We start from the raw sequence: 57,671 nt of genomic DNA, 5'->3' as shown, positions 1-57,671 counted from the left end.
AGGGCTTTTTACTTTAGGCTTGTTTGAGTTTGTTATTAGATTTGCTCGATTTTTTACTGGCGATGTTAAGTAAACGGCGAAAGGTGGGGCATTCGAAATGATTGGCTGCTTTGCATTTTGCACTGTGTCTTAAGCCATCACGCATAGTAGTGAGAGCTTTGATTGTTTTGTCTAATTCATCGGCTTTGGCATTTAGCTTGGCTCGGTCTACTTGCGCTCCAGTTGATGTGAGCATCGGTTTTATTTCAAGCAGCGAAAATCCAGCTTGGCTGGCTAAGCTAATAAAGGCCAGCTGTTCCACTACCTTGCTATTAAACTGGCGTCGCAATCCTTTTCTTGAATTAGATTTAATCAAGCCTTGTTGTTCATAGTAGCGCAGTGTTGAAGCGCTAAGCCCCGAGGCCTTTACTACTTCTGCAATATCCATCTTTTTTACTCTTGACTTAAAGTCGACTTTAACTTGTAAACTAGTGGATAAGCTTGATTAGCACAATGCTTTTTGCAGATTAGACAGATTTTAGGGGGTAAACGTGCACGAACAATTTTGGCATCAAAAATGGGAAAAAGACGAAATCGGTTTTCATGAAGGAGAGGTGAACCGCTTTTTATATGAGTACTTTAACGTACTTAAACTAGCAGCAGGTGCGCGAGTGTTTGTCCCTTTGTGTGGGAAAACGCGAGACATTGCCTGGTTGTTAGACAAGGGGATGAAAGTAGTTGGCGTAGAGCTTAGTGAGCATGCCATAAAACAGCTTTTTGCAGAGTTAAACTTAGAGCCAAAAGTAGAGAGCTTAGCTGACGGCCTACATTACACGAGCGCAAATATAGATATTTTTGTCGCTAATATCTTTAGTCTAAACAGTGAGTTATTAGGTGAAGTGGACGCAATTTATGATCGTGGTGCTTTAGTGGCCTTACCCGAAGGCATTCGCACGCGCTACGCTCAAATGCTACCAATTATCACCAACAATGCACCGCAACTAGTGGTTACCTACAACTACGAACAAAGCCAATATTCCGGTCCTCCTTTTGCGTTACCAGAGCCTGAAATAGAGCGTTTATATGCATCCATTTATGCTTTAAAGAAGCTCGCTAGCAGACAAGAAACAGAAGGGTTTGCCAAGGGAATAGATGTTGAAAACGCGGTTTGGTTGCTAAGGAGTTAGATTGCTTTGGTGCTTCAGCTATTCTAACTGATTTGCAAGATGCAAAAGTGTCATTCTATTCAATGGGAGTGAGAGCTTAAATTCATATAAATCATATCGTTACAAATCTGGCTTGGCTCTTGCTGATAAGCAATTACTAGCCTCACAACGTAAACGATAGGATTGAATATGAAACCTTGGAAACCTCTCGCTTTCGCCATGCTTTGCTCGCCATTGAGCTCTTATGGTGCTGCGTTCTCAAGTTGCCCTACACAAGCTTTTTTGGTCCAGCAAAATGTGGCGCAACTGTTCGGTGTTAATTTGGCCACAGGCTTTTACCAAACCTTGGCCGATGATATGGGCACTACCGGAAAACTCAACGCTTTGGGTTTTAACCTCCACGACGATTACCTTTATGCTTGGAGTTACCAGCATGGCACCTTGGCAAGAATTGGTGATGACTACCAAATTGAGCCACTCAGCCTAGATTGGAATGGCATTGATAGTAACGTGAGTTTTTATGTGGGCGATGTGGCTGTTAGCCATAACGCACACTACCTCTATCGCAGCGGTTCATCGCGCGGTTTATACCGAGTGTCACTAGATGAAACTGATAGTGACTATCTACAAATGCAGCGAGTAATTGATGGTAGTGCCTTAAACTTGCGCATTTTTGATATGGCCTTCCATCCCGATAACAACATGCTTTACAGTGTTGATAACAACGGAAACTTATGGAGCATTGACGCTAGCAACGGAAATAGCCAAAACCTCGCAAATGTTGGTCAATCTGGCACCTTTGGCGCGGTTTATTTTGATGTTGATGGCAACCTATATATTAGCCGCAACAGCGATGGCTCAGTATTCAAAATTGATGTTTCAGAAAGTAACCCACAAGCTCAGTTTTACGCTCAAGGACCTGCATCGGGTAATAACGATGGCGCACGATGCGCTATCGCCCCGATTGTTGCCGAAGATGAAGCCAATATCGATTTTGGTGACGCACCAGATAGCTTTGGTACTTCTTTAGCCAATAATGGCGCGCGCCACCAGTTAGTAGAAGGTGGAATTCACTTAGGTACCTACGTAGACGGCGAAGCCGATGCTTATGTGTATCCGAAGAGTGATGACAGCTCTCGTTTATTAGACGATGAAGATGGCATCGCCTTTGTGACCGACGTACAAGTAGGCCTAGATTTTGTGGTGCAGGTAGACAGCTCAGCTAATGGCTACTTAAGTGCTTGGATCGATTTAAACGGCAACGGCGTATTTGATTCACAAGAGCAAGTACTAACCGACCAAGCTGTTGTAAGTGGGGTGCAATCACTACTAGTGAGTGTGCCAGAGGGCTACGAAAGTGGTGACCGCTGGGCACGTTTTCGGATTAGCTCGGCAGGCGGTAACGCTGCCACGGGTGGCGCGCCAGACGGTGAAGTTGAAGACATGCAAATCTACGTGGGCGACTCGGCCACTCAGGTTAGTTATTACCCAAGTGCTGATGGCTACGCCACGGTGGCCTTTGAAGACAACTGGCCTGCCGAAGGGGACTACGACCTTAACGACCTAGTGGTTAACCTGCAAACTAAAGTGTTAAGTTTTGCTGATGGCGACGTTGCAAGGATAGAGCTGCAAGGTGAAGTTAGAGCGGTTGGCGCAAGTTTTCATAATGGCTTTGCGATCCGTATTCCAGGGATTGATAAATCGTTGGTGGATGTTGCTGCCATTCGATATGAAATAAACGGGCAGTTATTGGATAGCCCGGTACTGGATGCAAGCACTAGCGATATTACCGCGATTATCGCCAGTAACGTGCGCGATTATATTAATAATCTAAACCAGTGTGACTTTTACAAAACGCAAAGCGATTGTCGTGGCGAAGGTCAACTTCACTTCAAAGTATTGTTACCAATGCTTGAAGGTGTCGCGGCCAGTAGTTTACCTAGCGCCCCGTTTGATCCGTTTATCTACGCAACCGAGCATGCGCGTAACCCCTATTTTGAAAACTCGCCAGGCCGTGGCTTAGAGATCCACGCTAAAAATCAAAGCCCAAGCTCGCAAGCTGACGATACCTTGTGGGGAAGCATGGATGATGTATCCAACCCAGCGGCTAATTCTTACTACCAAACTGGCAACGGCCTGCCTTGGGCAATCATTGTACCTTACAACTGGCAGTATCCATTTGAGCGAATCAAAGTAAGCGATGCCTACCCCAACTTTATTGAATACGCCCAAAGCGAAGGCCAACAAGCCAGTGACTGGTACTTGTTGGAAAATGCCCGCAGCGAACTTATTTATCAAGATCAGGAGTAAGACCATGAACAAGTTAATCAATGTAAACCGTATCTTAAGTAGTGGGCTATTGGTGTTAAGCAGCAGCTTGTTAGTGGCCTGTGGTGGAGGCGGCGGTGGAGGTGGCCAAACCGAAGTTGTTGAAACGGTAGAAACTGAACCAAGCCCAGAACCAACAACACCGGTGGAAACAGTGCCCGAGCCAAGCCCTGAGCCAACGCCTATTGCAACCAGCTTAGAGGAGGTTCAAGTAGCAGAAAGCTTTATCTTTAGTAACCAGCAAGATATAGAGTTGCTGGTATCTTATCCAATGCTGGGAGACGAACGAGCTTACTTAAACATTTGCACCCAATGGAAAGACATGGAGCAGCAAAGTCTAGAGTACAGTTCTTGTGTATGGCGAGGTCAAATTAGCCAATCTCAAATGGCACTAGATATAACTTTGCCTGCTCATGCCAGCACTTTGGTTGCCGAGGTTTGGCAGCTATCTTCTGGCAACGTGACTCGGGTTCATCAAGAGTTAAGTTTGGCAGAGTTAGGTGTTACCTCACCGAGCTTTTCGTTTTAAGAGGTCAATGTGATGCAGGCATATCATCATGGTGAGATTGTCCCTCAAGCGCATTCTGTTTGGTTGTTTATCGACAGCCAAACAGTGGGCGGTATAGAGAGCCACGTGTTAAATTTGGCCTTAGCGCTTCATCAACGAGGCCATGCTGTATGTGTTGTGTTTTGGAAGGCTTATATCAAGCCTCATCCTATGCTCAGTCAGTTAGAGCAAGCTCAAGTACCTTGGTTGATACTCGATGGCGCGATAGCTAGTTTGTTGCATGCGGTGAATAACTTCTCCCCAAGGCTAGTACATAGCCATGGTTACAAAGCGAGTTTAGTTGGGCGCGTGTTACGCTGTATTAAACCTATCAAGCTGGTTTCTAGCTATCATGCAGGTGAAATTAGTCAAGGGCGTTTAGCCTGCTACGACTGGTTAGATCGTTACACTGCGTGTTTGTCGCAGGCCAGAATTGCCATTAGTCGAGATATAGCCAAGCGTGTTGCAGCGTCTAGCAAGATAGTGAACAACTTCGTGCAAGTCCCTCCGTTTGTATCGACCTTAAAGTCTCGGCGATATAAGCGCCGTTTAACCATTGGCTTTGTTGGTCGGCTAACAGAAGTAAAGGGGCCTGATCGCTTTTACCAATTGGCTAAGGCCATGCCTGAGCTCAACTTTGTGGTGTTTGGTGAGGGGGCTTTATTGCCAAGTGATGATTACAAAAACTTAAGTAATCTAAGACTACGCGGAAAACAAAACAGCATGGATAGTTGCTGGCAAGAATTGGATTTACTGTGTATGCCTTCACGAAATGAGGGCTTGCCGCTGGCGGCTTTAGAGGCCATGAGCAGAGGGATCCCGGTTATCGCCAGTAACGTTGGGGCGTTGAGTGAGCTCATCAAGCACCAACAAAATGGTTTTATACTAGAAAGCTTTGAAGTGGAGCCGTGGTGTAAAGTTATTAAACGCTGGCAACAAAATGCTGATTTTCAGTATCAACTTGCTAAGCAGGCCAGGCAAACCATTATCGAGCGTTATTCCCCAGAAGCGATTATCCCGCAGTTTGAAAAGGTGTATAGCCAACTGGCTTAACGGGAGCTTGATTGTGCTTGTTTCCTGTTGCAATTTGCATTAATTCAAAATGCTTATCTGATGGATCTTAGGAAGGATAAGTATTTTCCGTTCTAAAAAACTAGCTGCATTCTCAGCTGAAAATGCAGCTCTAAAAGACCTGAAGTTAACGATTGTGGAATTACTTTTTCGTCTTCATTTTGCAATCATCTATAACCGCTTTGGTTATAGGGCCGCGAGACTGCTCGGTTTTCAATACCTTTGAACAGTCAAAATTATCGTTAAAAACATAAATGCCCATGGCTTGAACAGAGCTTGCTGCAAAGCTAAGAGCTAAAGCTAAACTTAAAACTTTCATAGTGATTCCTTTTACAAAAAAGTTTTTATTACTGTAATGAGTGCAATGGCTGTCGACTTATTAACAGAGTTACGGAAGACGATTTGGTATTAACGATGACTAGTTATATTGTTAACTGCGTCACAAATCAGCTTCTAGGTAAAGGTTAGGTCAGTGTTATAAAAATGTGAAGTTAAATAAAGGTCATTTTTTAATCAGATGTTGGTTATAAAGTGTTTTTTATTTTTTATTTTTGTAATCAATGTCTTATTGTATTTGGTTTTTATTCATTTGCTTTTAAATTGACTTTATTGAAACGAAATTTAATAAAGGCTTGCGTGACTGACTGCGCGAAGAAATCTTTAGCGGCTGGTTTTGTTCAATTTTTTTTGGCTTGCTTACATTTGGCATGAGCTCTGTTTTAGAAAACTTCTTTGTTGCGTGCTTAGGCCCTATGTCGTTTTATTTGTTAATTACTATCTTGGCTGTGATTTGCAATTGAAATGATATAACATCACATTTATTCGTGTCCCACTGTTGCTACTGTGTTTTATTTCAGCCGCTTCCAATTTAATAAATTGCTAATACTGGCGATGCTCATTATCCCTGTGGGGTTGAGTAGCCTTTCGCTCGTTCATGCGATGGAGGTGGAGCAGCATATTCATGAACAGCACCAGTGTGAAATTTATGATGCGATACTTAATGCAATCAGCTATCCAGCTAGTTCAGTCACTTTAGTCGCTCTTACTAAGTGCTCTCTTAGCTTTAGTACATTAGAAGAAACGGCCTGTTTTACTGCACTTCCAAGAACGCGTTCTCCGCCTCTGCGGTTCTAAATTTTCTACCGAGTATCTTTTTAAAATCTCTTTTTTATAGCGTTAAATGGAATACGTTAGGAACCCTTATGACTGAAATATCTTATAAACCTAAGAACAAACTCAAGCGCGGTGTTTGGCTTGTTGTGCTCGCACTAGCGGTTGTTGTTACCGCTGTAATGTTTAAAGACTCCAAAAAATCTGAATCTTTAATGCCAAGCAAAGCCAATACTTTATCTATTAGTGGTCCTTGGGAAATGACCAGTTTAGATCCCTCTAAACAGGGCTACATATTAACCCGTATGCAAGTGATTGAGACGCTGTTAAACGTGGATGAACGTGGCGCTATTACAGCAGGATTAGCAACGCAGTGGCAGGTAAGTGAAGATGGGCTGAACTGGCAATTTACTTTGCGAGATGGAGTGACCTTCCACGATGGTTCAAAGCTTGACGCTAATGTAGCTGTTCATTCTCTTAAGGTTGCTCAAAGTAAGCACGGTACTTTAAGCAAAGCGGAAGTCGTGAACATTTCTGCACTTAGCGGCAATGAAATTAGTATCGAGTTAGCTAAACCGTACGTGGCGTTTGCGGCTCTGCTAACCAACTATTCAAATGCCATTTTGGCAGAAAAATCCTACCAAGAAGATGGTGCGGTACTAGAGCTATATGGCAGTGGCCCATACCAAATAGAAAGCTTTTCGCCGCCTCACAAATTAACCGTGAGAAAATTTGATGAGTACTGGGGAGAAAAGGCTCAAATCAGCTTTGCAACTTACTTAACAGGTCACCGAGCCGAAAGCCGGATTTTGCAGGCTAAATCTGGCGAAGCTGACATAGTGTTTACCCTAGACCCAGCTATGCTTAGCCAACTTGAATCAAGCACTGAGTTAGCTGTTCACAGCAATCTAATCCCACGAACTATGTTCGTGAAGTTAAATGCTGGTCACCCCTTCCTGAGTGATGTTAAAGCTCGCCAAGCCTTGAGTATGGCTTTAGATAGAGCCGCTATTAGCAAAAATGTACTGGGTGCTGAAGGTTCTGAAACTGCACAACTTATGCCTAGTTCTATGTCGCAATGGTTTATTGAAGGAGTTGATAATAATCCTTACAACTTAGAACAGGCGCAGCAAATACTAAGCGATTTAGGTTGGCAAAAAGGTACGTCGGGATTGTTAGAGCGCGATGGTCAGTCATTTAAAATTACTATGATGACATACGCAGACCGTCCTGAACTGGCTACAGTAGCAACGGCCATTCAAGCGCAGTGGGCCAAACTTGGCGTAGATCTAAAAGTAGATGTAACTAACTCAAGCATGATCCCAGCAGGCCATACCGATGGTTCTTTAGAAATGGCGCTTATTGCCCGCAACTTTGGCTTTAGTGCCGACCCTTTACCCATTATTAGTAGTGATTTTGCCAACGGTGGTGGCGACTGGGGAACCATGAACTGGGTAAATCCTCAGGTAGATACTGCCATTGCTGAGTTGCTAAATTCCAGCCAGGCTGAGCAATCTTTTGCCTTAAGCCAAGAGGTGGCGCAAGAGATCTATCAGGATACGCCTGTGCTACCTATTTCTAGCTACAGCCAACATACGTCGGTTAATGCACGAGTGAAGAACTTTAAGTTCGACCCCTTTGAGCGTGATTACTTCATCAACCAGATGTATTTCGAACAGTAGGAACGTAAACGATGTTGTGGGATCTAGCTAAAAAGCGCTTATACCAACTTATTTTAGTTGCTTGGGGAGTGGGTACGCTGACCTTTGTATTGATGCGTAGCCTACCAGGAGACATGGCTTATAGAATTGCGGCCAGTCGCTACGGGCAGGATAACGTTGATTCAGCAGCGGCAGAACTTGTTCGCCAAGAATTAAACTTAGACCAAGGTTGGTTGAGTAGCTACGTTAGTTGGTTGTTAGACCTACTGCAGCTTAACTTAGGTAATTCACTGGTAAGTGGATTACCGGTTAGTGAAATGGTTTTGCATCAACTTGGCCATTCCTTGCTGCTGGCAGGAGTTGGCATAGCCTTATCGATATTGATTGCACTGCCTTTAGGTACCTTAACGGCTAAAGAGGTATTGAAGAAAAAAGGCGGCGTGATTAATTCGCTGGTGGTGTGGTTTTCCACCTTTACCCGGGCAATGCCAGTATTTGTATTGGGATTGATACTAATTTTGTTGTTCGCCATTGAGTGGCAATGGTTCCCAGTAGCTGGTTACGGTACTTGGCAACACCTTGTTTTACCAAGTGTAACCTTAGCGATTAGTTTAGCAGCGGTATCCAATCGGGTGGTTCACAATAGCGTAGGCAGGGTGCTTCGCTCACCCTTTTATCTATTCTCCCGAGTAAAAGGCTTAACCGAGAATCAAACCTTTTTTCGCCATGGTGTGAGAAATATGGCTGTGCCCGTTGTTGCTTTTATTGGTATTCAACTGGTGAGCGTGATTGAGGGGATAGTGATGATTGAGTCTCTTTTCTCTTGGCCTGGTGTTGGCCACGGGCTTGCCCACGCTATTTTTGCCCGCGATATTCCGGTTATTCAAGGCTGTGCCCTTACCATGGGGGTATTGTTTGTATTGCTAAATAGCCTGATAGATGTGTTGTGTTACTGGATTGATCCAAGAGGTCAGCTAGAGAAATGATGAAGCAATTAAATTTAAATCAAAAGCTTGGCTTAATTATTCTGCTTGGGCTGCTGGCATTTTCGCTATTAGTGGCTTGGCTATCTCCACATAGTATTGATGAGCAAAACTTAGCACAGCGTTTATTACTGCCAAGTGCCAACAATTGGCTGGGTACCGATCACTTTGGTCGAGATATGATGACCCGTTTAGCCAGTGCTATCGGCTTGTCATTTAGCTTAGGCGTGCTTTGTGTTGTTAGTGCCTCTGTATTAGGTGTAACGCTTGGCGTTTGTTCTGCTTGGGCGGGAGGCCGAGTTGAGCAAGCTCTAGATGTGGTGGTGAATATACTACTCGCGCTACCTGGTTTGGTGTTGGTGTTATTACTTTCTGCACTGGCGCCGGGTTCATTTTTAGTGATGTATCTTGCTATCTCATTGGTGCAGTGGGTCGAGTACTATCGGGTAACCCGCGCAATTACGCGAACCATTGTCGATAGCCCCGAGCGGCAAGTTTCCGCCATGATGGGCTTTGGAAAATGGTATCAGTTTAAGCGTCACATTTGGCCAGCAGTCGCTCCGTCGGTATTTACCATGGCAGCCTTTGGTGCTGCGAATGCCATTTTAATGATGGCTTCACTGGGCTTTATTGCAGTTGGTATTCAACCACCATTGGCTGAACTGGGCTTAATGAGTGTAGAGCTATTTCCGTTTTATATTGAAGCACCTTGGGTACTCGCTCAACCCTTACTCGTGGTTGCTCTATTGGTATTAGGTTTTCATTTATTAGCAGGAGCGAGCCGTGAATCTCTTAATTCAGCTGACTGATCTTTCGATTAATGCCAAAGAGCTTGAGTTGCTTCAACCCTTATCGCTTCAGTTATACCAAGACAAACCTTTAACTATTCTTGGCCAAACCGGCTCGGGTAAAAGCTTGTTAGCTCAAGCCATTGTGGGTTTGTTACCTAGCGAATTATCGCAACAAGGTAAGGTAGAAGTGTTTGGTAAAGCTCATGAGCAAAAGTCACTCACCAGTCTTTGGGGCAAACAGGTAATAATGCTACCTCAAGAGCCTTGGCGCGCGCTTGACCCGTTAATGCCTGCTTATCAACAAGTGTCTGAAGTTTACGAGTGTTTACACAATCTCGACGAAGAAACTGCATTCAATCGCGCGATAGAAGATCTAGACCGAGTGGGTTTGAAAAGCAGTGCTTTAAAACGCCCAGGGCAACTATCCGGTGGCATGGCGCAGCGTTTAGCGGTATCAGCGGCAACAGCTGGTGGAGCAAAACTGGTGCTAGCCGATGAGCCAACTAAGGGGCTTGATGTAAGCCGTAGAGACGACATCATTCAATTGCTTATCAACAGTGCCAAGGGTGGTGGTTTGCTAACCATTACTCATGACATAGAAGTTGCACGCCAGATTGGCGGTGAGATTATTGTGATGAAAGAGGGGGAAGTGGTTGAACGGGGTAGTGCTGAGCAAGTTTTGGAAAATCCTCAACATGCTTATACCCAGTTGCTGATTGCCGCGGATCCACGACATTGGCAACAGCGTGAGAAAAGCCAAATTGCTAAAACCCCAGTGCTCGAAACTAAAAGTTTAGCGATAGGTCGCAATGGTACAGCGCTGTCGAAGAACATCGACTTCACTATTCACACTGGCGAAGTGGTGGGGGTGGTAGGTGATAGTGGCTGTGGCAAAAGCACCTTAGGCGATACTTTACTTGGTTTACTTAAGCCGGTTGATGGCCAGGTAAACAAGTTAAAAAACGACGCTAAACCTTACCAATGGTTGAAGCTTTACCAAGATCCACCTGCGGCAATTACCTCTAGTGTTTCACTTGAAGTATTGTTGGAAGACTTACTCAAGCTGCATAAGGTAGAGCGCCAGCGTGTGCCGGATTTAATGAACAAACTCAACTTGGCGCCAGAGCTTCTCGCGCGCAGAAGCACCGAGGTGTCAGGGGGAGAATTGCAGCGTTTTGCAATTTTGCGCGCTTTGTTACTGGATCCGGTATTTTTGTTTGCCGATGAACCCACCTCTCGCTTAGATCCGATCATTGCAAAAGAGGTTACCGACCTATTAGTGGATTTGGCGAAACAACAAGGTTGTGCGCTGTTATTGGTAAGCCACGATCCCTACATGATTGAGAAGCGCTGCGATACTGTAGTGCGCTTGTAAGGTGAGTTAATTTACAGGTAAGCGTATAAAGGCGGCTTAGCTAAGCTGGGCCGCTTTTATTCGTTTTAGCGCTTCACAATTAAGTTACCCAGTTTTATTGGCCTAGAAGTTAGAGAGCTAATCATCTGATTAGCTAATAAAAGAAGCTAAGTTTGCAAGGTCATATTAGCTAAGTCTTAGGCTCTCAACATTTAAAAGGAATTGAGCACAATGGTTACTTGTTACGTTCGATATATTATCGACCCTTTCAAACTACCTGAGTTTTAAGAGTGTGCAAAAATGTGGATACCGCTGGTGAACCGACTAGGAGGGCAACATAACGGATATTTTCTACCTTCTGAGGGAGCAAATAACGTAGCTCTAGCGTTATTTACTTTCCCAAGTCTAGCGGACTATGAGGTGTGCCGTAATAAGTCATTAGGTGATCGTGAGTGTATTGAAGCATTTAAGTTTGCAGAAGATACTCGATGTGTTTTAAGTGTTGAACGTAGTTTCTTTAGGCCAGTATTTAGCTGATAGTATGTACCAATAACAAGGGATAAGCATGAAAGTACATTACCTTGAGGTCGTAACTCTAGATGTTGAATCTGTGTGTAATGCTTACGAGCTTTGCGATTTGTATACTTGGCTCAATTGAGCACGGTTTTTGGCAACTATAAATAATTGGCTGATTAGCTGTTTTGCACTTAACAAGCTAATTTAAATTTTGCCTATTTGATCTTATATTTCTCTCATAGAATAGACATAAAAGGATGTTTAAAATGGCTAGGCTAATTATAGTTTGCGGCGCAACAGGGGCAGGTAAGACAACTTATTCTCTCTCTATTTGTGAAGACATTGGCGCAGTTAAATTCTCGATAGATCCTTGGATGCAGACGCTGTTTGCTAAGGATATGGTGGAACTCGATTTCTCGTGGATGATGGAGCGGGTAGAGCGTTGCTACCAGCAAATATGGGAAGTGAGTGAGCAAATTTTAGCATTAGGTGGAAACGTTGTTCTCGATTTAGGTTTTACTACCAAAGCGCTACGAGACATTTTTGTAAATCATGCTAAGGCTTTGAAAATAAATGCTGAAGTTCACTACATAGAAGCTGCGTCGGAAACACGCAAGCAGCGAGTCGCTAAACGCAATATGGAAAAAGACCCTAAAGTATATTCCTTTGAAGTGACCGACATGATGTTTGACTTTATGGAAGGCAAGTTCGAGGTGCCTGATGACATGGAGTTAGAGCATGGCTGCAAGGTGAGCTTATAACTAGGTTTTTGGGTTTTGCCGCGCGGTGAAGCTTCCCCTAAAACGGCATTAACTTAGTCGGAGGATATTAATGAAATCTGCAGTATTGGTTATAGATGTTCAGTCGATTTTATTCGACCCAGAACCTCAACCATTTGAGTCTCAAGTGGTTCTTAACAAGATAAATCAAGTTACCAGTTTGGCGCGCGCAAAGTCTGTCCCGATAATCTTTATTCAGCACGAACATGCCAATTCTGTCATTGAGTATGGAACCGAGGGATGGGCATTGCAGTCTAGCCTAGTAACTCAAACGGGTGACCATTTTGTTCGCAAAACCACTCCCGATTCGTTTCTCAATAACAACCTTGAAGAGTTATTGAAAGAGCTAGCCGTTGATAGCCTAATTGTGTGTGGCTATGCCTCTGAGTTTTGTGTGGATACCACTGTTCGCAGAGCGGCTGGTTTAGGCTATCCGGTAGTGTTGGTATCTGATGCTCACACAACTCATGATAAAGAGCACGCAAGTGGCGCTCAGATTCGAGCCCACCATAACGCTACCTTAGCTAATATCTCTAGTTTTGGTGTAAAGATAGAAGCAATAGAGACTGCTAAGCTTTGGCCGTAACCGCAAGGTTTACGCTTTACAATTGTGTTTAACTTAAATGCCTTAATAACAATTAAACCCTAGGCTATCTCAGCAATAACAAATTACGGGTGTCCGCTAAGGTTTCTATAACGCGTCGGCGATTTGGGGAATAGTAAAGAGCCTGAACTCTTGAGAATATTGCTGATAGTCGCAGGCTTTGTTCATTGTATAGCTCCGCTTCTGCGGTGGCGATGCGAGCTTTGGCTTGGGCTAAAGCTTTTGGTGATTGCTGTTTTACTGCTTGCGCATAGCGCTGATAGATAATGTGCATGGCTTTAATGCGTAGCTGACTTTTACTGCTTTCAGAACCATCGCGCATTAGGTATTCGCAATCAACATGGTTGCTAATGCCAACAGGGCCTAGTAATGCCAACTTTAGCCACAAGTCCCAATCTTCTGCCGAGGGCAGTTGCTCATCAAAGGCGAAGCATTTTAGTAAGGCTGTCCGTGATGCCATTACCGTAGAGGTGCCAACCACGTTTTCTGCAAACAAACTTGCTGCGGCATCGGCTTTAAGTTGGTAGCCCTTTTTTTGTTGTCTTAAGCCTTGGTAGTTTGGCCAAAACTCGAAGCAAGTGCCTCGGTCTTCGCCATTTTCTCCCACATGCCGGTAATCGGTGAAACTAAAGCTTAACTCAGGCTGTGCTTGATGAAATTCGATTTGGCGTTGTAGTTTGCCTGCTAACCAAATGTCATCGGCATCTAAAAAAGCAATAAGTGGCGCTTTTGCTTGTTGAATGGCGATATTGCGAGCCACTGCTGGGCCTTTGCCGCTGAGTTTAATGCTACGTAGATGCGGTGTTTTTTGCTGTTGGTTTTGCAGCCATTGCCAGGTGCCATCGCTAGAGTTGTCGTCTACTACAATAACTTCCAGCTTATCTACGTTTTGTTGTTCAACGCTTGCTAAGGCTTGTTTTAAGTAGCTTAAACAATTGTAAGTAGGGATCACTACACTGCATACGGGTTGGCTATTCACTAAGTTAGGCATATCAATCTCCTGGATAGTAGCTGGCATTCAGCTTGCTTATACAGCTACATAAGCAAGCTGAATGCCAGAGAGTAATGTAGATGAAAGCAGCCTTAAAAAATCAAGACCATAGCGGAATGCGACTTAAGCCTTTAGCTTGGTCACTATTGGTTGTGGCGGCGGTAGCTCTAATTTGGTTAAAGCTATCTAATCCCTTGATTCCAATAGCCTTAGGCGTTCTTCCTCTGCTTGTTGTCATGGTGATGAAACAACCTTTTTGGGTAGTGCTTGGCTTTGTTTGTTTCTCATTTTTTCGTTTACACGAAGCTTTTCCTGCCTTGTATGTTTTACGCATTCCGCAATTATTGGCCCTTGCATCTTTAGCTTGTTTGGCTTGGCATTTATTCATTTCTCGCAAAATGCAAATCTACTGGAGTAAAGAATTAAGCTGCTTAATGTTGTTTGTGGCTTTGTGTGCGGTGGGGGTGATATTTGCCAGTAGTAGGCCTACAGCAATGGCATATTTTAATGGGGTATTTAGCAAGATTGCATTAATGACTGTGGCGATTGCTTGGTTAATGCGTCGCCCCGAAGATTTTGAAAGAGCAGCCGTTGCCTTTTTTGTTTGTGGCTTAATGATTGCGACAGTTGCCTTACAAAATGCCGCCGCCGGTATAGAGATGGTAGAGGGTACCCGAGTAACCATTGGCCGCTCGATGGGCTCGGTATTAGGAGACCCGAACGACCTCGCCTTAACCTTGCAGTTTCCCTTAGGTTTTGCCTTGGCCTTTAGCTTAAAGCGAGGTTTATCGTTCACTCGCTTGCTGGCCATTGTATGTGCTGGAGCGATTATCTTGGCCATTTTGGCCACTCAAAGCCGAGGTGGACTGTTAGGCATTGCCACCATTTGTGCAGTGCTAGCATGGCGAAGAGTGGAAAATAAGGCGCTGCTAATTAGCGCCGGCGCCTTGGCATTACCGATATTGTTTATTCTGGCGGGGGTGTCGGAGCGTAGCTCGGGTGGGGCGGCCGAGTCGGGAATTGATGAGTCTTCTATGGGCCGAATTTATGCATGGCAGGCTGCCTTTAAGATGGCTTTATATAACCCCATTACCGGGGTTGGGATTGATAACTTTTATGCGAACTACTATTTCTTCTCGTCTCACTGGGATGGTAAAAACCATGCTGTTCATAGCACTTGGTTTGGGGTGTTAGCAGAAACAGGCTTTGTGGGGTTTATTGTATTTTGTGTGCTGCTATTTAAAGTTTGTCGGCTTGCCCATCAGAATCTAAAGACCCTTGCACAACATGCTACAAGCAAGCATGCTGGCTTGTTCTCCTGCGCTGAAGGGGTGTTTGCGGGTATGTTAGGCACCATTGTTTCGGGCACCTTCCTTACTCAAGGCTTTACTTGGCCTATCTATATTTTTACTGCCTTAGTAGTGGCGATTGCTCAACTACTTCGCCAACCTATTGCAGAATGCAAAAGCCTCTAAACAAGCGTTCCTTGTTACAACCTTTCCGCTTTTATCTTGTTGAATTTAAATAACTAAAAATGGATGGCCTAGCTTTTGCTCTAGTGTTGCTATGACCTGAATTCGAACTCGAAATAACGGGTCGAAGAATAGCAAAAGAGGGCATCGTCATGTTTAACGTATCTATTATTGTTCCTGTCTATAAATCTGAGCAGTACCTAGCAAGTTGTTTGAGCTCACTGGCCAAGCAAACGCTCGAACATGTTGAGGTAATAGTGGTTATTGATGCCTCTCCAGACAACTGCGCAGCGATTGCTGGGGAGTTTTGTATTCAATATCCAGAACGCTTTCGCAAAATTGTATTGGAAAAAAATGTGGGTGTGTCGATGGCTCGCAACATTGCCATGCAGTCGGCGCAGGGTGAATACATTGGTTTTGTAGACAGTGATGATTATGCAGAGCCAAATATGTTTGAACTGATGTTTTGCAAAGCGCTCACAACCAATGCCGATGTGGTGAGTTGCCAAATGCGCTCTTTTGAAACGCATGCCTCTAGTGTGGAATACCACAACATTCCTACCAAAGAGTATTACGACGATACCTTTGTGACTAACAAGCTGTTTCGTCGTGTTTATCTGCTTTCCAAGCAAATTAATTTTTATAGCAATGTGATTTTTGAAGATGAACCTTTTGCGTATACCGCACGCTTTGCCACCGAGAATGTAGCAGAGGTTAATCAAGTGCTTTACAACTACCGAATGAGTCCAGAAGGCCTGTGCCGTGGAGATAACCACGGTCGATTCAACCTCTATGATAAGCAGTTGATGCTGGCAAGGTTTTTAGCCGATATGGAGCGCCGGGGCGCTATTGAAGGTCATGCGGCGGAGCTGCTGCAGTGTTTAGCTAATCACGCTTTAAGCGCGCTTTATTATCATATTTCTGCTGTTGATTTGTTGGGCTTCTTTAGTTTTATCGACCATCTAGTGGGTAAGTACCGTTTGCTTGAGCGCTGCGCAGTTGTTCCCCAAGACTACAAAGTAAGCCGTTATTTAAAATTCAGAGGCTCGGCAACACAAATTGTATTACTGAGTTATTGGGTAAAGGCGCGCCAGTTCAAACAACAGTTTTCTGTAGGGCTGTTATCGCCCAGCTTGAGTAGTGAAGGAGCTAAATAATGGAAAGTGTATTTGCTTCTCAGGTCAGCGTGTCTGTGGTGGTTCCGGTGTTTAATACCGAGCAATATTTGTGGGAATGTTTAACTAGCCTAGAAAACCAGCAACTAAGTTCACTGGAAGTTATTGTGGTGATTGATGCTTCACCGGATAAGGCTTATCAACTAGCGACGCGTTTTGCCCAGCAATCCAGGTTGGCAATTCGCATTGTTAACCTAGATAAAAACGTGGGTTTAGCTCAAGCGCGAAACATTGGAATGAGCCACGCTAAGGGCCAGTATCTTGGGTTTTTAGACAGTGATGATTACGTAGATGAAAACATGTATCAGCATTTGTTTAATGAGGCCAGTGGGCAGCAAGCGGATTGGGTAAGTTGTGGTTTTAGTAAGTTTTCTGCCCACGGGGTAGAGTGCTACGCCCATCAAAATATCAGCGAGAATACTTCGGTATGTAACAAGTTATTTCGTCGAGAGTTTATTTTTGAGCATCAAATCGTTTTTCCGCAAGGGGAGTTATTTGAAGATGAAATTTTCTCTTACATGGCCGAACTGTTCGCAGATACCGTGGTGCATATTGAGCAAGCTTACTACTTTTATCGGCATAATCCGCAGGGCATTTGTCGACGCGCTGGCGCCGACAAACATCGTTTGTATGCACGTATGTCATCTATTGGTGATTTTATGCAGCGCATGGAGCAAAGCAAGTTGTTGCCTAACGCTGCGCCGCTGTGTTTGGAAATGCTTTGTCGGCATGCTTATTTGCAGTTAAGAACCCAAGTGAGTTGGTTCGATTTACTCTGTTATTGGCGCTTTACCCAGCACCTCATCGAAAAATATCAGCTAAACAACGGTGACTCGCAAACCCAAGATAATTATTTTGTAAGCAGCTTTAGTAAATGGCAAAGCCGAGAGTGGGCTCTTTGGTTGATTCGCATTCGAGCGGGGAGAGCCAATTATGCTGTGGAATAAACTTAAGCAAGCTCGCCAATCCTTACAGGAAATGGGTATATACGGCGTACTCATGATTCTGCAAAAAGGCATTGGCTTAATGATGCTGCCAGTCACCACGCGCTATTTGAGTTTGCAAGAATACGGAGTATTAGAAAGTCTGGTAGTGATTTTTTCTCTGTGTTCGCTGTTAGAAATAAGTGCAGGTGCTTTGCCACGTTTTTACCCAGAGTGTAAAGATGCCGCGGCGAAAGCGAACCTTATTTCGTCGTCTGTTTTATTAAGTTTGAGTTACGGCGTAGTGTTAGCCGTATTGGCAGGAACAGCACTAGCCCTAGCACCGCTAGAGGTGTTCTCTCAGTTAAGTCTTATTCAGTTAGCTGGCGTTTCTGCGGTTATTGCTTTATCCATTTCTTTGCAGCCTATTATGATGTGGCTGCGCATTGAGCGCCGCGCTGACAGTTATTTTTATTTAGTTGTGGCGCAAGCGAGTTGCCAAGTAGTGATGACTCTACTTGGTTTGCAGCAAGGCTGGGGAATGGATGCGGTGATTGTTGCTAGCGTTTGTGCCAATGCTTTAGGTTTAAGTATTGGTTTGTGGTTTTGCCGCAAACAGCTGAAGTTGAAGTTAGATCTTGCCCTTGCCAAGTTAACCTTAAGTTATCAACGTTGCTTAATTGGCGCTTCGCTCGCGCTATTCATTATGCATGGTTTAGATCGGCTGCTACTAGCAGAGTGGTTAGGCGCAGAAACGTTAGCCCAGTACGCCATTATGATTAAAGTGGTTGAGGCCACCGCCATGGCATTTGGTGTATTAGAAAGCTGGTGGTTACCACGTCGGTTTACGGTGTTACAACAACGCAATGGCGTAAACGAAGTGAGTGTGATTCATCAGCGTTTGCTGTTCGCGGTGATGTTATTGATTTTGTCTGCTGCGTTATTTGCCCCCATAGTACTTAAGTGGGTGCTGCCAATAGAGTACTTAGGTGGCATTGAATGGTTGCCTTTAATGCTTTTGGCGCTGGGCTTTAAACTAGCCACTGCAGTAACCGATATTGGTTGCTACCTACCAAATAGCCCTGTTTGGCTGCCGCGGATTAATGCTTTGTCGGCGTTGATGGCGATAGGTTTGTATTACCTACTTATCCCTATGTGGGGTGTTTGGGGGCTGATTGTGGCTACCAACAGTGTATTTGCTTTGCGCTTTATACTATTCACCGCACTGAGCTTACGCTTTCAGGCCTTGCCTTATAAAGTAGCTGTGCTGCTCAGCGCTTTGCTCCCTCCTTTAGGTTTGCTTCTAATCGTTCCGTTTATGGCCTCTTCTATCTGGACCTCTTTATTACCGGCCATTGGCTTAAGCTGGTTGTTGGTATGGGCAATGCCATTGGTAAAGCCCAAAATGCATTTTAAGAAGGCTTATGCTTGAGCCCCAAAGAGCGAATTGCAAACTGCAACTCGCTCTTTGTTTTTCTTTGTAAGTTATTGAATAAATTGATTTTAGTTTGTTGGCATAAATGCTGCTATCTACAGTTTAAGACAACACATCTACCTGTTATTGGGGAATTATATGAGCAGCATGTTTTTTCATCAAACTAAGCATTGGCTAAAAAGTAGTGACTCTGCTGTAGCAAAAAATCTATTTAGGTTTTTGAAGGCGCTAAGGTTATGTCAGCTACCCAAAGTGCCATTGTTGTTCTCGGTGCTTTACCGCCTTCATACCAGTTTATCTAATGCATTAAGCAGTGTGCTGCGCATATTGTGGTGGACGCCTTTGTTTAGAAGTAAAACCAGCGGCCCTTCTCAGGCCTTGTATCTATATGGTGGAATGCCACTTATTAGTGAAGGCCTAAATATTGAATTAGGCAATCGCTGCCGAATTTCTGGGGCGACCACCTTTAGTGGACGAAGCAGTGCAGCTGAGCCCGCGTTATTAAAGATTGGCGATAACGTGGATGTTGGCTGGCAAACCACCATCGCCGTTGGCAGACAAGTTATCTTGGGAAACAACGTACGTTTAGCTGGGCGCTGTTTTATTGCTGGCTACCCAGGTCATCCTCTAAACGCAGAGCAACGAGCTGCTGGCTTGCCCGAGCTAGATGAGCAGGTTGGCGACGTTATTCTTGAAGATGACGTGTGGTTAGCTACCGGTGTATCAGTTATGGCCGGGGTAACTATTGGTAAAGGTACAGTGGTTGCTGCAGGTAGCATTGTGACGAGAAGTTTGCCGGCAGGTGTTTTGGCCGCAGGTGTACCCGCCAAAGTCATTAAATCGATTGAGGAGAAATAACATGAAACACGATCTCATAGTATTTGGTGAAGATTGGCAACGCCACCCAAGTAGCAGCCAACACGTGATAACCGAACTGGCTAAAAACCACCGTATTCTTTGGATTAATTCTATTGGTTTACGTAGGCCACGCTTGAGCCTGCGAGATGCTAAAAGAGTACTAGAAAAAATGAAGTCGATGTTTGGTGCGGCCAAAACAAACGCGAAAGCTCAAGATTCTACAGGAAAAGCATCAGCTAAAAAGCCGGCCAATATTCATGTATTGTCGCCAATAGCCTTGCCTGCGCCACGCAGTCGTTTGTTTCGCTGGCTTAACCGCTGCTTGTTAAAAGCCCAGGTAAATAAACAAGTTAAGCGCCTTAAGTTAACAAATCCTGATCTTTGGATTGCCTTACCAACGGCGGTAGATATGTTAGGCCACCTAAACGAGAGGCAAGTCATTTATTACTGTGGCGATGATTTTAATGCACTAGCTGGCGTAGACCACCAACATGTTACTGAGTGTGAAAAGCTGTTAGTTGAGAAGGCTGACCACGTGCTAGTGGCTAGTGACATGCTGTTACGTAAGTTCTCTAAGCAACCGCATCTAGCTTTGAAAACCCGTATTTTACCGCACGGGGTAGACTATAACTTGTTTGTTCGCCCCTCGAGCCCAGCGCCATCTATTTTACAAGGCGGTCCAGTTGCTGGTTTTTATGGCTCTATAGCAGCTTGGTTAGATATCCCTTTAATCGTTAAAGTTGCTAAGGCCTTACCCGAATGGCGTTTTGTATTTATTGGCCAAGTGCAAACCGATATTTCTGCTTTTAAACAAGTAGATAATATAGAAGTGTACCCGGCAGTAGCCCATAGTGAGCTACCCCGTTATGTACAGCATTGGCAGGTATCTTGGTTACCCTTTAAAAGCTGTAAGCAAATAGCGTCTTGTGACCCACTTAAATTACGTGAGTATTTGGCCGCGGGGCGCCCCATTGTAAGCACGCCTTTCCCTGCGCTTAAACCTTACGCAGGCATGGTGACGCAAGTTGAAGAGCCGTTTCAAATGGTTCAAGCGCTGCAAGACAGCTTAGATACACCTTCGGCATTGCAGCATCGTAGAACCTCTTTTCAACGAATGAGTGTGCGTTCAGAAAGCTGGGGCGAGCGAGCTAAGCAGGTGCACCAATTGTTGTCTTGTTAATTTAAAAAGTGTTGCCTTAGGCAACACTTTGTTGGTCTTGTTTTTGAGAGTTTGCTGCGGGGAGTGGCTCTGATGAAGTGGCGGTCGCATGTTTACCCGCTACTTTTGAATTTGAACGTGCGACAAACTCGCCGCCACAACCGGGATGAGTTAACCCTGTGGCAACTTCATTATGTTTATTGTGCTGCCAAAATTGCTCAACAATGTTTAAGGAAGAATCTATAACCTCTACATCTAAAGAGTCACAGCAAACACACCTCGCTTTATTTGCCCTTTGCCTGGCAACATCAAGTTCTGCGCCTAGGGTTAGTAAGTTTTCTACAGAGCGACGGCGCACTCTGCGAAGCTTGCGATTAAGCAGCCGTTGCCAGTAGTTAGTTTTTAGGGTTTTCTCTAAGGCTGATACCTGCCTAACCAGTTCGCCCATTTCTTTGATTATGAGGTTTATATCTCTAAATTCTTCGGCAGTTACTAGCGCTTCACATTGTTTGCACCAACCCAAGGTTCTACGCAGTGGCAGTTCTAATCCGTTATACAAAAATACTCGCCAGCCGTTTACTTTGTCGGTGGTGGTGCTGCATTCACAACGATTACAGTGTACTTGAGTTAACGATTTATCCATGGCTGATCCCTTAGCGCAATTAAGCTTAGTGTGGTTTATTTTTGATAAATATGAAAGCGCTTACCCAAGTTTCTGTTGCTGAACAAAACAAGCCCGCTTAGTTGCGTGTTTTAGCTGTGCTGATGTTATAGTGTTTGGCAAAAATAGCTGGAGCAGAGAATGGCTAATATTCCAAATAATTACGCAAGCCTTGAACAAGGTTACCGCGAGAAAGCGTTGAAATTATTCCCTTGGGTTTGTGGGCGATGTGCACGTGAATTTCCTTACTCTAATTTACGCGAATTAACCGTGCACCATATCGACCACGACCATACCAATAACCCAAACGATGGGTCTAACTGGGAGCTGTTATGTTTGTACTGTCATGACCATGAGCATTCTAAATATACCGAAGCTGCTCAATACGGCTCAACAGTAGAAGCCGGTAGTGATTTAAAGCAAGAAGTGGCAACCTCAAACCCGTTTGCTGATCTTAAAGCAATGATGGATAAAAAGAAGTAATGCTAGCCTAAGCTACCGCTAACAAAGGTGGTGGTAATAAGGGCAATAATCCGGTTGCGCTAACGATTAAGCCAACTATGCTGATTATTGGGTAGGGGAGTTATACTTTTTTTGTTGAGTGAGCAGAAAATACTAATTTAAGTGAAAACCCGTGGTTAACAGGCTTGCGGCTAGTTGTTGACACTAATTAAAGACACTTTTTTAAAGAAATTTCGCAATAAATCGCTCAAATACAGTTCACCCTCTCGCCTTGTGCGACAGTAGTGGTATACTCCCCGCGAATTTGAAAAACAATTGAATTAGAGTTGAACAATGGCTGATTTATCAAAATATAGAAATATTGGTATTTTTGCTCACGTTGATGCAGGTAAAACTACCACAACTGAGCGTATCCTAAAACTTACTGGTCAGATCCACAAAACTGGTGAAGTACATGACGGTGAGTCTACTACTGACTTCATGGAACAGGAAGCTGAGCGTGGTATTACTATTCAGTCTGCAGCAGTAAGCTGTTTCTGGAACGACCACCGCTTCAACGTTATTGATACTCCTGGACACGTTGACTTCACTGTTGAAGTATACCGTTCACTTAAAGTACTTGATGGCGGTATCGGTGTATTCTGTGGTTCTGGTGGTGTTGAACCTCAGTCAGAAACTAATTGGCGTTACGCTAACGAATCAGAAGTTGCTCGTATCATCTTCGTAAACAAATTAGACCGTATGGGTGCTGACTTCTACCGCGTAGTTAAGCAAACTCAAGACGTACTAGCTGCTAACCCACTAGTTATGGTTCTACCTATCGGTATCGAAGACGACTTCGTTGGTGTTGTTGACCTTCTATCTGAAAAAGCTTACATCTGGGATGACACTGGTCTTCCTGAGAACTACGAAGTTACCGATATCCCAGAAGATATGGTAGAGAAGGCAGCTGAATACCGCGAAATGTTGGTTGAAACTGCAGTTGAGCAAGACGAAGACTTGATGATGGCTTACATGGAAGGTGAAGAACCTACTATTGAGCAACTTAAAGCGTGTATCCGTAAAGGTACTCGTGATATGTCTTTCTTCCCAACTTACTGTGGTTCTGCATTTAAAAACAAAGGTATTCAATTAGTACTTGATGCTGTTGTTGATTACTTGCCAAACCCAACTGAAGTTGATCCTCAACCTCTTATGGATGACGAAGGCGAAGAAACTGGCAACCACGCTATTGTTTCTGCAGACGAACCACTACGCGCGTTAGCATTCAAAATTATGGATGACCGCTTTGGTGCGCTTACTTTCGTACGTATCTACTCGGGTGTGTTGAACAAAGGTGACACCATCCTTAACGCGTTTACTGGTAAAACAGAGCGTGTTGGCCGTATGGTAGAAATGCAAGCTGACGACCGTAATGAATTAACTAGCGCTCAAGCTGGTGACATTATTGCTATCGTAGGTATGAAGAACGTTCAAACTGGTCACACTTTATGTGATCCTAAGAGCCCTTGTACCCTAGAGCCTATGGTATTCCCAACTCCAGTAATCTCGATTGCTGTTGCACCTAAAGATAAAGGTTCAACTGAGAAAATGGGTATTGCTATCGGTAAAATGGTTGCAGAAGATCCTTCTTTCCAAGTTGAAACTGACGAAGATTCAGGCGAAACCATCCTTAAAGGTATGGGCGAACTTCACCTAGACATTAAAGTTGATATCTTGAAGCGTACTTACGGTGTAGACCTAGTTGTTGGTCAACCTCAGGTTGCTTACCGTGAAACTATTACTCAAGCGATTGAAGATAGCTACACGCACAAGAAACAGTCTGGTGGTTCTGGTCAATTCGGTAAGATTGATTACCGCATCAAGCCTGGTGAGCCTAACTCTGGTTTCACGTTCTCTTCAACTGTTGTTGGTGGTAACGTACCTAAAGAATTCTGGCCTGCAGTTCAAAAAGGCTTCGAAGTGATGATGGAAACTGGTCCACTAGCTGGCTTCCCATTACTAGATATGGAAGTAGAATTGTACGATGGTGCTTTCCACGCAGTGGATTCATCAGCAATTGCTTTTGAAATTGCAGCTAAAGGCGCTTACCGTCAATCTGTACCAAAAGCGGGCCCACAACTTCTTGAGCCAATCATGAAAGTTGACGTATTCTCTCCAGAAGATCACGTTGGTGATGTTATTGGTGACTTGAACCGTCGTCGTGGCATGATTAAAGACCAAGAAGCTGGCGTAACTGGCGTACGTATTAAAGCTGACGTACCACTAGCAGAAATGTTCGGTTACATTGGTTCTCTACGTACTATGACTTCTGGTCGTGGTCAGTTCTCTATGGAATTCTCGCACTACGCTGCTACTCCACAAAACGTGGCTGAAGCGGTAATCGCAGAAGAAAAAGAACGTCAAGCTAAGAAGTAAGCTTACTACTTAGTAAAAAAGCCGCTCATTGAGCGGCTTTTTTTATGTTTGTGTTTATTAAAAAGCAGCCTTTGGCTGCCTTTTTATTTTTAGGCTTTTAGCTACTAGAACTTGATTGAGTGGCGACCTGTTTTGGCATTTCGTTGAGCTTGCTTTTCGTTAGGCTGCTTGGCAGCTGTTGGTTTTTGACTAGGCTTGCTTGCTTTATTTCCCTTGTTTTTCTGCTTGTTTGAACCTTTCTTCTCTACGCTTTTAGGCTCTGGCTCAGTAATAGGCTGATCACAAACAACATATAAAAACTGACCGTTAAACTCGATGATGTCATCCGCATACACCTTCTTGCGTTTACGCTGCTCGAGTTCACCGTTAAGCCCAACATAACCTTCTGCTATGGCCATTTTTGCTTCGCCGCCGCCATTCACCAAATTGCCTATCTTTAATACTTTGTAAAGCTCGATAGGCTGTTCATCCACAAATACTTCGGTGGCTTCTACTTCAATTTCTTCTGGTGAATCTTCTGGGTTAGTCATTTTTAATGCCATGAGGAGGAAGAGCCCAGATTATGGCGATGTGCTGGGAATGGGTCAAGTTTGGGCTAGTGTAATCGAATGTGAAATTTACTTGGTGGTTTCACTTTCTAGTGTTTTAGTGACTGTTTATTGCTTTGGTGTTGCCTGATTATGGATTTTAGCTTCTTAATGAAGAGAGTGGTGTTTTGTTTGTGTTTATTGACAGGGCTCTGCACATTGTTAGCCTGTAGCCCAATGCCTAGTGCGATAAAGCAACAACAGCAGTTTATTCAAAGTGATTTGTTAACTAATCCCGATATCGAACACTATCAACTTACTGCGGATAATTTTACTTTGAACGTACATGCTAATGGGCGTGCAGATCAAGCAGTGATGGTGTGGATCCACGGTACGCCTGGGTCTTGGCAAGACAGTGCTTACTTAATTACTGAGCCTTCTTTAACTAGCAAAATACGTGTGGTTAGTTTTGATAGACCGGGCTGGGGATTGTCGCAATATCAAGACCAAGCTAAACCCGTTGCTAACATGCAGGCTCAAGCGAAGCTGATTTCACCTCTCATTCAACACTTAAAGCAAAAGTACCCTGAGCTGCCATTAATTCTTGTAGGCCATTCTTGGGGCGCGTCCTTAGCGCCTATTATTGCCGAGCATAACCCCAAGCAGGTTGATGGTTTGTTATTGTTGGCAGGTGGAATGAGTAAACAGCTTACTCAAGCGCGTTGGTATAACAAGTTTGCTAGAAGTGGTGTAGGGCACTTTTTATTGTCTTTATCTGATATGGGGAAACAACTAAACCAAGCTAATTTAGATATGTTTGCCCTGCAAGATGGCTTAGCTGATTCGCCCGAGCGTTTAGCTTCGCTTAAAATACCTGTGGTGTTAGTACAAGGTGGTAAAGACCATTTGGTTGACCCCAAAAATGCTGATTTTGCCGAGCGATACTTACCAACTCCACACTCTAAAGTTATTCGCCTAGCGGAACAGGGGCACTTTATGCAAGTTGAGCAAGTTGCATTAATTAGCCGCTGTACTTATGCCTTGGTAAATAACAAGCTGAATGACTGTGGTTAAGCCCGCTAGTTTGTAGCAAATTGCTTGATGCTAAAGTTAGCAAAGTCTACATGTACACTTGGTTTAAGTTTGTTTGCTTCAACAAGTGAGCGATAAATTCCCCATTTAGGGCGAACAAAATGCTGTTTGCTCACACCTCGCCACATGTCTAGCTTGTCTTCGCGAAAGTTAAATATTTCTGCTCCATCACTTAAACGAACCAGTTTTAAGCTAAACCAACCGAGTTCGCTGTATTTGGCTTGAACCTTGGCTTCTAGCCACTCTCCTTGAATCAAGTCCCAATCTGCTCTTGCTAGAATACGGGTTTGGCGTAATGGACTATGTCTTACTTCTATACCTGCTTTAGCTTTGCGAGTATTTCCGGTTAACGTAATAATTGGCATTGAATCTTCACCGCCAACGGCTTTTAGTTGAAACAAATGTGTGAACTTGTTGGTAACCTGCATGTCATTGCTAACGCGAAACTTCCAACTGTATGAGAAGTGACTGTCTTGGTAGCCTTTTAGCACGTCTGCCGAGCCGCCATAGACTTTAATTTCATTGCGTTGCCTATCGATATACTTCCCTTTATTGCCATCTAAATCTCGGTGCAAAATAAAGCGAAAATAGGGGCCGTGTAGCTTGTCTGTGTGCTCTTGTATATGGAGCTCTCCTTGGTGGTCGTTTTTAAAGCGATCTGGTGATTCTATGGCGTTCTTGCCAAACTGCTGACGAATTAGCTGGTAAGCGGATTGTCCGTAGTCTGGGCAATCAGCTTCCAAGTTAGCGTTTGCTAAAATCTGCTTGTTTTCTGGATTTAGCACTTGGCTCTGCAAATCATTGTTAAGTTTGCTGGAGCTGCAGTCAGTTAAGACAACCAACATCGCCGCAGATAGCCTAATTTTTGTCAGCGTATTTATTATTGGTTTCATCACAATAAGCTACTGGGTCGCAATTTGATTATTTGCAGGCAAGTATTCTTTGAGCTTGAAAATGGCCAGTTGCCCGAGTTGTTGCTCAGATTTGGCTTTTAATGATTCGCTTGCTTGTTCATTGTGCTCAGCATCTTTGTGGGCAGAGTGGCCTAACTCTACAATCTTTTGTACGTTGTTGGCTACTTGTGAAGCCACTGCCATCTTCTCTTCAGCTGTTGTTGCAATTTGTTGGCTGTAGGCGCGAATTTGCTCCAGCATAACGGCTATATTCTCCAGCTGTTGGTCACTTTGCTCTGCTTGGCTTAAGCACTCCAATACCATGGTTTCGCCTTGTTTCATTAAGTCTACGGCTTCGTTTGCACCTTTTTGCAGACCTTCGATAACGTTAAAAATCTCTGTCGTCGAATTTTGAGTTCGGCTTGCAAGGTTACGCACTTCATCGGCTACAACTGCAAAACCTCGGCCTTGTTCACCGGCTCTTGCGGCTTCAATGGCGGCATTTAGCGCAAGTAGGTTAGTTTGCTCTGCAATACCTTGAATCACATCGAGTATTGAGCCTATATCATCAGAGCTTTGCTTAAGCGTATCAACTTTCTCTGCTGCATCAAGAATGGTTGTTTTTAGCTGTGTAGTTGTTTTACGGGTGGTGTGGGCGGCCTGTCGGCCTTGCTCTGTAAGTGCCGACACATCTCCAATATCATCGCGTGAGGTATTGGCTTGTTGGGATACGTCTTGTACTCCTTGTTCCATGGCTTTTACCGCACTGGCTACTATATCGGTTTGTGCGCGTTGTTCGGAGATAATTGAGCGAGAGTGTTGGCTTGCATTTAAGCCAGATTCGGCGCTGTTCTCTAGTTGTTTTGCACTGTCTACCATTGAACCAATAACTTGGTTAAATTGCTCGGTAAGTGAGTTTAATTGGCGCGCTATTTGGCCAAACTCATCTTGGCGTTCGACGGTTATTTGCTGACTAAAATCGCCTTCAACTAACTGTTTCATTTGTTGCAAAGTGCGCTTCAATGGCCCTTTAATACTCGATGTGACACTCCATGCAACCAGTACCGATATGCTTAATGAGGCAAGCACCACGGCAATCATGGTGCTAATGGCATTTTGCGATTTTTCACTGGCTTGGTTTTTCGCATCGGCAATGATTACCGATACCGCACTACTGGCGAGAGTAAGTTGATTTAAAGCTTCCGCAGTTTGGGTGTTAATTTGCTTAAAGTTGTCTTGTTGCTGCTGGGTTAAACGTACGAGGCGGTCTATTTCACTGAACAAGCCTTGAGAGTTTAGCGATTGGTTAAGTAATACAAAATAGTTAACTACGTTCTCAATATCATCTTCAATATAGAACTCTAATTCGTCACGTTTTTCAATCATACTGGCATAGAGTTTCTTTAATTGCTGCATTTGTTGGCTGGTTTGCTCAGGCGTTTTTGCATAAAACGCTTCATCAAGCTGGCGCTCTAACACTACACCATCAGCTTGTAGATCAACGGCAATCCAGTGCGCATCGCCGTCTACTGATTCCGCTATCTGTTCTAGATCGTCATTGTATCTACTCCATTGTTGCTTAAAATCACGGCGTAGATTTTCAACCGATTTGTTAGCTACTAGCCATTGTTGATGGCTTACAAACTGCATGTTGGCTGCGCTAAATGTTGCTTCTGCACTTGCCTCTATTGGGCCAAGCAAATTATGTAGATCGGGATATTTTTCAGTAAGTAACAATAGCTGTTGGTAGTTATCTTGGTAACTATTCATATAGCTAGACGCTTGGTTCTCTAATTGGCTTAGTTGTTCTTGGGACTCAGTATTACTGTGTAAGCCAATTACCCATGCAGTGTTTAGCAGCAGGCCCGATAGGCGATTAGTTAGCTCAGCAGTAGGGGTGAGGCGGTCAACAGTTTCATTAAGTTGTGCTTCTAGGTTGCGTATGTTTATTTGGCCAATCAGCGCTACTGCAATGAGTAAAACAAATAGAATTGCAAAACCGCTTAGTGTTCTCATCACTACTGAAATTTGCATGTGCCATCCTTAGCGTTTAGTCGATTTTAGTTTGTTTATTACGCAATGTATTTTTGTTGTTATGGTATTACAATATTGTTGTGCTATGGATGTGATTCGACTAACACTTATGTTAAGAAAGGCAGAAATTTAAGAGAACTAACGCAGAGGCTTTAGGGCGTGTATGCTGAGTAGATAGATGAACTTGGGCCAAAATAGGCAAGCTTAAATAAAGCTTGCCGATAGCTGAGTTTATTTAGGTGTGTATTCTAGGTAATCGTAGTAGGCCCAGTTGTTTTGATAGAAGTACTCTTGTGGGAAGTACATTGCATCTACAGAGTTATCGCCGTGCCAGTGGTTGATCATTATGCGAGTTGGATCCACAGGCCATGCGTATTGTGGAACCTCGTTTGCGGCAATATAACCATCCCCATTGTCTTTGTACAGGCTACGAATGATGCGAGTATTTCCTGAAGAATCTATCAAGTACCAATCGATTTTCCAGCTAGACCAATCGAAACCTATATGGATTAGGTCTTGATGTATGTTTAGACCATATTGGCCTAAATCAATATCTAGTTCCCAGCTTTGGTATTGGCCACCTTGTGGTTGGTAGATAAGGTTAGTATGTACAACATTGCCAAGGCTAGGTAAAAACTCGATGTCTATTTCTTGCCACGCTCGGCCAGGCACATCATGCCATGAAGTGTAGGTAAATATAGAGGATACAGTGCCTTTGGCATTTCCTGTTTTGAGGCTAGATTGAACCTTGCCATAACTTAGTAAGGATTTGGTTCTAAGCTCGGCACATTGATTTGGTGCTACGTTTAGGGTGATACCATGGGAGCTTGGTGAGATTTTAGACGGAGTAAATTTACAACCAAAAGGGCTGCCATTACTGCCATCACGGGCTTGCCAAATACTAGAGTTGTATCCCCAGCTAAAATCATCCTTAAAATAATTAGCGTGGGATGGCGTTATTGTTGCTACGGTAATTGCTATTGCAAATATAGAACTAACTTTCATTTTTATCATGTTCCTTATGTGGAGTTTATTGTTTTTATTAACAATTTTGCTTCTGTCTAAGTGACGTCAAAATGTATAAGCATCTCGATTTAACAGCACTTGGGACTTGGGTTGGCAATACCTAAACTGAGTTGGAAAACTCAAGTTGATAGATGAAGCATCTATCTGGCTATCGCTTGTAAATGTTGGGCGGATAAGCCTTATTGCCATTAACACTAGAGCGTTAAACTGATGAAGTTTTAGCGTGTGAAAAGGCCAAATAGCTAACTTAGTTGGCAAACAGGAGAGAATAGAAACCACCCACTTAATAGGGTTAAATTCTGTAAATAAGCTCATTAGCTGTCCTTAGCTATTCATAAATCCTTAACAATTGATTAATACTTTTATCTTGAACGCTTGGTAATACAATTGTTGTTTTATTAGGCTGTGACTGTTTTAACGATTAAGTCGGCTTGTCTGAAATACCATCAAGAAATTTAGTTTTTACTGAGCATTAAAGAAGCAGCGATGCTGAAAAAGTCGCGAAGAGTTGGCTTAAACAGCAGTTTGGTAGCAAAACCAGCGTAGAGCTTATTAGTGAGTTAGTTGGGGTTATTAGCTAATGTGTGGATTAATGTTCTTAGGCCTTATGATTTATTAGATTTACTTGCTATTTATTTCGCAAATTGATGTGAATCAATTTCATCATCAAGTGGTCAGAGTAGTCTAAAGCTTCAGCTATAACTCAAATTTCGTTTAGCTTTATAATTCTAATAATAGTGATTTGTAGTTTGTGTAACTAAACCTTGTCGTTTCTGTTTTGCAGTTAGTTAAGGCTTATTATATGCATTTATCGACTCCACAGCTGTTGGAGATTGTTGCAGCATTTCCCGATTCCACATTGGTTTTTACCGAAGATGGTTATTGTATTGCTCATTTGGGTGATCAAGAAACCCATGAGTTCTCAAGCAGCCGGTTATTAACTGGTCGCTTTGTATCTGATGTATTTAGCGAAGAAAAAGCTAAATGGTTCTTACAACAAATCCGCAATAGTATTTTTGAACAGCGCTTGCGTGTTTCGGAGTATGCCATTTCACCAGACGATATTCGTTTACCCAACTGTGAAAGCGCCAAACTAGAAAGAGAGCATTGGTTTGAAGCTCGCATTCTGCCCTTAAACTCTTTTATAGATGGTCAGCGAGCAGTGGTTTGGGCGGCGCGCAATATTAATGAGCGCTACAAGCTAGAGCAACAACTGCGTAGACTTAGTGAAACCGATGAGTTAACCGGAGCGTTTAACCGCCGTCGTTTCTTTGAAAGTTTGGCGAATCACTATCAAACCTTTCACCGTCACTTTCTTGATTGCAGCTTAATCATGTTAGACATTGATAACTTTAAGAGAATCAACGATCAATATGGTCACCCTTGTGGTGACAGAGTGCTTAAGCAAGTGTATCAGCAGATTTGTACCCAACTCCGTGAGGTGGATATTTGCGCGCGAATGGGCGGGGAAGAGTTTGCCATTTTACTTCCCAATACTAAAACATCTGAAGCTCTACGCAGCGCCGAGCGGATAAGAATAGCGATTGAAGAATACACCTTCACCACCCTAAATCATCAGGTTGATGTTACGGTTAGTTTAGGAGTGAGTAGCATAGAAGTGACCGACAGTAATTGCGATAGTGTATTACAGCGCGCCGACGATGCTTTATATCACGCCAAGAAAACTGGACGAAATCAAGCTGTTCAGTTCCTAGAAGAATTTAGTATTTAAGCTATAAATCAGAGATTTAGTTAATCCTAAGACGAATACCTAAGATCAGTTTGTAGTTTACCTCGCCTGTTTTCTATGAGATAAATGTCACTAATTTTTGCTGAAGAATTGCTCAGAGTTTTATTCTGTTCTCACGCCCAATTTCGTGTCGAGCTTTTTGTTTCAGTTATCAAGGATAGATTAAAAGCCCAAGGAGTGGTGTAGTTGAAGTATTCAGCTGGTGTTTTGTGGTCGCTATGTATGGCTAATTACAGCTTTGCAGCAGCTGAACCCTTGCCTATTTTGGATTTAGAATCGTTAATGGCTACAGATGTGCAAGCAACATCTGCGATGAAACGTGCTCAATCAGCGTTTACCACCGCGGCGTCATTATATGTACTAAGCAAGGAAGACATTCGCGCATCGGGTGCGGTATCGGTGGCAGAAACATTAAAGTTGGTACCAGGTTTAGAAGTACGGCAGCTAGACAGTAATCAGTGGGCTATCACTGCGCGTGGTGTTGCTGGGCGTTATACCAGTAAACTATTGGTTATGGTGGATGGGCAAAGCGTTTATAACCCATCTTTTGCTGGGGTTTATTGGGAAACCTTAGATGTACCTCTCTATGACATTGAGCGTATTGAAGTTATTCGAGGTCAAGGTGGTTTATTGTGGGGCAGCAATGCCACCAATGGGGTGATTAATATTATCACCAAAAATAGTTTAGACACGCGCGAAACCTTGGTGCAAGTAAGCAGTGGTGACCAACTAAATTATGATGTAGGGCTGCGCCACGGTGGAAATATTGGCTCCAACGGTAGCTACCGCATCTATGGTAGCGTGCGAGATTCTGACGCGGCCAAAACGGGTAAGTCGCTACCTGCTAATGACGAAGCCAAACAACAAAGTATTGGTGCTCGTTTTGATTTTGCGCCTAATGATGATTTGTCTATTCTTACCCAGCTCAGTTATACCCATACAGATATGGGGCAAAATCTTAAAGCTTTATCTTTAGCCACAAACCAAAACACCCTATATGCCGAGCGCTTTGAGCGTGATGACGGGCGTATTATGGCGCGGGCAGAGCACCGGTTATCTGGCTCTTCCAATCAAATGTTGCAAGCTTCGTGGGCTGTTCAAAATGGTAAACAGCTATATTTGGAAGAACGATTTCAAACATTGGACATTGATTATCAAATGAATAGCTTGTGGGGGGCCACCCAACTTGATTGGGGTTTAAACTACCGTAATAGCTATTTACCTTTTGAAGAAAACTACATTATTAGTAGTGACGAAGATATCGACCGTTTAGAGCAATATGGCGCTTTTTTACAGCTGCAATTTGCGCTTATTCCCGAGCAATTAAATTTAAGTTTTGGTAACAAGTCTGAACACAACAGTTTTACCGGTTGGGAGCATCAGCCGGTTGCACGTATAACTTGGCAACCCAATAACGAGCATGTACTTTGGAGTGCTATATCGCAAGGCGTGCGGATCCCATCTTTGGCAGAGTTTGATTACGATTCTGCTATTAATGGCACGCGTGTTGGCGAGTATTTTCAAACCGGTATCGACGCTATTGATAGCTATCATGTGCGCACGGTATTGAACGGTAATCAACAAGTTGAGCCAGAAAAGTCTCTTTCTTACGAACTGGGTTACCGTTTTAGCAAACAAGATTGGTCATTCGACCTAGCCTTATTTCATACGCAATCTAAAGATGTTTTTGCGGTGCAGCCTAATCCAGACAGTGCCAACTTGGATCAAATCGCAGCATTGTTAGCACAGGGTAAAATCATCGAGGCGCAGCAAGCTTTACAAAGCACAGTGCTTGAATTTGACGTTGCATCTAATGCTGATTTAAACGTGAAAGGTGGTGAAGCACTAGTTGCTTGGCGACCAAGTGCCAATTTTCGCGCCGAACTAGGATACAGCCAAATGGCTTATCGCTATCGCTTACAAGAAAATACTCAGCCTGCTATAGGATATGACTCTGACAGCAAACAGATTTTTGCCAAGACTGGCTGGCAACCTTTTAAGAAGCATTCCTTTTTTGCATTGTTCCGCTCCATTAACAGCGATGCTTATTCAGTAGATGATTATGACGCGCTAGATCTAAGTTGGGCTTGGCAGCTTATGCCGCATAGTTCGCTGTCATTAACAGGCAAAAACTTATTAGCCGGTAGTCACCTAGAATACAACAACACCTCCGAAACCTTTACGGTTCCAAACTATATTGAGCAAAGTGTCGTGCTACGATTTATGGCGGAGTTTTAGCCAATGTTGGCAATAAGGCGCTTTGTTAAGCTAGTCATTACCTTGGCTATATTGGGCCTTGCTAGTGAAGTAAGTGCTGCTGATAAAGAAGCAGCCTTAAAGGCTGGGTTTATGTTTAATTTTGCGCGTTATAGTGAATGGCAAGGTTTAGCTAAACCATTGGGTTATTTTAAGCTGTGTAGCCCAGACATTGAGTTTGTCGATACTGCTAGTTGGGTGCTCCATAAGCAGCGCATTCATGAATTAGAAATACGGGTGAGCCTAGTTGAGTTGGATTCGTTATCGATAAATCAATGTAACTTACTGTTTGTCCCTGCTGCCTATAGAAAAACCTGGCTAACTGTAGACAGAGCCATATTACCTCACACCATGTTGGTTGGGGAGACTCCTGATTTTATTCATCAAGGAGGGCACATTCGCTTCTTCTTATTAGCTGGAAAAATCCGTTTCGAAGTTGCCCCCGAAGAACTTAAAAAGGCCGATATAACCATGAGCTCAAAGGTATTGAGATTGAGTCGCGTTGTTAAGGAGGAGCAGTAGAGATGTCTTTTCTTAGCATAAATACCATGAGTAAAAAGCTGCTAGTCATTTTGATGAGTATGGCGATTTTTTCTGCTGCTATGGTAACGGTAGTGTTAAGTGCCTACGAATTTGTAAGTGCCAAGCGAGAACAAACTCAAAGCTTGCAAAACATAGCCGATACCTTGTCGCCCAACATCACAGCCGCTTTGTTGTTTGATGACAGAGATGCCATGCAGGAGATGATTTCATCATTGTTATTACGTGAAGGCGTAATCAGAGCAGCCATTACCGATACCGAGCAGCAAAATTTGGCGGTGGTAGAAAGTGATAACTACCAAGAAGAGTTAGCAGAAGAAGCCGACGAACTGATAGAGGTAAGCAGTTTACTTATTCTTGATGAGCAAGTTTATGGTGCGCTTACGGTACTGGCTAATGACAGTTACATAGACCAACGAATTGGATTTTATGGGCAATTCTTAGCGGTGCTGTTGGTGATTACGTTTGGCTTAAGTTTGTCTTTTTCACTGTTTCTAAAACGTGGTTTTTTGCGTCCCTTATTACACTTGTCGGATGTTGCCGAGCGCGTAACGGCATCCAATGATTATAGTTTGCGCGCTCAGCAATCTAGCGACGATGAGGTAGCCAACCTTACCGAGTGCTTTAACGGCATGTTAGAGACGATTGAACTGCGTGAGCGTATGTTGGAAAAGCAAGTAAGGCTGCGAACTCAAGAGCTTGAGGGAGCAAATCAACAACTATTGCAATATGCCTACACCGACGGCCTTACTGGTTTGCCTAACCGCCACTTTTTCTACGAAAAACTCCATACATTAGTTAAAGAGAAAATTGAATTTGCGCTGATTTTTATTGATTTAGACGGCTTTAAAGAGATTAACGATACCTTGGGCCATGATTATGGTGACGTATTGTTAAGTCAAGCTGGGCAGCGGATCCTGCGTTGTGTGCGCGAGCAAGATACCGTGGCCCGCCTTGGGGGTGATGAGTTTACCATTGTGATTGAAGGGGTAAACGAACAAGCTCGAGTTGCCAATATTGCCGAAACCGTATTACAAGGTTTGGCGAAACGCTTCACGATTAAACAAGAAGCTGCTCATGTTAGTGGCAGTATTGGTATCGCTTTTTCCCCACTAGACGGTGATAGCGTGGAAGCCGTGGTAAAACATGCTGACCAAGCGATGTATGTATCTAAAAGTCGCGGTCGAAACTGCTATCAGTTCTTTTCTTCAGACATGCAGGTGGAAGCTCAGCAGAAACGCCGTTTGTTAGAAGAGCTACGTACCGCATTAGAAGAAGAACAGTTCGAACTCTATTATCAGCCCATAACCTCGCTTAAGTTCGAGACAGAAGAGGGCGGGGTGAAAAAGGCAGAAGCACTATTGCGCTGGAACCATCCACAGCGCGGGGTGGTGGGACCAGAAGAATTTATTCATGTTGCGGAAGAAGCAGGGCTAATTCGCGAGCTTAGCCAATGGGTAATGCAGCAAACTGTTGCCACGGTGTCACAATGGTATAAGCAGGGGCTGGATGATATTCAAATTAGCGTAAATACCTCGCCTTCGCAGTTTAATGATGGGGGTAAGTGGATAGATGATTGGATCCATGCCATTGCGCTGCACGAATTACCGGCTCACAGCATTATGATTGAGATTACCGAAAATGTTTTGATGACCACCGATGACTCCATTAAAGATCAGCTCTCTCGTCTGCAACAACGCGGGTTTGATGTAGCAATTGATGACTTTGGTGTTGGCTATTCTTCTTTGTCTTATTTACAGCAATTAGATATCGATTTACTAAAAATAGATCGCTCGTTTATTCAACACTTGACCACCGACAACGACAGCGTAGCGCTGGTTAAGGCCATTGTGACTATGGCTCATCATTTGGGGCTAAAAGTAGTTGCAGAAGGGGTGGAAACTGAACAACAGCGTCAGCATGTGTTAAATGTAGCCTGTGATTACTTGCAGGGATATATCTTTGCGAAGCCGGTATCTAAAGATGAGTTTTATCATCGTTATTTGTTAGGCAATGCGGAAATCACTTAAGCTTATCGAGGCCTATTAAGTAGGCCTCGTTCAGTTTAGATTTAGCGCTCCCAATAAGCTTCTTCTAAGCTTTCTTCGCGCTCTGGAAGCCCACGTGAAAGGCGAGGACTATGCTGGGCCAATACTTCGTAACTTACGCGGTTTGCGTATTTACAAATTTGCGCAAATGAAGAATAACTAAGGGCTTCAAAGCGGTGTTTACTCGATTGTTCAACATTACTACGATGAAATACATTGGCAGCCATATCATGTAGTAGGGCAGATAAAGCCCCGTCTCCAGCGCCGTTGGTATTGGTGATTTTTTCTGGCCCACCCATAAATGGCGCAATATGCGAGTATACTTTCAGTGCTTGCTCACAATCTGTTTTTAACATTGGGCGTGAAAACTCATATTGGTTGAATTCTGGGATAGCTCCTGGCAGCAGAGTATGACTGGTGGTTCGTTTGAAGGCTTCATCGGTATAACCGGCCATAAACAAGCCTCGTGAGCCAGCCGTACACAAAATAAGATCACACCACTCTAGAGCCTTTTCACAGGCGAGTAATACGTCATTTTCACCGGTTAAGGCTTCTGCTTCTTCTTCGTTCATTGCTAAAACAGTGACATGTTCGCTAATAAACTGTTGCCACCATTTAGGATCATCTTCGATTAAAAAGCGGGTGCCTAAAGTAAGCACTACGGGCACTTTCGCTTGGTGGGCATACTCTATAGCTTGCATAGCGGCTTGAGTAATGGGGTCGTCTCCGGCTCGCATAAGGTAAGCTGTGAGCGTGAGGGCTGCGCCAGTTTTTACTAATTCTTCGTCAATAAACTCTGGGGTAAGTTTATCCATGTGGCCTTTCGAGATAGCAAAGGTACGTTCACCACAATCGCTAATTAGGGTAAAGCATCGGCCTACCGGGCCGTCTACCGCTTGCAGGTAATTGAGATCTACGCGCGAAGAGGTATTGCATAAGTAACGATAGGCGTAATCACCAATGGTGATGTTTTGACTCATTACTCCAAACATCACCGAGCGACCATCGGCTAGGGTGGAGTAGTTGTGCAAGGTATTGCCGATAGTACCGCCAGCAAACTCGGCAGTAATTAGCTGTTTATCTTGTAACTCTTGGTAAAGCGCTTGAGCTGCACTGTCATCAATGAGCAGTGAATTGCCTTTAACTAGTTTATGACGATCGATAAATGCTTGGTCAACGTGAGCTTCGATATCCACTAGGGTTTGGTCAATACCGGTAATATGCGTGTGCTTGGGGCTAATCACTGGATTGAGTTCGTTGGTTAAGGGGTCTCGAGATTCAACGGGAAAATAGTGCTTGGATTTACGTTGGCCAGGAAATTTCATGCAATGATCGCTTGTTCTATTTAAGGCTTACTGTAGCAGTGAACGGATAGCACTGCACAAAAGCGAGCGATTCTAGCATAGGCGACTCAAAATGTTGCTTTGTAGATCAATATTAGATTTAAATTTTTTATCTTTATTAAATGGCGTGTTGATTTAGCTGTTATCTAGCGAGCTTTTCGTTTGTAATGTTTCATAGGCTCGCAGAGCTGGATGAACCGTTTTTCCGCCCATACGGCGGTAATGTGCAATGGTTTTATTCAAGTAGGCTCTATGTTCGGGCTTAGACAAGTCCCACATTGCGTCACCAACATGGCTGATTGGTGAACTGGCGGTGGTAGAAAGATGCAGTATTTCGTAATAGCGGCGGTTCTCTTCTATTAGCTGTTCATCAATTAAACCAAAGCCATTGCTCTGTAAAAACTGTCGAAGTTCATATTGATAATGTACTGGGCAAATAATCAATTCAAAGTCCACAGCGTGGTTGTGTTCTAGTATCCCCTTTAACAATTGAATGCATAGCTCGCCACCAACTCCCGCGATTATAACCAGTTGGCTGCCATTTTTACTGAGTTTTAGTTGGGCTACGTCTTGGCAATGTACTTGCCATGGGCTGGTTAAGCTAGATGATGAATAGGCAAGGTGCTGCTGCAATTGTTGCTCTAGTTGTTGGCATATTTGTGGCACGCAATCCACAAAGTGCACACAGCTGGCACTGTTGCGTTTTACCAGCTCTGCGCCTAATAAACCGTGGTCGCAACAGCAATCCCATATATCTTGGTAGTGCTTTATCACGCGTTGGTTAATTGCTGTCAAACGTTTACTCGTTTTCACCCATCCCTCCTCAGTAAGGCTATGAATACTAGTTAATTGTTAATTAGTGGCAAGAATTTTTTCCAGGAACTTTAGGGCTTAATAGGGGGAATTAGCTCAAACCTGTTAGTAAATATTGTTTTTTGACGTTTTTGTTACTTTAGTTGCTGATATTAACGACTAATAACTATTCCGCTATTTTATGCTTTCAATTAGTTAACTGGTTATTTTTTGGTTTGTTACTACGCTGAATTTTGGGGGCTTTAACTGTTAGCACACTTTTGTTCCCCAATTGTTAAGAGTTAATGAAAAAACTCAAACCAAGGAGTAAACCATGAATAAGGTAATTGCAGGGCTTGCACTTAGTGCAATGGCAGGTAGCGTTTCGGCCGCTACTATTTATGAAAATGGTAAAACTAATGTAAGTATAGGTGGGTACTTAGGGATAGAGGCATTTTATCAAGCGGGCTATGGAGATAAAGATAAGTCATTTGAGTTACAGAATAAGACCTCGCGGATCCGTTTCGCATTTGAACACGAAATGGTGCAAAACTGGATTGCAGGTGCGCAGCTAGAGTGGGGTTTTAACCCAACCGAGGGCTCAAGTGAAGAAGATCCATTGTTTAGTAACCGCTTAGGTAACATTTATTTCAATAACGATGGTTTTGGCGAAATTAGAGTTGGGAAGCAGTGGTCAGCTTATTATGATATTGCTGTGTGGACCGATCAATTTTGGAAGTTTGGTGGTGAAGCGTCGGGTACTTATGATGGTCGAAATGGTGGCGATGAGTCGGGCATGGGGCGTGCCGATGAAGCCCTTGTCTATCGCAAATCTTTTGGCGGCTTTGGCTTAGCAGCTCAATATCAGTTTGAGAAAGATGCTTCAGCGAGAGACTATGGTTACCAGCTAAGTGGTAAGTATGACTTCGACTTTGGTTTATCTATTGGTGCGGCATACGCTGCCAATGGCTATGACAATACTAAAGCGGGCTATGTAGGGGCTGCAGACCAAGATAAGGCTACTTCTTGGTTAGCCGGAGCGGTGTATGAGTCCGACATGTTCTATTTAGCGGGCACTTACGGTGAGTATGAAAACTTGAGCCGTAAATTTAGCACCCTTGCTGATAAGGCCAACGGTATAGAATTGATTGGTTTCTACAAAATAGATGGTGGGCTTTACCATGTTTACGCGGGCTACAATGGTTTAGAAGACAAAACCAGTGGTAGTCAGGGTGAGTTAAGTTATGCCGTAGGTGGAGTGGGGTGGAAGCCCGGCCAAGTTCTTTTAGCTCTAGAGTATAAGTTTGGTCTAGAAAATAAAGACGCATTAGGTGCAGATAAAAAACAAGACGAGATGTCGATACAAGCCCGATACTACTTCTAGCCAAGTAACAGTAACTAGCGGTCTAAGCTATTTATAGCCGTTTACAAAACAAGAAGGTTTGCATTAAGCAGAAGTCGCTTGTTGTAGCCAATAAAAGGCATTGCACTTTTCATCGCAATGCCTTTTTTGTTATCGAAATACCACTAATTATTCTTGGTCAACTCGCCACTGTGTGTAGACCTGCTACAATCCTTTCTTTTTTGCACGAGACTTAAGATGAAGTGGGTAACCATATCCTTTTTGGTAATAATTGCCTTAGTTAATTTTGGCCCTAGGGTTAACGCCATGTTCTATTCAAAACCTGATACTACGGTTGTATTTAACAGTGGTTGTTTTCTGCAAGGGGAGTTGCGTGTTGATCCAGTGAGTCTTTCGTACTTTATTGTATTAGATGATGGTCAAGAACTATCGTTTGCCGACGATAGTTACGCTGAAATTTCTTCTGAAGAGAATCCGGTTGATATTTCTGAATTGAATTATTGTGTGTAGTTAACAAACTGTTAACTAAAACTTGCCTAGCCTGTCTATTCAGGCTTTTTTCCGCTTAGCTTTGTTTTCTTGAGCCTTCTTTAATTATTCACCGTATCCCTCTATTGCTTCTTTAAGTGTTGAATTCCTGCGTCTAGATCTCAATTTTTACTTGTATTCAAGGACTTTAGACTAAAGATTAATACCTAGTCTGTTAATCGTTTGTTAACTTTTTCTTCGATAGGCTTGAATTGAGTTTATATGTGCATCTATTCCACTAGCCGCAGATGAAAACTTAATGATTTGTTCGGCCGTTAACATGTTGTTTACATATTTATTGGCACAAAATTGCGAGGCTTTTATAGCTTGCTTGGAGAAATATCATGGAAGAACAGACTACATATTGGCAAGAAAACTTGCGCCTAATATTTACCTGTCTCGTCATATGGTTTGTGGTTTCATTTGGTTTTGGCTTACTTCTAGTTGAGCCGCTAAATGAAATTCGCTTAGGCGGATATAAACTGGGCTTTTGGTTTGCACAACAGGGCTCAATTTATACCTTTGTGGCTTTGATTTTTTGGTATACCGCCAAAATGAATAAGCTCGACAAAAAATACCATGTTGAGGAGTCATAAATGGACGAGTTAAAACTCTATACTTATATCGCTGTATTTGGCTCCTTTGGCCTGTACTTCGCCATTGCTTGGTGGGCTAGAGCAGGCTCTACCAGTGACTTCTACGTTGCTGGTGGTGGTGTTACGCCTATCCAAAATGGTATGGCAATTGGTGCTGACTGGATGAGTGCAGCTTCGTTCATTTCTATGGCGGGTTTAATTGCCTTCCTAGGATATGGTGGTTCTGTTTTTCTAATGGGCTGGACCGGCGGCTATGTGCTGCTAGCAATGTTACTAGCTCCTTATATGCGTAAGCATGGTAAGTTTACGGTGCCTGAGTTTATTTCCGATAGATACTACTCAAAAGGTGCGCGTATTGTTGCGGTATTGTGTTTGATTATCGCATCGCTTACTTACATTATCGGCCAAATGAAAGGTGTTGGTGTTGCCTTCTCTCGCTTCTTAGAAGTTGAGTACGATATGGGTTTATACATTGGCATGTTTGTAGTTTGGGTTTACGCGGTATTAGGCGGCATGAAGGGTATTACTTACACTCAGATTGCTCAATACTGTGTACTAATTTTTGCTTACACCATTCCTGCCGTGTTTATTTCACTGCAGTTAACCGGTAATCCGATTCCGCAGATCGGTTTGGGTAGCACCCTGGCTGATGGTAGTGGTGTTTACTTACTCGATAAGCTAGATATGGTGGTTACCGATCTTGGCTTTAAAGAGTACACAACCGACAACCTAGGTGGCACTCTAAACATGTTTGCCTATACCTTGTCACTAATGATTGGTACTGCAGGCTTACCTCACGTAATCATGCGCTTCTTTACTGTGCCTACCGTTCAAGCGGCCCGCTCTTCTGCTGGTTATGCTCTAGTGTTCATTGCTATTTTGTACACTGTTGCGCCAGCTGTAGGTGCCATGGCTCGTTTCAACTTAATGAACACTATTGTTCCTGAAGCCGGTGATAACTTGGTATATGACGAACGTCCACAGTGGTTCAAAGATTGGGAAAACACTGGTCTGCTGAAGTTTGAAGACAAGAACGGTGACGGCAAAATCCAATATGTTGCTGATAAAGAAACTAATGAAATGGTGAAAGTAGACCGCGACATTATGGTACTTGCTAACCCAGCTATTGCTAACCTACCTAACTGGGTAATTGCATTAGTAGCTGCTGGTGGTTTGGCGGCTGCGCTCTCAACCGCTGCTGGTTTGTTGTTGGCTATTTCATCCTCGATATCTCACGACTTAATGAAAGGGGTGCTCACGCCTAACCTCTCAGATAAGAATGAGTTGCTGGCAGGGCGAATAGTGATGACACTTGCCATCTTGGTGTCCGGTTATCTCGGTTTAAATCCGCCTGGATTTGCCGCAGGTACCGTTGCACTCGCCTTTGGTCTAGCCGCTTCGTCTATCTTCCCAGCGTTGATGATGGGTATCTTTGCTAAGAAAATGAGTGGTACCGCTGCGGTAGCCGGGATGTGCTCAGGTATTGGTGTAACAATGCTTTACGTATTCCAACATAAAGGCATTATGTTTATCCCTGGTACTTCATTCTTAGGGGATATGGGACCAAACTGGTTCTTGGGTATTTCGCCAAATGCCTTTGGTGTAGTAGGTGCTTTGGTTAACTTTGGTGTTGCCTTCGCAGTATGTAAAGTAACCGGTCCTGCTCCACAGCATATTCAAGATATGGTTGATAACTTCCGTGTACCACATGGTGCAGGCGCAGCTCACGATCATTAAGCTTGAATTGAACTAATCCCTAGTAAGCAAAAGGCTCCCTAGAGGGAGCCTTTTTTTGCGGTGGAACTTGGTAAAAATAATTAATTTTCAATATGATAGTGTTAAAGAGTGAACTTGGTTAGCATCACTCAATAAGGTTGATTACAGGAAGTAACAATGAACAGACACACTAAGTTGGCTATGTTAGTGATGCCGTTTTTGGCAATTGGCGGGTATATCGCATCGGATATTTATTTGGAGCATGATGCAGAAAAAGAGCGTGTTTTCCAACTAAGTACCTATGGTCACTGTGACATCATTAACCAAAAGTGTATTCTTGAATCCGGTGATTTTCAGCTCAATATCAGTGATGAAGCAGGAACAACCACGGTTAATTCTACCTTTCCTTTAGATAGTGCCACCTTCTTTATTGTAAGTAGTGCAAATGTAGTAACCGCTTACCCACTAGGCATGAGTGATAGCCCTTATTACTGGAGAAGCCCCACCGAATTACGCGAATTGATCCCTAACCAGGGAGATAGCTATAAGTTACGTATTATTGCCAATATTAAAGGCGGAAAATACATTAGTGAGTTTTATAGCCAAACAATTAAGTAGTTGACCGCTGGGAAAAGCAAACTGCTAGTGCTAACATTTAATCAATAAAAACAAAGCATTGTTCCTAGGTACTGCATGCATATTACTCCCGAGCGTTTAGTTTATTTGGTGACAGTAGCTGAGACGCGTTCTTTCTCTGCAGCCGCACGTAAACTGGGTGTAAGCCCTTCAGCAGTGAGCCAATTGATTCAAAACATGGAGTTGGATTTAAATATTCGACTTTTTGACCGTGTTTCTGGCCAAGCGCCAACCTTAACTGACGTAGGGCGCACGCTTTACGTTCAGGCTTTGGAGATTGTTCCACGCTTACAAGCTATGGAGAAAAAAGCTCAGTCTTACCATGAGGGGATTGAAGACAAATTAACCATTGGTGTATCGGGTTATAGCTTTTTTCCAGAGTATGGAGAGGCGATAAAAAGCTTGTTAGCTAAGTTTCCGCAACTAAATGTGAAGATCATTGATGTAGATGAGTTCGACTCCCATAATTTTGGTGAAGAAGGGGAGGTAGACATTCTTATTACTCCTGCTGAGCTTATTCCACGTCGCGGAGTAGAGAGTGTTATGATTGGCCGAATTAAATGGTTGTGTGTTTGCGCGCCAAGCCATCCGCTTGCTAAGATAAAACATGCTTTATCTATTCAAGATCTCCTATCGCAAATTCAAATAACTCCTGCGGTGTCTAACTTTATTACTGAAGATTTAGCTGAGTCAGTGCGCCTTAGTTCTCAGGTGGTTAATTGTTCAAGAATGTACCAATTTAAGCAGCTGTTGCTTAATGGCGTTGGCTTTGGTTTGTTCCCCGAGCCTTTAGCTAGAACCTACATTGCCAATAATCAACTGGTTGAGTTAGAACGAGATTTTATTGTGGATGACTTTGAGTGGCCAATTGAAGTGGTTTGGAGTCAAGCTCTTGGTCCTGCTGGAGAATGGTTTATTGAGCACCTGACGGAGCAAAACAGCGAATAAACTAGCGATAAATCTAAGTAAATAGCTAACCGGATCATTAAATGTTTAATTTGTTGTGATTAATTGCAGATGATCAAATACACTTAAGCAATAAACTAAATTTCCCATAGAAAGAAATAGGAACCAGTAGTGAGCTCTAATCAAAAATGTCCATCTTGCGGTGGCCATAAACCAGCATTAATGGCCTGTCGTGATTGTGGATTTACCTATAGTGTAACGAGCCGTCCACCTGCAACCACCAAGCCAGTACCTCAAGCTAAACCAGTACCTAGAAGTGAATACAGGGCGGTGATGGAAGAAGGCGGTGCTAAATCAAAAGTTGTGATTAAAACCAAAAAACGCCGCACTTATACCATTCCTAGCGAAGAGTAACCGCTTAGCTTAACTTTGCGATTCTCTGCAATATCGCCGTTATTCCATTGTTTCTCGATTCACTTAAATGATGCGCTAAGCCAAGCTTATCTAAAGTTTGGCTAAATGTTATTTGAGTGTTTTCAGCATCCTGCGCAAAGCTGGCTAGCACGATCACCAGTAAACCTTTGATGATTTTCGCATTACTATCAACCAGTAGCTGCGTATTGGCATAATACAGCCACACATCACTTTCGCAGCCTTGCACTAAGTTTTCTTGTATTTGGTATTGAGAGTCCATCGGGCCCAGTAGTTTGCTTAACAGCAGCAGTTGGCGGTAACGCTCTTCCCAAGACTTACAATTAACAAAGCGCTGTTCAATCTGTTCTATGTCTAGTTCAACTTGCGGTGCTCTATTCACCAAACAACTCCATAATTTTATCAATTGCTTCTATCGCTTGGTCGATATCTTGTTGATTGTTATATAAGCCAAGTGACAAACGAATACTGCCTTCTGGAGACAAACGACTGCTTAAGGGCATTGCGCAATGATGGCCACAGCGCAAAGCAACATTGTATTGGTCAAATAGGGTGGCAGCATCTTGAGGGTGAACACCTTGCAAGTTGAAGGCAATTAAACCAACTCTCATCATCGGTTCACCAACCAGTTCAACCTTAGGGTGCTGTTTAAGCTGCTGTAGCGCATAAGCTAATAATTGGCGCTCGTGACTAAGACGCTCTTTTAAAGGGAACTGTGCTAAGAACTTAATGGCTGAGGCCAAACCTATCGCACCAGCAATGTTTGGGGTCCCCGCTTCTAGGCGATAAGGAAGACTGTTCCAGGTGCTGGTTTCAAAAGACACCTTACTTATCATCTCTCCACCAAACACGCTGGGCTCGAGCAGCCCTAAGGCTTCTTCGCTTCCATATAGCGCGCCAATGCCAGTTGGCCCATATAACTTGTGTCCAGAAAACAAATAATAGTCACAACCTAAGCGATTAACGTCAACGTCTAAGTGGGCTACAGCTTGTGCGCCATCCACCACTATTTTTGCGCCGAACTGGTGGGCTAGCCTAGATAATTCGGGTATTGGCTGCATAGCACCAATACTGTTTGATACATGGGCAACGGCAACAATTTTACATTTGTCGCTAAGTTGCTGGCGAACGTAAGCTAAATCTATATCGCCATTGTCTAGTACAGGAATTACTTTCAGATTCGCCTTACGCTTAAAGGCTAGTTGCTGCCAAGGTACTAAGTTTGAGTGATGCTCGAGCTCGCTAACCCAAATTTCGTCGCCTTCATCAACTAAATGGGCGAGGCCATCTGCCAGTAGGTTGGCAGCTTGAGTTGTTCCGCTGGTCCAAATAATATTTTGCGCTTTAGCGCCAATAAATTCTGCAAGTGTTTTCCTTGCTAATTCAAAGGCATTGGTAGCATGTCGAGCAAAGCTATGACTTGCTCTATGTACATTGGCATGACCTTGGCGGTAATATTGTTCAATGTCTTTTAAGACAACTTCAGGGACTTGAGTTGAAGCTGCGCTATCAAGGTATGCAAATGGCTGATTAGTACCGTTTAATGACGGGAAAAACTGTCGATAGCGAGTATGCTTAAGTGAAGTCACAATGATTCTTTGTTTGGCAATTAAAGCCGATATTGTAGCCCTAGGCGCAAATCTAAACTAGTTTATATCGGTGTTCTCTTTGATTTAACAACAGGAGTTAAAGGAAAGATGCAACAGCCACAAGTTATGCAAGCGTGGAAAAGCGTATTTATGGGCTTTTCTTCCTCAAGCCAAGAGCGGCAATTTGCTAACTGGCAGTGGCAACAACAGCGCCAACATCTCTTTTGGGTTCAATCGCTCTATTGCTTGTGTGTTATTTCTTATCTTTTTCAATCGGGTGTACTTGCTTCTTGGTGGCAACAAGCCAATATAGGCGCATCTTTAGCATTAAGCATTTGGTTTTGTTATCAAATGTTGCTCACCTGGCGTGGTTTAAAGTTGGTGACGGCTCGCTCAGCCCATGCCTTGTTAGCCGGCCATGCAGTGATTCATTTCGCTTTAGTCTTCGCGTTAATGCATGGTGGAGAGGAGCTGCAGTTTAGTGCCGTTCCCGATTGGTTAGTTTACAGCCTACCGCTACTGTTTATTTGTTTCTATTTACCTATCTTGCTCGCAGTTATGTTGATAGTTGTTGCTACTTTGCTCACTTTGAGTGGTGTTGAGCCCTTAAACGCAAGCCAAGTACAAAATTGGCCTTATGTCGAGCTGCCAAATGCCTTAGTGAACTGTTTATTGGTATGTATCATCGTTTGTCTTTGTCATGCCTTGTGGCGTCATCGCTATACTCATGAACAAGGTTTAGATTTGTTTCAAGAGAAAGAACAGCCAAGTAGCGAAAACCTGCCTTTGTTTAAGCAATCTATCGATACCGATGAGCTGACTGGCTGTGCTAACTTTGCCCGCTTTAAACAGTTTTCTGAGATAGAAATTGAACGTACCTCTCGTTATCAGAATGCCTATTCTATTGTTTTGATTAACGTCAATCATTTTAGTCGATACCGTGATAAATTAGGCGCTGATGAAGCTGATAAGTTATTGGTTAAACTAGCGAATTTTTTACAATCTAAGGTACGCAAAGTTGACTTGTTAGCGCGTTGCGAAAAAGATCAGTTTGTTATTGGTTTACCTGAATCTAGCTTGTACCAAGCTTTGGATACTGCAGAACGGATCCACGATGCTTTAGGTAGCGAATTTTGGCTCAACTATCTTGATGAGTTAGAACTTGGCTCTCGGTTGGGGGTGGCTTGCGTAGATGGCACTGCCAACAATATTGAGGCACTAATAAGCAAAGCTGAAAATGCAATGAACAATCATCGAAGTGCCAGCGCCCTAAGCTACGGACGCTAGAACGAAATCTTTATCAATCTAAAACAAATGAGCATTCGCCTAAGGAGTGGGATTTAATGCGTATATTGTTGCCTCTGCTATTGTTGTTTTTTTCTTCTGCTAGTTATGCCGCTGATGGCTTGAGCTTAACCTCGTCTTGGGTGGGCTATAGCGCCTTAGTCATTTTTGCCATTGCTTACTTATTGGTGATGAGTGAAGAGGTTATTCATCTAAGAAAGTCGAAACCCGTGCTGGTCGCCGCAGGCTTAATTTGGTTTTTGATTGCTATTTATTATCGCGGCTCTGGTCACGAAGAGCTGGTAACCGATGCCTTTCGCCATAACTTATTGGAGTTTTCAGAATTAATGCTGTTCTTGCTGGTGGCGATGACATACATCAATGCCATGGAGGAACGACGCTTATTCGATGCATTGCGAGCTTGGCTGGTTAGTAAAAAGCTGAGTTATCGTAAGCTGTTTTGGTTAACGGGCTGCTTAGCCTTTGTTATTTCGCCGGTGGCTGATAACCTTACCACTGCACTACTGATGTGTGCGGTGGTGACTAAAGTAGCGCAAGGTAATAGCCGGTTTATTAACTTAGCGTGTATCAATATTGTTGTTGGCGCTAATGCTGGTGGCGCATTTAGTCCTTTTGGTGATATTACTACCCTGATGGTTTGGCAAAAAGGTTTGGTTACTTTTGGTCAGTTCTTCGATTTGTTAATCCCTTCATTTGTTAATTTTGTTATTCCTGCCTTTATCATGTCGATGTTTGTTTCTGCTGAAGCAGTAGAAGCAGAACACGAAGAAGTTGAATTAAAACGCGGTGCAAGACGAATTGTAGGTTTGTTTTTAATAACAATTGCCACAGCTGTAATGGGGCATAGCTTGTTCCACATGCCACCGGTAATGGGCATGATGATGGGCTTAGGTTACTTACAGTTCTTTGGTTTCTTCTTGCGCAAAACACTTGCGTCTAGCTTGCATAAAAAAGCCGTTGATGCGATTTCTCATCGTGATGATGCCCGATTAAAAGCCTTAGGCAGTGTAGTGCCCTTTGATATTTTTAACCGGGTAGCGCGGGCCGAGTGGGACACCTTATTGTTCTTCTACGGCGTGGTTGTTTGTGTTGGTGGTCTTGGATTTATTGGTTACCTAGAAATGGCATCTAACACCATGTACTTAAATTGGGACCCAACCTACGCCAATATCGCCGTTGGGGTATTAAGTGCCATTGTAGATAACATCCCAGTGATGTTTGCAGTTCTTACCATGGAGCCAGCAATGTCCTTAGGCCAATGGTTATTGGTGACGCTAACCGCAGGGGTGGGTGGTAGCATGTTATCGATTGGCTCTGCGGCAGGGGTTGCGTTAATGGGGCAGGCTAGAGGCCACTATACCTTTATTAGCCACCTGCGCTGGGCACCGGTTATTGCCTTAGGTTATGCCGCATCTATTGTTTGCCACTTAATGCTGAATAAAGCGTTGTTCTAAATTCCCTTTAAATAAAAAAGGCCACCATATGGTGGCCTTTTTTTATAAACAGCATTGTTATTCTTGTGCTGGGCAGCGGGCTATTTCTTGTACGTCGCCTTTATCATCACTTTGCTCGAGAATCACATCGAAGCCCCATAAGCGATGAAGGTGTTTAATCACCTCATCTTTGCTTTTGCCTAGTGGAATGCCTTGATGAGGGACGTAGCGTAAGGTAAGTGAACGGTCCCCACGAAGGTTTACGTTATGAACTTGAATATTAGGTTCAATGTTACTTAGATTGTATTGGGCACTGAGCGCTTCACGCACTTTTTGGTAGCCATGGTCATCATGAATGGCTTTAACTTTTAAGTAGGGCTTGTTTTCGTCATCATCGAGGGTGAATAGTTTTAAGTCACGTATTACCTTAGGCGATAAGTACTGGCTAATAAAACTTTCATCCTTAAAGTTTTGCATAGCAAAGTGTAGGGTTTGAAGCCAATCACTGCCCGCGATATCGGGGAACCATTTGCGGTCCTCATCGGTGGGCGACTCACATATTCTACGGATATCGGTCATCATAGCGAAACCCAGCGCGTAAGGGTTTATCCCGTTAAAATATGGACTGTTATAAGCCGGTTGCATTACTACGCTGGTGTGGCTGTGTAAAATTTCAAGAATAAAACGCTCGCTCACTTGTCCATGGTCGAACATATGATTAGTGATGGTGTAATGCCAGAACGTAGCCCATCCTTCATTCATCACTTGAGTTTGTTTTTGAGGGTAAAAATACTGACTGATTTTTCTTACTATGCGAACAATTTCTCGCTGCCAAGTCTCCAATAAGGGGGCATGTTTTTCGATGAAGTAGAGAATGTTTTCTTCTGGAGAAGCTGGGAAACGCTGACGCTTTTCTACGTTTGGATCTTCTTTGGTAGGAATGGTTTTCCACAGTTCATTGATTTGGCTCTGTAAGTATTCTGCTCGAGCGTCTTGGCGAGATTTTTCCTCTTCCATTGAAATTGGGCTAGGGCGCTTGTAACGGTCGACACCGTAATTCATTAGAGCGTGGCAAGAGTCGAGCAAGTCTTCAACCGCTTGTACACCATGGCGAGCCTCGCACTTGCTAATGTAGTTTTTGGCAAATACCAGATAATCGATGATTGAGCTGGCATCGGTCCAAGTTTTAAACAGGTAGTTGTTTTTGAAAAAACTATTGTGGCCAAAGCAGGCATGGGCGATAACTAAAGCCTGCATTGGCATGGTGTTTTCTTCCATTAAGTAAGCAATACAAGGGTCTGAATTAATAACAATTTCGTAGGCCAAGCCCATTTGGCCGCGTTTGTAGGTTTGTTCAGTTTGGATGAATTTTTTGCCATAGGACCAGTGGTGATAACCAATCGGCATACCTACGCTGGAATAGGCATCCATCATTTGCTCGGCGGTAATTACTTCAATTTGATTAGGATAGGTATCTAATTGATAGTGTTGTGCAACCTTCTCAATTTCTTGATGATAAAGCTCAAGCATTTCAAAGGTCCAATCTGGTCCATCGGGCAACATCTTTGTTTTGCTCATAAGGGCCTCACACAGTGGCTTTTTTGAAGAGGTCTCTAAATGTCGGCAATATTTCCTCGGCATTTTTCACATGACGAATAGAGAAGTTAGGGAAAATTTCACTGAGTTGTTCGTATTCGTGCCACAAGCTTTGGTGGGCACGGCTGGTTATTTCTATGTAAGCGTAATGACGACTTAGAGGTAGCAGGGTCTTCTCCAGTAATGCGCGACACTTGGGTGAATCATCTGCCCAGTTATCGCCGTCGGAAGCTTGTGCTGCGTATATGTTCCATTGGTTTTGCGGGTAGCGCTCTTCAATAATCTTATCCATTAAGTTAAGTGCGCTAGAAACAATGGTGCCACCGGTTTCTTGAGAGTAGAAAAATTCATGCTCATCAACTTCTTTAGCTTGAGTGTGGTGGCGAATAAACACTACCTCGATTTTTTCGTAACTGCGGGTCAAAAATAGATAGAGCAGTAAGTAGAAACGCTTGGCAATGTCTTTGGTGGCTTGGTCCATAGAGCCAGAGACATCCATTAAACAAAACATCACCGCTTGGCTGCTTGGTACTGGGTGTTTAGCAAAGTTATTAAATTTAAGATCGAAGGTATCGATAAATGGGATGTTCGAAAGTTTGCGTTTTAATACCTCGATTTCTGCTTTTATCGCTTCAATCTCACTATGTGGAACTTGCGAGTCTGATTGGCTTTGTTCAAGTTGTTGTTCCAATGCACGTAAGCGCTTGCGCTTGTCTCCTCCCATCGCCATTCGTCGCGCTAGCGAGTTTTGTAAAGAGCGCACAATATTTATATTGGCTGGCACCCCGTCGTTGGTAAAGCCGGCGCGGGCGGTGCGGTATTCAACAATGCTATCTACGTCTGTTTCTTGAAGATTGGGTAGCTCCAAATCGTCAAATAGAATATCAAGGTATTCGTCTTTGGAAATGTTAAATTGAAATTCTTCGGTGCCTTCACCTTGGTCACTGGCCTCACCATCACCTGGTCCTCCTGCTCCTTCTCCTCCGGGAGGACGTTCTATTTTGTCGCCAGTTCCAAACTGATCGTTACCAGGTAGGGTGCGTTGGCGATGTCCCCCTTCACCTTGGTGAAAAAAGGGCTCGGTAATATCTTTATGAGGAATGCTTATGCTTTCGCTGTTCTCCAAGTCTTGGATACTGCGCTGATTAACCGCATCGTTTACTGCGCGTTTAATTTGGCTTTTATAGCGGCGAATAAAGCGCTGGCGGTTCACCGCGCTTTTATTCTTACCATTTAAACGTCGATCGATAAAATGAGCCATAGGCGCCCTCCATCAAATCTAAGACGATTTACGAACGCGTAAATACCATTCCGACAACAAGCGCACTTGTTTGCGGGTGTATCCTTTCTCCATCATTCGGGCAACAAAATCATCGTGTTTCTGTTGGTCGTCGGCAGAGGTTTTAGTATTGAATGAAATAACAGGTAGCAAGTCTTCGGTATTCGAGAACATTTTCTTCTCGATAACAGTGCGAAGTTTTTCGTAGCTGGTCCAGTTAGGGTTTTTGCCGTCATTGCCCGCGCGAGCGCGGAGTACAAAGTTGACGATTTCATTACGAAAATCTTTGGGGTTACTAATACCCGCAGGTTTCTCTATTTTTTCTAGCTCGGCATTGAGTGCGGCGCGGTCAAATAGTTGGCCAGTATCAGGATCTCGATACTCTTGGTCTTGAATCCAAAAGTCGGCGTAAATAACGTAGCGGTCAAAAATGTTTTGTCCGTATTCTGAGTACGACTCTAAATAAGCGGTTTGAATTTCTTTGCCGATAAAGTCGACGTACTTAGGAATTAAGTAGCCTTTTAAGTGTTCTAAGTAGCGGTCTGCCACTTCTTGGCTATATTGCTCGCGCTCTATTTGTTGTTCAAGCACATAGAACAGATGCACTGCGTTAGCCGCCACCTCGGTGGTATCAAAATTAAATACTCGCGATAGTATCTTGAAGGCGAAACGGGTAGATAAACCCTCCATGCCTTCATTTACCCCGGCAAAGTCACGATACTCCTGATAAGACTTGGCTTTAGGATCGGTGTCTTTAAGTGTTTCACCGTCGTAAACTCGCATTTTTGAATAGATGCTTGAGTTCTCTGGGTCTTTAAGCCGCGATAGGACTGAAAACTGCGATAATAACTCCAAGGTGCTAGGAGCACATTTGGCTGTGTTTAACTCACTATTATCCAGTAGTTTTTGATAAATTTTTATCTCTTCGCTTACTCGTAAGCAATAAGGCACTTTTACAATATAAACACGGTCTAAAAAGGCCTCGTTGTTTTTGTTGTTTTTAAAGCTTTGCCACTCGGATTCATTTGAGTGAGCCAAAATAATGCCTTCGAAGGGAATTGCCGAGAGCCCTTCGGTACCGTTGAAGTTACCTTCTTGGGTGGCGGTGAGTAGAGGGTGTAGCACCTTAATAGGCGCTTTAAACATCTCTACAAACTCCATTAAACCTTGGTTAGCTCTACATAGTGCGCCTGAGTAGCTGTAGGCATCGGGGTCGTTTTGCGCAAAATGTTCTAATTGGCGAATGTCTACTTTACCCACCAGAGATGAAATATCTTGATTGTTTTCATCGCCGGGCTCAGTTTTAGCTATCGCAATTTGGTTGATGATAGATGGGTAGCATTTTACCACCTTGAACTTAGTAATATCCCCACCGTATTCATTTAAACGTTTGGCCGCCCAAGGAGACATAATGGTTTTTAGATGGCGCTTACTAATGCCGTATTCTTTTTCTAGAATGTTGCCATCTTCATTAGCGTCAAATAGACAAAATGGGTGGTCGTTTACTGGCGAGCCTTTTAAGCGGTAGATAGGTACTTGTTGCATAAGGGCTTTGAGCTTTTCGGCTAAGGATGACTTACCACCGCCTACTGGACCCAACAAGTAAAGTATTTGCTTGCGCTCTTCAAGACCTTGAGAAGAGTGTTTTAGATAAGAGACAATTTGTTCAATGCTGTCTTCCATCCCGTAAAATTCTTTAAAAGCGGGATAACGAGCAATAATACGGTTGGAGAAAAGCCGGCTTAGGCGTGGGTCTTTAGAGGTATCTACCATTTCTGGCTCGCCAATGGCGAGCAAAAGGCGTTCTGCCGCACTGGCGTAAGTACTTGGTTGTTCTTTACAAAGTGTTAAAAACTGGTCGAGGGATAACTCTTCTTCTTGAGCCTGCTCGTAACGCTGTTGATAGTGGTCAAAAATACTCATGGCCTAGGCCTCCTAAATACAAGCTATCTCTATAAAAGATAGAATTTGGAAACAAAAGATTTCATGAAGCGCTAAAATAAGTTTATACCATGGCAAAAATAAATTTCTAAAAAATAAGCATTTTTTTAAAAACCTTTAGTCATTAATTGTTGCCATCCTGTCTGTTCAAGATTTCCCGCGCAAGGCTCTTTGAGTATTACAAACAGGCGTGATTTGCTTCGCTCTATTTAAGTAAAGTACGTTTAAAGAAATAAAAGAGATCGAAAAATGCATCGTTTCTTCAGCGTGTTAGGCTGCTCACATAAAGTTAATGAATTGTAAAATTTATAGTTGACCTACAAAATCAGCATGCTAATTTAGTTTAGTAGCTTGAACCTTCTAGCTTTGGTCGGCGAGCACTACATCGAGGGGAGTAGTGTTGAAGGTTTCCAAAAAGCACGTTTCCATTGGCTCTTGCTTTGCAAGAGCTCTTTTTTTGTCTTTTTTATAGAAATATCGCCCTGTTTATCATTGTTTAGACTAAAGGATGACAGAAGGGTTTTGGTCTTCTTTTTGTTTCTATTCAATAGCTTACGTTTGAATCTGTGAATTAGTAAAGCGCCTTTGCTATTGAGTGTCTCATCTATACCAAAGTATAAGTTTCAAGTGGCTAAATGCGCCCTAAGTTAATGCGTAACAATCTGTTAACTTTGGGTCTGTTTTGTTGGTGTCTCTTTTCGATTATCAGCATCTTAGCTCCAGTAGGATAAGTATCGCTAGATATGGACATTCAAACTTGGACTTCTTTATTCGTTGCGGCTAGTTTCACGCTGTATATGGTGATAGCCATTTGGGCTAAAGCCAACAATACCCAAGACTTCTACATTGCTCATGCTTGCATTCACCCGCTTACCAATGGCATGGCTACTGCTGCTACTTGGATGTCGGCGGCTTCTTTTATTTCTTTGGCAGGGGTTATTTCTTTTCTTGGCTATGATGGGGCCGTTTATTTAATGGGTTGGACGGGCGGATACGTGCTGCTAGCGGTATGTTTAGTGCCCTACTTGCATCGTTTTGGCCAATACTCTGTCGCCGATTTTTTTGGTCAGCGTTATTACTCTAAGCGGGCGAGAGTGCTAGCGGTAATATGCACGGTGTTCATTTCTTTTGTTTATGTTGCTGGGCAAATGCGCGGCGTTGGTGTGGTGTTTGCGCGCTTTTTAGAAGTGAACGTAAATTTAGGCATATTATTGGGCATGGCAATCGTGTTCTTTTACGCGGTGTGGGGAGGAATGAAGGGCATTACCTATACCCAGGTTGCGCAATACTGCGTATTGGTTTTTGCCTTTTTGGTTCCCGCTATTTTTACATCAATAGCCTTAACTGGGCAGGTGTTTCCACAGTTTGGCTTAGGTAGCAATGTTAGTGGAGCTTCAAATGTTTATTTGTTAGATAAGCTTGATGGTTTATCTGAAGAGTTAGGTTTTGCCAAGTTTACCAATGGCACCCGAAATCTGAGTGATCAAGTGTTTATCACTGCTGCATTGATGATGGGAACTGCTGGATTACCGCATATAATTGTACGGTTTTTCACTGTCGCTAAAGTAGCGGAAGCCAGAGCATCTGCCGGTTATGCCTTAGCTTTTATTGCCGTATTGTACACCGCAGCACCGGCGGTGGGAGCCTTTGCAAAAGTCAATATTATAGAGTCTATCAACGGCTTGGATTCAAACGGCATTGCTGAAGAACAACAACCCAGCTGGTTAGCTCATTGGCAGCAAGCTGGCCTGGTGGAGTGGCGAGATGAAAATGGTGATGGCCGTTTGTTTTACTCGGGAGATCAGCGCAATGAAGTCACCATTAATCAAGATATTGTGGTGCTGGCCTCACCGGAGTTAGCACAGTTGCCAAACTGGGTCGTGGCCTTGGTTGCTGCGGGAGGTTTAGCAGCAGCACTTTCTACCGCTGCAGGCCTGTTACTGGTGATTGCTAGCTCGATATCACATGATTTAGTGAAACAAACTTGGCAAAAAAAACTTAGTGATAAACAGGAACTGAAAGTGGCACGCTGCTGCGCAATTTTAGCAATTTGCGCTGCTGGCTATTTAGGCATTAACCCTCCGGCCTTAGTTGCGGAAGTGGTTGCTATTGCTTTTGGTTTGGCGGCTAGCTCGCTGTTCCCAGCCATTGTTTTAGGTATATTTGTTAAGTCCATTGGGCGTACAGCGGTAATAAGCGGCATGCTGAGCGGCATGAGTATCACCTTGGCTTACGTGGGTTTCTTTAAGTTTGTATCTCCAGCCCTAAACCATTCGGAGTACTGGCTTTGGGGGATTTCTCCAGAGGGAATTGGCGCCCTGGGAATGCTCGTAAATTTTGCGATAGTGTTTATTGTCCAGCGCTATACTCAGCCAGCGCCCGTTAGTGTTCAAAACTTAGTGCTTAGATTGCGTAAGCCATAGCTCTACCGCGTTTTTGCTGTCCACTATCTACTACAGCCTCATCGCGCCTTTTCTCGTTACTTACATCGCACTTTGCTATTGGCTTACCTAGGCTATGCAATAGTGTAAAAGGGTGATTGCTTTTTTTTAACTTACGGTTAACAATCGTTTGCGAAAAAAACTAAGCTTTTGAATTAGCTATTTAAATTACATGGACGTAATACGATGAAATTGATTTTTGTGCATGGCTGGAGTGTGACTAATACCTCCACATACGGCGAGCTACCACAGTCTTTAGTGGCTAAAGCTAGCGCTGCAGGTTTGCAGCTAGATTTAGAACATATCTATTTAGGTAAATACATTAGTTTCCATGATGAAGTATCGATGGATGATATCGCGCGAGCTATGCAGCAAGCCTTATTGGATTTACCCGGTAACGAAACAGGCATTCAAGAGTTCTCTTGTATTACCCACTCTACTGGTGGGCCGGTTGTGCGTTCTTGGGTTGATAAGTATTACGGTGCGGCAGGTCTGGCTTCGTTACCGCTTAAGCATTTAGTGATGTTAGCACCAGCTAACCATGGCTCTAGTTTAGCTGTGTTAGGTAAACAGCGAGTTGGGCGTATCAAATCTTGGTTTGCGGGTGTTGAGCCAGGCCAAAGAGTATTAGATTGGCTGTGCCTGGGTAGCCAAGGTCAGTGGCAGCTAAATGAAAATGGCATGGCTTATGATTATGTTGGCAACAGCTTTTATCCCTTTGTATTAAGTGGGCAGGGGATTGATACTAAGTTCTATGATTTTTTAAATGGCTACTTGGTAGAGTCAGGCTCAGATGGCGTGGTACGCGTAGCGGGTGCCAATATGAATTACCGTTATTTTGCTCTAGAGCAGTCTGAAGAACAGCTGACAGGTTTTCAAGGTAAAGCATATCGACTAAATCCTAGCGAAGTTGAGCCTGTTCGGCGCCCTGCAGAAGTACCTATTGGGATACTAAGTGAATTTAGTCATTCAGGGACCAAAATGGGCATTATGGCGAATAAAGCGAGCTCTGCTAATCATCATATCGTTGTTGACCAAGTACTTGCATGTTTGCAAGTAAATAGTGCCAGTGATTATCAGCAACGCAGTACTGAGCTAACGCAGTTAAGCCAAACCGAACAAGCCAAAGTGCCGCTCGGTAAAAAGCGAACCATTGGTAAATATTG

The 57,671-nt window shown here is 43.5% G+C and carries 50 protein-coding genes (1 of these 50 only partly in view); 35 read left to right on the top strand and 15 right to left on the bottom strand.

Annotation, left to right across the window (positions count from 1 at the left end; all coding sequences use genetic code 11):
- Positions 1 to 13: 13 nt before the first annotated feature.
- Positions 14 to 427 carry a helix-turn-helix domain-containing protein gene (locus OV592_RS13005; protein WP_406608868.1) on the bottom strand — a complete coding sequence of 138 codons (414 nt, stop codon included), beginning with the start codon at positions 425 to 427 and terminating at the stop codon, positions 14 to 16.
- Between the two features lie 103 nt (positions 428 to 530).
- Between OV592_RS13005 and tmpT the strand changes: the two genes are divergently transcribed.
- The 4 genes from tmpT (at position 531) to OV592_RS12985 (ending at position 5,073) form a co-directional block, all read left to right on the top strand.
- On the top strand, positions 531 to 1,166 hold the full coding sequence (tmpT, locus tag OV592_RS13000; RefSeq protein WP_406608867.1) for a thiopurine S-methyltransferase: 636 nt from the start codon (positions 531 to 533) through the stop codon (positions 1,164 to 1,166).
- A gap of 168 nt (positions 1,167 to 1,334) precedes the next feature.
- Positions 1,335 to 3,455 carry an LruC domain-containing protein gene (locus OV592_RS12995; RefSeq protein WP_406608866.1) on the top strand — a complete coding sequence of 707 codons (2,121 nt, stop codon included), beginning with the start codon at positions 1,335 to 1,337 and terminating at the stop codon, positions 3,453 to 3,455.
- A 4-nt stretch (positions 3,456 to 3,459) separates the two neighbouring features.
- Positions 3,460 to 4,002, top strand: a complete 543-nt coding sequence (locus tag OV592_RS12990; protein WP_406608865.1) for a hypothetical protein — start codon at positions 3,460 to 3,462, stop codon at positions 4,000 to 4,002.
- Positions 4,003 to 4,014: 12 nt separating this feature from the next.
- Positions 4,015 to 5,073: a glycosyltransferase family 4 protein gene (locus OV592_RS12985; protein ID WP_406608864.1), complete on the top strand. Its 1,059-nt coding sequence runs from the start codon at positions 4,015 to 4,017 to the stop codon at positions 5,071 to 5,073.
- Positions 5,074 to 5,233: 160 nt separating this feature from the next.
- Here OV592_RS12985 and OV592_RS12980 read toward each other — a convergent pair whose 3' ends face one another.
- Entirely contained in the window at positions 5,234 to 5,410 is a 177-nt protein-coding gene (locus OV592_RS12980; protein WP_016400551.1) for a hypothetical protein, read from the bottom strand.
- Between the two features lie 883 nt (positions 5,411 to 6,293).
- Here OV592_RS12980 and OV592_RS12975 point away from each other — a divergent pair.
- From OV592_RS12975 to OV592_RS12945, 7 genes are all read left to right on the top strand, one after another.
- Positions 6,294 to 7,883, top strand: coding sequence for an ABC transporter substrate-binding protein (locus tag OV592_RS12975; protein WP_406608863.1), 1,590 nt, complete (start codon positions 6,294 to 6,296; stop codon positions 7,881 to 7,883).
- Positions 7,884 to 7,894: 11 nt separating this feature from the next.
- On the top strand, positions 7,895 to 8,848 hold the full coding sequence (locus OV592_RS12970; RefSeq protein ID WP_016400548.1) for an ABC transporter permease: 954 nt from the start codon (positions 7,895 to 7,897) through the stop codon (positions 8,846 to 8,848).
- Positions 8,845 to 9,654: an ABC transporter permease gene (locus tag OV592_RS12965; RefSeq protein ID WP_406608862.1), complete on the top strand. Its 810-nt coding sequence runs from the start codon at positions 8,845 to 8,847 to the stop codon at positions 9,652 to 9,654. The genes OV592_RS12970 and OV592_RS12965 overlap by 4 nt, the downstream gene beginning before the upstream one ends.
- Positions 9,629 to 11,011 carry an ABC transporter ATP-binding protein gene (locus tag OV592_RS12960; protein WP_406608861.1) on the top strand — a complete coding sequence of 461 codons (1,383 nt, stop codon included), beginning with the start codon at positions 9,629 to 9,631 and terminating at the stop codon, positions 11,009 to 11,011. Before OV592_RS12965 ends, OV592_RS12960 begins: the two co-directional genes overlap by 26 nt.
- A 279-nt stretch (positions 11,012 to 11,290) precedes the next feature.
- A complete protein-coding gene (locus OV592_RS12955) occupies positions 11,291 to 11,527 on the top strand; it encodes an NIPSNAP family protein (RefSeq protein ID WP_406608860.1) in 237 nt (78 codons plus the stop codon).
- 245 nt (positions 11,528 to 11,772) lie between these two features.
- A complete protein-coding gene (locus tag OV592_RS12950) occupies positions 11,773 to 12,267 on the top strand; it encodes an ATP-binding protein (protein WP_016400543.1) in 495 nt (164 codons plus the stop codon).
- Positions 12,268 to 12,337: 70 nt separating this feature from the next.
- Positions 12,338 to 12,871 (top strand): cysteine hydrolase family protein, encoded by a 534-nt coding sequence (locus tag OV592_RS12945; RefSeq protein WP_406608859.1) that lies wholly within the window; start codon positions 12,338 to 12,340, stop codon positions 12,869 to 12,871.
- 64 nt (positions 12,872 to 12,935) lie between these two features.
- Here OV592_RS12945 and OV592_RS12940 read toward each other — a convergent pair whose 3' ends face one another.
- On the bottom strand, positions 12,936 to 13,907 hold the full coding sequence (locus tag OV592_RS12940; protein ID WP_406608858.1) for a glycosyltransferase family 2 protein: 972 nt from the start codon (positions 13,905 to 13,907) through the stop codon (positions 12,936 to 12,938).
- A 53-nt stretch (positions 13,908 to 13,960) separates the two neighbouring features.
- Between OV592_RS12940 and OV592_RS12935 the strand changes: the two genes are divergently transcribed.
- The 6 genes from OV592_RS12935 (at position 13,961) to OV592_RS12910 (ending at position 20,923) form a co-directional block, all read left to right on the top strand.
- Positions 13,961 to 15,355 (top strand): O-antigen ligase family protein, encoded by a 1,395-nt coding sequence (locus OV592_RS12935; RefSeq protein WP_406608857.1) that lies wholly within the window; start codon positions 13,961 to 13,963, stop codon positions 15,353 to 15,355.
- Positions 15,356 to 15,504: 149 nt separating this feature from the next.
- On the top strand, positions 15,505 to 16,509 hold the full coding sequence (locus OV592_RS12930) for a glycosyltransferase family 2 protein (RefSeq protein WP_406608856.1): 1,005 nt from the start codon (positions 15,505 to 15,507) through the stop codon (positions 16,507 to 16,509).
- The gene (locus OV592_RS12925) at positions 16,509 to 17,474 is read left to right on the top strand and encodes a glycosyltransferase family 2 protein (protein ID WP_406608855.1); all 966 of its coding nucleotides are present in this window, start codon (positions 16,509 to 16,511) and stop codon (positions 17,472 to 17,474) included. Before OV592_RS12930 ends, OV592_RS12925 begins: the two co-directional genes overlap by 1 nt.
- On the top strand, positions 17,461 to 18,882 hold the full coding sequence (locus tag OV592_RS12920) for a lipopolysaccharide biosynthesis protein (RefSeq protein WP_406608854.1): 1,422 nt from the start codon (positions 17,461 to 17,463) through the stop codon (positions 18,880 to 18,882). The genes OV592_RS12925 and OV592_RS12920 overlap by 14 nt, the downstream gene beginning before the upstream one ends.
- Positions 18,883 to 19,023: 141 nt before the next feature.
- Positions 19,024 to 19,743, top strand: coding sequence for an acyltransferase (locus OV592_RS12915; protein ID WP_406608853.1), 720 nt, complete (start codon positions 19,024 to 19,026; stop codon positions 19,741 to 19,743).
- 1 nt (position 19,744) lies between these two features.
- Complete coding sequence (locus OV592_RS12910) at positions 19,745 to 20,923, top strand: glycosyltransferase (RefSeq protein ID WP_406608852.1); 1,179 nt, start codon at positions 19,745 to 19,747, stop codon at positions 20,921 to 20,923.
- A gap of 16 nt (positions 20,924 to 20,939) precedes the next feature.
- Here the strand turns inward: OV592_RS12910 and OV592_RS12905 are convergent, their stop codons facing one another.
- Positions 20,940 to 21,545 carry a hypothetical protein gene (locus OV592_RS12905; RefSeq protein ID WP_406608851.1) on the bottom strand — a complete coding sequence of 202 codons (606 nt, stop codon included), beginning with the start codon at positions 21,543 to 21,545 and terminating at the stop codon, positions 20,940 to 20,942.
- A 159-nt stretch (positions 21,546 to 21,704) separates the two neighbouring features.
- Here OV592_RS12905 and OV592_RS12900 point away from each other — a divergent pair, with 159 nt between their 5' ends.
- Both OV592_RS12900 and fusA read left to right on the top strand, forming a co-directional pair.
- Positions 21,705 to 22,046: a YajD family HNH nuclease gene (locus OV592_RS12900; protein ID WP_152782311.1), complete on the top strand. Its 342-nt coding sequence runs from the start codon at positions 21,705 to 21,707 to the stop codon at positions 22,044 to 22,046.
- Positions 22,047 to 22,358: 312 nt separating this feature from the next.
- Positions 22,359 to 24,443: an elongation factor G gene (gene fusA / locus OV592_RS12895; protein WP_016400532.1), complete on the top strand. Its 2,085-nt coding sequence runs from the start codon at positions 22,359 to 22,361 to the stop codon at positions 24,441 to 24,443.
- 104 nt (positions 24,444 to 24,547) lie between these two features.
- On the opposite strand, the gene OV592_RS12890 is transcribed toward fusA, so the two are convergent.
- Positions 24,548 to 24,973, bottom strand: a complete 426-nt coding sequence (locus OV592_RS12890; RefSeq protein ID WP_406608850.1) for an RNA-binding S4 domain-containing protein — start codon at positions 24,971 to 24,973, stop codon at positions 24,548 to 24,550.
- Positions 24,974 to 25,207: 234 nt separating this feature from the next.
- Here OV592_RS12890 and OV592_RS12885 point away from each other — a divergent pair, with 234 nt between their 5' ends.
- Complete coding sequence (locus tag OV592_RS12885; RefSeq protein ID WP_406608849.1) at positions 25,208 to 26,044, top strand: alpha/beta fold hydrolase; 837 nt, start codon at positions 25,208 to 25,210, stop codon at positions 26,042 to 26,044.
- A 5-nt stretch (positions 26,045 to 26,049) separates the two neighbouring features.
- On the opposite strand, the gene OV592_RS12880 is transcribed toward OV592_RS12885, so the two are convergent.
- The 3 genes from OV592_RS12880 to OV592_RS12870 all read right to left on the bottom strand — a co-directional run bounded on the left by OV592_RS12880 (position 26,050) and on the right by OV592_RS12870 (position 29,994).
- Entirely contained in the window at positions 26,050 to 26,907 is an 858-nt protein-coding gene (locus tag OV592_RS12880; protein WP_406608848.1) for a heparin lyase I family protein, read from the bottom strand.
- Between the two features lie 57 nt (positions 26,908 to 26,964).
- The gene (locus OV592_RS12875; protein WP_406608847.1) at positions 26,965 to 28,989 is read right to left on the bottom strand and encodes a methyl-accepting chemotaxis protein; all 2,025 of its coding nucleotides are present in this window, start codon (positions 28,987 to 28,989) and stop codon (positions 26,965 to 26,967) included.
- A 231-nt stretch (positions 28,990 to 29,220) separates the two neighbouring features.
- On the bottom strand, positions 29,221 to 29,994 hold the full coding sequence (locus OV592_RS12870; RefSeq protein WP_406608846.1) for a family 16 glycosylhydrolase: 774 nt from the start codon (positions 29,992 to 29,994) through the stop codon (positions 29,221 to 29,223).
- Positions 29,995 to 30,817: 823 nt separating this feature from the next.
- Here OV592_RS12870 and OV592_RS12865 point away from each other — a divergent pair.
- The 4 genes from OV592_RS12865 (at position 30,818) to OV592_RS12850 (ending at position 36,591) form a co-directional block, all read left to right on the top strand.
- Entirely contained in the window at positions 30,818 to 31,747 is a 930-nt protein-coding gene (locus OV592_RS12865; protein ID WP_406608845.1) for a diguanylate cyclase, read from the top strand.
- A 204-nt stretch (positions 31,748 to 31,951) separates the two neighbouring features.
- Positions 31,952 to 34,003, top strand: a complete 2,052-nt coding sequence (locus OV592_RS12860; RefSeq protein ID WP_406608844.1) for a TonB-dependent receptor plug domain-containing protein — start codon at positions 31,952 to 31,954, stop codon at positions 34,001 to 34,003.
- A gap of 3 nt (positions 34,004 to 34,006) precedes the next feature.
- The gene (locus OV592_RS12855; RefSeq protein ID WP_406608843.1) at positions 34,007 to 34,543 is read left to right on the top strand and encodes a YfiR family protein; all 537 of its coding nucleotides are present in this window, start codon (positions 34,007 to 34,009) and stop codon (positions 34,541 to 34,543) included.
- A gap of 2 nt (positions 34,544 to 34,545) precedes the next feature.
- Positions 34,546 to 36,591 carry a putative bifunctional diguanylate cyclase/phosphodiesterase gene (locus OV592_RS12850; RefSeq protein WP_406608842.1) on the top strand — a complete coding sequence of 682 codons (2,046 nt, stop codon included), beginning with the start codon at positions 34,546 to 34,548 and terminating at the stop codon, positions 36,589 to 36,591.
- Between the two features lie 41 nt (positions 36,592 to 36,632).
- Here OV592_RS12850 and OV592_RS12845 read toward each other — a convergent pair whose 3' ends face one another.
- Both OV592_RS12845 and OV592_RS12840 read right to left on the bottom strand, forming a co-directional pair.
- Entirely contained in the window at positions 36,633 to 37,934 is a 1,302-nt protein-coding gene (locus tag OV592_RS12845; RefSeq protein ID WP_406608841.1) for an inosine/guanosine kinase, read from the bottom strand.
- 153 nt (positions 37,935 to 38,087) lie between these two features.
- Positions 38,088 to 38,765 carry a tRNA (adenine(22)-N(1))-methyltransferase gene (locus OV592_RS12840; protein WP_406608840.1) on the bottom strand — a complete coding sequence of 226 codons (678 nt, stop codon included), beginning with the start codon at positions 38,763 to 38,765 and terminating at the stop codon, positions 38,088 to 38,090.
- A gap of 313 nt (positions 38,766 to 39,078) precedes the next feature.
- On the opposite strand from OV592_RS12840, the gene OV592_RS12835 reads away from it, so the two are divergent.
- The 7 genes from OV592_RS12835 (at position 39,079) to OV592_RS12805 (ending at position 44,903) form a co-directional block, all read left to right on the top strand.
- Positions 39,079 to 40,128, top strand: a complete 1,050-nt coding sequence (locus OV592_RS12835; RefSeq protein WP_406608839.1) for a porin — start codon at positions 39,079 to 39,081, stop codon at positions 40,126 to 40,128.
- A 216-nt stretch (positions 40,129 to 40,344) separates the two neighbouring features.
- Complete coding sequence (locus OV592_RS12830; RefSeq protein WP_406608838.1) at positions 40,345 to 40,617, top strand: hypothetical protein; 273 nt, start codon at positions 40,345 to 40,347, stop codon at positions 40,615 to 40,617.
- Between the two features lie 362 nt (positions 40,618 to 40,979).
- Positions 40,980 to 41,231, top strand: coding sequence for a DUF4212 domain-containing protein (locus OV592_RS12825; protein WP_040306877.1), 252 nt, complete (start codon positions 40,980 to 40,982; stop codon positions 41,229 to 41,231).
- Complete coding sequence (locus OV592_RS12820; RefSeq protein ID WP_016400517.1) at positions 41,232 to 42,968, top strand: sodium:solute symporter family protein; 1,737 nt, start codon at positions 41,232 to 41,234, stop codon at positions 42,966 to 42,968.
- 156 nt (positions 42,969 to 43,124) lie between these two features.
- The gene (locus OV592_RS12815) at positions 43,125 to 43,565 is read left to right on the top strand and encodes a hypothetical protein (RefSeq protein WP_016400516.1); all 441 of its coding nucleotides are present in this window, start codon (positions 43,125 to 43,127) and stop codon (positions 43,563 to 43,565) included.
- A gap of 75 nt (positions 43,566 to 43,640) precedes the next feature.
- Positions 43,641 to 44,531: a LysR family transcriptional regulator gene (locus OV592_RS12810; protein ID WP_406608837.1), complete on the top strand. Its 891-nt coding sequence runs from the start codon at positions 43,641 to 43,643 to the stop codon at positions 44,529 to 44,531.
- A gap of 129 nt (positions 44,532 to 44,660) precedes the next feature.
- Complete coding sequence (locus OV592_RS12805) at positions 44,661 to 44,903, top strand: hypothetical protein (protein WP_406608836.1); 243 nt, start codon at positions 44,661 to 44,663, stop codon at positions 44,901 to 44,903.
- A gap of 4 nt (positions 44,904 to 44,907) precedes the next feature.
- Here OV592_RS12805 and OV592_RS12800 read toward each other — a convergent pair whose 3' ends face one another.
- Positions 44,908 to 45,303, bottom strand: a complete 396-nt coding sequence (locus OV592_RS12800) for a SufE family protein (protein ID WP_406608835.1) — start codon at positions 45,301 to 45,303, stop codon at positions 44,908 to 44,910.
- Positions 45,296 to 46,510: an aminotransferase class V-fold PLP-dependent enzyme gene (locus OV592_RS12795; protein WP_406608834.1), complete on the bottom strand. Its 1,215-nt coding sequence runs from the start codon at positions 46,508 to 46,510 to the stop codon at positions 45,296 to 45,298. Before OV592_RS12795 ends, OV592_RS12800 begins: the two co-directional genes overlap by 8 nt.
- A 108-nt stretch (positions 46,511 to 46,618) precedes the next feature.
- Between OV592_RS12795 and OV592_RS12790 the strand changes: the two genes are divergently transcribed.
- Positions 46,619 to 47,797, top strand: coding sequence for a GGDEF domain-containing protein (locus OV592_RS12790; RefSeq protein ID WP_406608833.1), 1,179 nt, complete (start codon positions 46,619 to 46,621; stop codon positions 47,795 to 47,797).
- Positions 47,798 to 47,853: 56 nt separating this feature from the next.
- Positions 47,854 to 49,269, top strand: coding sequence for a sodium:proton antiporter NhaD (gene nhaD, locus OV592_RS12785; protein WP_016400510.1), 1,416 nt, complete (start codon positions 47,854 to 47,856; stop codon positions 49,267 to 49,269).
- A gap of 57 nt (positions 49,270 to 49,326) precedes the next feature.
- Here nhaD and OV592_RS12780 read toward each other — a convergent pair whose 3' ends face one another.
- Genes OV592_RS12780 through OV592_RS12770 form a run of 3 tightly spaced genes read right to left on the bottom strand, consistent with a single transcriptional unit; the run spans position 49,327 to position 54,046 of the window.
- Positions 49,327 to 50,826, bottom strand: coding sequence for a SpoVR family protein (locus OV592_RS12780; protein ID WP_406608832.1), 1,500 nt, complete (start codon positions 50,824 to 50,826; stop codon positions 49,327 to 49,329).
- A 7-nt stretch (positions 50,827 to 50,833) separates the two neighbouring features.
- Positions 50,834 to 52,105 (bottom strand): YeaH/YhbH family protein, encoded by a 1,272-nt coding sequence (locus tag OV592_RS12775; protein WP_152782342.1) that lies wholly within the window; start codon positions 52,103 to 52,105, stop codon positions 50,834 to 50,836.
- A gap of 18 nt (positions 52,106 to 52,123) precedes the next feature.
- Positions 52,124 to 54,046, bottom strand: coding sequence for a PrkA family serine protein kinase (locus OV592_RS12770; protein ID WP_016404012.1), 1,923 nt, complete (start codon positions 54,044 to 54,046; stop codon positions 52,124 to 52,126).
- A 761-nt stretch (positions 54,047 to 54,807) separates the two neighbouring features.
- Here OV592_RS12770 and OV592_RS12765 point away from each other — a divergent pair.
- Both OV592_RS12765 and OV592_RS12760 read left to right on the top strand, forming a co-directional pair.
- Positions 54,808 to 56,487 (top strand): sodium:solute symporter family protein, encoded by a 1,680-nt coding sequence (locus OV592_RS12765; RefSeq protein ID WP_406608831.1) that lies wholly within the window; start codon positions 54,808 to 54,810, stop codon positions 56,485 to 56,487.
- 204 nt (positions 56,488 to 56,691) lie between these two features.
- Positions 56,692 to 57,671, top strand: partial view of an esterase/lipase family protein gene (locus OV592_RS12760; RefSeq protein ID WP_406608830.1) — the 5' portion only. 433 nt of this gene lie beyond the right edge of the window; 980 of the gene's 1,413 nt are visible here — the first part of the coding sequence; its start codon is at positions 56,692 to 56,694; the stop codon falls past the right edge of the window.

This window comes from Agarivorans sp. JK6 (assembly GCF_045277145.1).
In the GTDB taxonomy this organism is placed as follows: Bacteria; Pseudomonadota; Gammaproteobacteria; order Enterobacterales; family Celerinatantimonadaceae; genus Agarivorans; species Agarivorans albus.
This window is presented reverse-complemented; position numbering and strand designations above follow the sequence as displayed.

What these genes read in the sequence shown, in the direction of transcription:
- OV592_RS12910 (WP_406608852.1), top strand. Translation starts at nt 19,745, where the DNA reads ATGAAACACGATCTCATAGTATTTGGTGAAGATTGGCAACGCCACCCA.
- OV592_RS12905 (WP_406608851.1), bottom strand. Translation starts at nt 21,545, where the DNA reads ATGGATAAATCGTTAACTCAAGTACACTGTAATCGTTGTGAATGCAGC.
- OV592_RS12900 (WP_152782311.1), top strand. Translation starts at nt 21,705, where the DNA reads ATGGCTAATATTCCAAATAATTACGCAAGCCTTGAACAAGGTTACCGC.
- OV592_RS13005 (WP_406608868.1), bottom strand. Translation starts at nt 427, where the DNA reads ATGGATATTGCAGAAGTAGTAAAGGCCTCGGGGCTTAGCGCTTCAACA.
- OV592_RS12930 (WP_406608856.1), top strand. Translation starts at nt 15,505, where the DNA reads ATGTTTAACGTATCTATTATTGTTCCTGTCTATAAATCTGAGCAGTAC.
- OV592_RS12915 (WP_406608853.1), top strand. Translation starts at nt 19,024, where the DNA reads ATGAGCAGCATGTTTTTTCATCAAACTAAGCATTGGCTAAAAAGTAGT.
- OV592_RS12925 (WP_406608855.1), top strand. Translation starts at nt 16,509, where the DNA reads ATGGAAAGTGTATTTGCTTCTCAGGTCAGCGTGTCTGTGGTGGTTCCG.
- OV592_RS12870 (WP_406608846.1), bottom strand. Translation starts at nt 29,994, where the DNA reads ATGAAAGTTAGTTCTATATTTGCAATAGCAATTACCGTAGCAACAATA.
- OV592_RS12985 (WP_406608864.1), top strand. Translation starts at nt 4,015, where the DNA reads ATGCAGGCATATCATCATGGTGAGATTGTCCCTCAAGCGCATTCTGTT.
- OV592_RS12995 (WP_406608866.1), top strand. Translation starts at nt 1,335, where the DNA reads ATGAAACCTTGGAAACCTCTCGCTTTCGCCATGCTTTGCTCGCCATTG.
- OV592_RS12965 (WP_406608862.1), top strand. Translation starts at nt 8,845, where the DNA reads ATGATGAAGCAATTAAATTTAAATCAAAAGCTTGGCTTAATTATTCTG.
- OV592_RS12975 (WP_406608863.1), top strand. Translation starts at nt 6,294, where the DNA reads ATGACTGAAATATCTTATAAACCTAAGAACAAACTCAAGCGCGGTGTT.
- OV592_RS12935 (WP_406608857.1), top strand. Translation starts at nt 13,961, where the DNA reads ATGAAAGCAGCCTTAAAAAATCAAGACCATAGCGGAATGCGACTTAAG.
- nhaD (WP_016400510.1), top strand. Translation starts at nt 47,854, where the DNA reads ATGCGTATATTGTTGCCTCTGCTATTGTTGTTTTTTTCTTCTGCTAGT.
- OV592_RS12820 (WP_016400517.1), top strand. Translation starts at nt 41,232, where the DNA reads ATGGACGAGTTAAAACTCTATACTTATATCGCTGTATTTGGCTCCTTT.
- OV592_RS12780 (WP_406608832.1), bottom strand. Translation starts at nt 50,826, where the DNA reads ATGAGCAAAACAAAGATGTTGCCCGATGGACCAGATTGGACCTTTGAA.
- OV592_RS12830 (WP_406608838.1), top strand. Translation starts at nt 40,345, where the DNA reads ATGAAGTGGGTAACCATATCCTTTTTGGTAATAATTGCCTTAGTTAAT.
- OV592_RS12885 (WP_406608849.1), top strand. Translation starts at nt 25,208, where the DNA reads ATGCCTAGTGCGATAAAGCAACAACAGCAGTTTATTCAAAGTGATTTG.
- OV592_RS12790 (WP_406608833.1), top strand. Translation starts at nt 46,619, where the DNA reads ATGCAACAGCCACAAGTTATGCAAGCGTGGAAAAGCGTATTTATGGGC.
- OV592_RS12890 (WP_406608850.1), bottom strand. Translation starts at nt 24,973, where the DNA reads ATGACTAACCCAGAAGATTCACCAGAAGAAATTGAAGTAGAAGCCACC.
- OV592_RS12955 (WP_406608860.1), top strand. Translation starts at nt 11,291, where the DNA reads ATGTGGATACCGCTGGTGAACCGACTAGGAGGGCAACATAACGGATAT.
- OV592_RS12855 (WP_406608843.1), top strand. Translation starts at nt 34,007, where the DNA reads ATGTTGGCAATAAGGCGCTTTGTTAAGCTAGTCATTACCTTGGCTATA.
- OV592_RS12835 (WP_406608839.1), top strand. Translation starts at nt 39,079, where the DNA reads ATGAATAAGGTAATTGCAGGGCTTGCACTTAGTGCAATGGCAGGTAGC.
- OV592_RS12880 (WP_406608848.1), bottom strand. Translation starts at nt 26,907, where the DNA reads ATGTTGGTTGTCTTAACTGACTGCAGCTCCAGCAAACTTAACAATGAT.
- fusA (WP_016400532.1), top strand. Translation starts at nt 22,359, where the DNA reads ATGGCTGATTTATCAAAATATAGAAATATTGGTATTTTTGCTCACGTT.
- OV592_RS12775 (WP_152782342.1), bottom strand. Translation starts at nt 52,105, where the DNA reads ATGGCTCATTTTATCGATCGACGTTTAAATGGTAAGAATAAAAGCGCG.
- OV592_RS12815 (WP_016400516.1), top strand. Translation starts at nt 43,125, where the DNA reads ATGAACAGACACACTAAGTTGGCTATGTTAGTGATGCCGTTTTTGGCA.
- OV592_RS12865 (WP_406608845.1), top strand. Translation starts at nt 30,818, where the DNA reads ATGCATTTATCGACTCCACAGCTGTTGGAGATTGTTGCAGCATTTCCC.
- OV592_RS12825 (WP_040306877.1), top strand. Translation starts at nt 40,980, where the DNA reads ATGGAAGAACAGACTACATATTGGCAAGAAAACTTGCGCCTAATATTT.
- OV592_RS12770 (WP_016404012.1), bottom strand. Translation starts at nt 54,046, where the DNA reads ATGAGTATTTTTGACCACTATCAACAGCGTTACGAGCAGGCTCAAGAA.
- OV592_RS12810 (WP_406608837.1), top strand. Translation starts at nt 43,641, where the DNA reads ATGCATATTACTCCCGAGCGTTTAGTTTATTTGGTGACAGTAGCTGAG.
- OV592_RS12970 (WP_016400548.1), top strand. Translation starts at nt 7,895, where the DNA reads ATGTTGTGGGATCTAGCTAAAAAGCGCTTATACCAACTTATTTTAGTT.
- OV592_RS12940 (WP_406608858.1), bottom strand. Translation starts at nt 13,907, where the DNA reads ATGCCAGCTACTATCCAGGAGATTGATATGCCTAACTTAGTGAATAGC.
- OV592_RS12845 (WP_406608841.1), bottom strand. Translation starts at nt 37,934, where the DNA reads ATGAAATTTCCTGGCCAACGTAAATCCAAGCACTATTTTCCCGTTGAA.
- OV592_RS12980 (WP_016400551.1), bottom strand. Translation starts at nt 5,410, where the DNA reads ATGAAAGTTTTAAGTTTAGCTTTAGCTCTTAGCTTTGCAGCAAGCTCT.
- OV592_RS12920 (WP_406608854.1), top strand. Translation starts at nt 17,461, where the DNA reads ATGCTGTGGAATAAACTTAAGCAAGCTCGCCAATCCTTACAGGAAATG.
- OV592_RS12990 (WP_406608865.1), top strand. Translation starts at nt 3,460, where the DNA reads ATGAACAAGTTAATCAATGTAAACCGTATCTTAAGTAGTGGGCTATTG.
- OV592_RS12950 (WP_016400543.1), top strand. Translation starts at nt 11,773, where the DNA reads ATGGCTAGGCTAATTATAGTTTGCGGCGCAACAGGGGCAGGTAAGACA.
- OV592_RS12765 (WP_406608831.1), top strand. Translation starts at nt 54,808, where the DNA reads ATGGACATTCAAACTTGGACTTCTTTATTCGTTGCGGCTAGTTTCACG.
- OV592_RS12875 (WP_406608847.1), bottom strand. Translation starts at nt 28,989, where the DNA reads ATGCAAATTTCAGTAGTGATGAGAACACTAAGCGGTTTTGCAATTCTA.
- OV592_RS12945 (WP_406608859.1), top strand. Translation starts at nt 12,338, where the DNA reads ATGAAATCTGCAGTATTGGTTATAGATGTTCAGTCGATTTTATTCGAC.
- OV592_RS12850 (WP_406608842.1), top strand. Translation starts at nt 34,546, where the DNA reads ATGTCTTTTCTTAGCATAAATACCATGAGTAAAAAGCTGCTAGTCATT.